This is a genomic window from Desulfobaculum bizertense DSM 18034 (assembly GCF_900167065.1).
Classification (GTDB): Bacteria; Desulfobacterota; Desulfovibrionia; order Desulfovibrionales; family Desulfovibrionaceae; genus Desulfobaculum; species Desulfobaculum bizertense.
This window is the reverse complement of the sequence record NZ_FUYA01000010.1, coordinates 1-57,671: the sequence shown is the minus strand read 5'-3', so window position 1 is coordinate 57,671 and position 57,671 is coordinate 1. Positions and strand designations below refer to the sequence as shown.

Sequence of the window (57,671 nt, the reverse complement as noted above, 5' to 3'; positions counted from 1 at the left end):
GCGCCCCTTGCAGAGCACGAGACAGAGTCTCGTACCCCACCCACCCCAAAGCCCTTGCAGGGTTTGGGACAGCGTCCCAATAAAATATCCCCCAAGCCTACTCTTCCACTTCTGTATTGCATACCACGAAGCGAGGAAGAGGCAAAAGAAGAGAGAGGAGGAGCCGCATAACGCTCCGCACACGAATGTCAGCTGCGTGACACTTTATTCATACAGACAAGCAATGTTCCACACGCACAGCGCACAAAACCTAGTACTTTCGAAGGAGATACATTTCTTCCAGCCTCTCAAATAAAAAAAGTTCTCACCAAAACGAGTCTGAAGAGATGGACTTGTAATGCTGAGGGTGGATGAAACAGCGTGCCTAGGGCGAAGCACGACGATCAACCTTGCCTTAAATAAAAACATAGCAGCGTTCAGATTTCGACAGATGCCAGAACCTTTACAGGGTACACAAAGCTGCATAAAAAACGCAAATCCCTGCATACTAGTTTGTGTAATCAACCAGCTTTTACACTTCACCAGAGTTGGAAAAGAGAAAATCTACAGATGAAGCGACCTCTACAAGAGGGGGAATACAGACACAACAGAGTGTCAACTTTTCAGAATTCATATTCAGGTTGTAATATCCAGTAAAAGAATATAACAGGTGCCCTGTTTTCTAGAGATTTAATCAACGTGGGCATGCCCACACAAAAGCCCCCCTCAGGAGGTTCTTCATGGCCGGTTGTAAAGCCCAAAGACCACCTGTTGAGCCTGTCGACATTTCAGGAATTGCTCCTGTCGGCAAAGGCAACACACAGACAATGGAGTCCATCACTTACACGATGAATGCTCCCCACGGCGTTGACCCTAACGAGATGTTTTTTGTTCAGGTTGACCCCGACATCTGTGAAGACTGCGCAGAATGCGAAGACTACTGTCCTACTGGAGCCATCCAGGAGACCGAAGACGGCGTTCATGCTGTCGTTGATCCTGCCGCATGTGTGAACTGCGGTCAGTGCCTCGCAAACTGCCCCTTTGGTGCAATCTACGAGACAGTCTCCTACGTGGACGAAATTTTTGAAAAGCTCCGCGACCCCGAAACCGTTGTTGTGACCATGCCTGCTCCGGCAGTGCGCTACGCCCTTGGCGAGTGCTTTGGCGAGGCCACAGGTTCTGTTGTTGGCGGAAAGATGCACGCAGCGCTCAAAAAGCTCGGCGTGGATTACGTCTGGGATACGGAATGGACTGCTGACCTGACCATTCTGGAAGAAGGCACAGAGCTGATTCACCGCGTGAAGACTGGCGAAATGCCGCTTCCGCAGTTTACGTCCTGCTGCCCCGGCTGGGTCAAATTCGCAGAGACCTACTACCCAGATCTCATCCCGAACCTGTCCACCTGCCGCTCCCCAATTGGCATGATCGGCCCGATGGCAAAGACCTACGGCGCTGAGCAGACCGGCGAAAATCCCAAAAAGATCTACACCGTGTCCATCATGCCCTGCGTTGGCAAAAAGTACGAAGGCCTGCGCCCCGAGCTGAAATCCAGCGGTTACCGCGACATTGATGCAACCATCAATACCCGCGAACTCGCCTACATGATCAAAAAAGCTGGCATTGAATGGAACAGCCTGCCGGAGATTGAAGCAGATCCTGCTCTGGGTCTCTCCACCGGTGCTGCAACTCTGTTCTGCACCAGCGGTGGCGTCATGGAAGCTGCACTGCGCCTCGCCTACGAGGAACTCTCTGGCGAAAAGCTTGCAACTCCTGACATCAAGGTCGTGCGCACCCACGAAGGCATCAACACCGCAGACATCACGGTCCCCGGTTTTGGCACCATCAAGGTTGCTGTTGTTTCCGGACTCGAAAACGCCGCAAAGCTGTGTGACGAAGTCCGTGCAGGCAAGTCTCCTTACCACTTCATCGAAGTGATGACCTGCCCCGGTGGCTGCGTAAACGGTGGCGGACAGCCTCTGGACCCCGAAGTTCAGGCTTCCCTGTTCCGCAGCATGATCGCCAAAGTGAACAAGCGCTTCCGCGCCCGCAAAATCGCCTAGAGGAGGACAGCATGAAAAAAAGTATTGCAACAATGTCCCGTCGTGGCTTCATGAAAGCTGCTGGCATCGCCTGCGGCTATGCCGTACTGGGCGTTAATCTGACCAAAGAAGCCGTTGCTGCTGCTATGGAATTCGTTGGAATCCGTCAGGCCGCAGTCTACAAGGCAGACGCCACTATCTATAAATTCCGCAAGTCGCAGGACAACCCGGCCATCATGTCTTTGTACGCCAAAGACGGCTTCCTGCACGAAGGTCCCTGTGGCGAAAAGTCACACCACCTGCTGCACACCCACTACGTGGACCGCAGCGCTTCACTGAAGGCTCTCAAGGCCAAAGGTGTTGAACTGAAGTTCTAATGCAAAAACGGGAGTTGCCTTCGGCAAGGATACGTTCTGAACCAAAGGGCCACCCCTTTTTATTTGTACTTCAAACAATTTCATCTTTTTGCTGTCATTGCCACCTGTACTTTTGCACAAAAAATCCGCAAAAGCGCCGCTCCCACGCGGGTTTTCCAGTGGTCCTGCCATTGACAGAGTCATATTGAATTACTAGGTGTGTCTATACGATTTTAATAATCGTAATACTGTTTTGCGCTTATACGACCTGCGGGGAGGACGAAAGTCTGATCCAGAGGGGAGGCTCGCGCGAATCCAGCGCACACGTTGGCACTCTGCCACGTTCTTGTGTGCTGCCTTCACGTACTCTCTTTTCTGCCCACAGTTCGTAGCCCCACACAATCGACACGCGATGCGTTTTTTGCGCACCGCACACTGCCCTGCGTGGCTACGGAGTGATCCAGAATGGAAAAAAGAATGGGAGTTATCGGCATTTTTATCTCGGACCGCAAAGAGTCCGCCAATGCCGTAAACGACATCCTCAGCGAGTATGGAGACATAGTCGTCGGGCGCCTTGGCCTGCCGTACAGGGAAAAGTCCCTTAGCGTCATTTCCCTCATCATCGAGGCCACCACCGACCAGATCGGCGCCATGACCGGTCGCCTTGGCCAGATCCACGGGGTCAAGGTCAAGTCCATGCTTGTCTAAACACAGAAAGGATGTCCCATGAAAATTGATACCACCAATGCCCATGATTTCATTAATGACGCCGAAATCTGGGCCGAAATAGAACGCGCCGAAGCACCTGCTCCTGAGCTGGTTCGCGATGTGCTGGCAAAGGCACGCGAACGCAAGGGACTGAGCCGCTTTGAAACTGCCGTTCTCCTCCAGAATACCGCTCCAGAGCTGGACTATGAAATTTTTTCTGCTGCCCACGATGTCAAAAACGGCATCTACGGCAACCGTCTTGTGCTCTTTGCCCCCCTGTATGTCACCAACGAGTGCTTTAACCGCTGCGCATACTGTGGCTTCAAGGCCGACAATGGCGATCTTGATCGCCGCACCCTGACCGACGAACAGCTTGCGTCAGAAGTCCGGGTCCTCGAAGACCTTGGACAAAAGCGCCTGCTTCTGGTTTACGGCGAGCACCCCAAGCTCGGCGCCAAGTGGATGGCGCACACCATGCAGGTGGTGTATGACACCATTTCCGAAAAATCCGGTGAAATTCGCCGCGTAAACGTCAACTGTGCGCCGCTGGACGTGGAAGGATTCCGCGAACTCCAGCAGACAGGCATTGGCACCTACCAGTGCTTTCAGGAGACCTACCACCGCGAGACCTATAAAAAGGTTCACCTTTCCGGCCACAAGGCAAACTACCTGTGGCGTCTGAATGCCCTGCACCGAGCACAGGAAGCAGGCATTGACGACGTAGCAATGGGTGCCCTGTTTGGTCTCTATGACCCCCGTTTTGAAATGCTGGCCCTGCTTACGCACGCCGCCGAGCTGGAAAAGGAATACGGCGTTGGTCCGCATACTATTTCTTTCCCCCGCATGGAGCCTGCACTGGGTGCAGACATGTCGTACAACCCGCCGTACGCCATCAACAAGCACGACTTCAAAAAGATCGTTGCCATCCTGCGCCTTGCCGTGCCGTACACCGGCCTGATCCTGACCACCCGCGAAACAGCCGAGTACCGCAAGGAACTCATTAATGTTGGCGTGTCTCAGATCTCTGCCGGTTCCCGCACCTACCCCGGCGCATACACCGACCCGGAGTATGACCGCCCGGACGTGCAGCAGTTCTGTGTTGGTGACAGCCGTTCCCTGGACGAAGTTGTCCGCGATGTTGTGTCTCAGGGCTACCTGCCGTCCTGGTGCACGGCCTGCTACCGCCTTGGCCGCACAGGCGAGCACTTCATGGAGCTGGCAAAAAAGGGCTTCATCCAGAAGTTCTGCCACCCTAACGCCCTGCTCACCTTTGACGAGTACCTGAATGACTACGCTTCGCCAGAAACCCGCGAAGTGGGCAAAAAGTTCATCCAGACCGAGCTGGCCAAAATTGAAGACGAGAAACGCCGCAGCACCATCACCAAGCGCGTTGTGCGCATTGATGAAGGCGAACGCGATCTCTACTTCTAGCCAGAGCCTCCACTCCTTTTGACAGCCTGCCGCCTGCGCTTTGCGGGTGGCAGGACTGCCAAAAGAGCGGTGCGGTGCGCCCCTCCTCCCCCTTTCTTTCGTCCTCCGCGTACCGCAGAAACAGGGACAGACAATGATTCAGATTTCCCCCGGCATTCAGGGCCTTGAGATTCCGCAGGCGCTGGCTTCGGCCACGCAGCAGATCATTTTGCACGCAGCCATGTACGGAAACTTTGCAGCACCGGCCCCACATGCCACCGCCATACGCTCGGCACTTGCAGCCAGCCCCAAACTTCGGCTAACGGCCATACGCCTTGCCCCGGACTGCCCTGAACCAGAGCGCAGCCGTGCCTTTTCCATGCTCCGCAAGGACTGGTCAAAGGACGCCCTGCGTGAGCACTTTGCTGCGTCCGATGCCTTTTTGTCAGCACTGGAGCAGGACTTTCCCGCACAGGTCCGCGTCCTGACCCGCATGGAGCTTGGCGCTTTCCCTGTTCTCATCATAGACAATGGCCTTTTTTGGGGAAGTTATGCCCACGCCAGCGTTCCAGCTCCAGAAGGCTTCTGGTTCTCGGCGCAGATGGAAGCCCAGACGCTTGCAGACTGGGCAACTCACGGCATCGCTCAAAACGCGTCCCCTGAACAGCGGGCTATGTTTCGGGTCTATGCCGAGTGCCTCCATGCCACGAAAGAGACCAGCACCACACAAGGACACAGGACATGAGCACACTCTCTTCCTCTGATATTCTCCAGTTTCTCAGTGGCAGACGGGACAGCGAGCTGTTTGCACAGGCGGATGCAGAAAAGACACGCGTCTTTGGCCGCGACATTTTTTTGCGCGGCATTGTGGAATTTTCCAACCACTGCCGTAACCGCTGCCAGTACTGCGGACTTCGGGCACCAAACACAGAACTCACGCGCTACCGCATCAGCAGGGATGACATTCTGCTGGCAACGCGCAGCATTGCCGACATGGGCCTCGGAACCGTGGTGCTCCAGTCTGGTGACGACTTCCATTTTTCTGCTGAGGAAATTGGAGGAATTATTCGCCAGATCAAGGCGGAGCGAGACATTGCGGTAACGCTCTCCCTTGGCGACAGGTCTCGCGAAGAATTTGCGCTGTGGCGTGACTGCGGGGCTGACCGCTATCTGCTCAAAATTGAGACAACAGCGCTGGACCTGTTCAGGAGATGCCGCCCCGGAGCACGATTTGACGAACGGCTTCGGCGCATCGAAAGCCTGCAGGAGCTAGGCTATGAAGTTGGCTCCGGCATCATCACGGGACTCCCGGGCATGACGCACACGATTCTGGCTCAGGACATTCTCCAGCTCTCGAAAATGGGGCTGGACATGATCGCTGCCGGGCCTTTTGTTCCGCATCCGCAAACACCCTTTGCCAACGAAGCACCGGGCGATGTGGACGAGAGCAACCGCGTGACGGCCCTGCTCCGTCTGCTCAACCCCGGAACAAACATTCCTGCAACCAGCGCACTGGATGCCCTGCGTCCCGGCAGCCGCATTGCCGCACTGAAAATGGGCTGCAACGTCGTGATGCCGTCCTTCACGCCCCAAAGCGTTCGCGCTGCCTACAATATTTATCCAGGCAAAAACATGATTCCAAGCCCGGCCCTCCAGATTGTGGAGTCGGTGCGCTCGGCCATTAGCGAGCTGGGGCTTGTTCCTTCAACTTCACAAGGTTTTTCCAGGAGAAACGCATGAGTGACAAAGCCCCTCGCGGAATCCGTCTGGTCATTGCCCTGACCGGACGCAGAAACGCTGGCAAGTCTTCTCTCATCAATGCCATCTGTGGGCAGGAGGTCGCTATTGTCTCCTCACACGCAGGCACAACCACTGACCCGGTCGGCAAGCACTACGAGCTGCTTCCCCTTGGACCTGTGACGTTTTTTGATACCGCAGGACTCGACGATCAGGGAGAGCTGGGAGAGCTTCGCGTCAAGGCCACCCACAAGGTCCTGTATCGCGCAGACATTGCCGTGGTCGTCGTTGGCGAAGATGGCATTACCAAGCACGAGCGCAGCATCATTGCCCGCGTTCAGGAGCTGAGTATCCCTCTGCTTGTGGTCTTCAATAAAAATGACCTTGCCGCACCCAAAGACGCCGACCTTGCGTGGTGTGCAGAGCAGGGATTTGTTCCGTCCGTTGTCTCCGCAGAAACAGGCGAAAACATCGACGAACTCAAAGCCCAGCTCATTGCGGCTGCGCCACAGGAATTTAAGGAAGAGCCACTGCTTTTGGGCGACCTTGTCCAGCCCGGTGAAGTCTGTGTCTGTGTTGTGCCCATTGATCTCTCTGCCCCCAAAGGCCGACTGATTCTGCCTCAGGTGCAGGTCCTCCGGGATCTGCTTGACCACGACGCCATTGGGCTTGTGAGTAAGGAACATGACCTGCCCGCAACACTTGGGCGGCTGGCCGAAGATCCCGCGCTGGTTGTGACCGACTCGCAGGCAGTGGACCTTGTGGCCAAGAATGTTCCCGAACGGGTTGCACTCACGACCTTTTCCACGCTTTTTGCCCGCTACAAGGGCGACCTGCCAGCGCTGGTCGAGGGAGCCAAAGCCATGGACAGCCTCAAGGATGGAGACACCATTCTTATTGGCGAAGCCTGCTCGCACCACACCCTCGAAGACGACATCGGGCGGGTCAAAATTCCTGCATGGATGAAGAAATACACAGGGAAAACCCTGAACTTTGAGGTCTTTTCCGGGCATGATTTTCCCGAAGACCTTGAACGCTACAGCCTGTGCATTCACTGCGGCTCGTGCATGCTGAACCGCCGGGAGATGCTCCGCCGCATCCGCGAATGTCGCAGGCGCGGGGTACCGATCACCAACTACGGCGTGGCAATTTCCAAGCTGCAAGGCGTGCTGGAACGTATTATCGCCCCATTTGGACTGTAATGAGACAAAGACGCTCTGGAGAAACTCCACAGCGTCTTTTTTTCTGCTCAAGCTTGAATACACGAAACTTTTTGTGGCGGGATTGAATTTTCGGCGCTAGCATTGCACATCTGTTCGCGGGCAAAAAAAAGATATTTTTTTGAAAAACAGAGTAATTTCCGCGAATATCAACGGCTCGTGCAGTCATTCGCCCTTTTTTTTGGGGAAATAACGCACGGGAAAAACACGCAATACAATTGACGAAACCACATTGAGCGTGGTAGTGGGCTGCTGTTTGTGAATGTTTGAACTTAGTGCAGTCCACTCCTGGAGACAGCACATGTTCTTTGGCAAACGAGATCCTTCTGAGCGACCACTTCTGGACCTCATGGGCGACATCGGCTCCATCGGCATGCAGCTGGTGGTATCTACATTCGTCGGTCTTGGCATGGGCTATTATCTCGATAAATGGCTCGGTACCAAACCGTGGATGCTGATAATTTTCCTTATTCTAGGCATTGCTGCTGGCTTCAAAAATGTGTACGAGCAAGCAATGCGGATGATGAAAGCAAACGAGGCTCCCCATGAGCATAAAGACAATGAATGAAACGTTTGAGGCCCGGCTGTACCACATGGGCTATGTTTTGCCCGATGTGCGCGCGCTGGTTCGCAATCAGTTTTATCTCACGGGGCTGAGCTTTCTCGTTGCAGTTGCCACGGGGTGGATGCTTCCCTTTATATGGGACTTCTGCGCTGGGGCGGTGCTCATGACGCTCAACTTTTCGTCGCTAGCCAAGTTTGTTCAACATCTCATTCACAGGCAAAAAGGCGCTGTGGTCCAGCTGCTTGTCAGCTTTTATGGCCGCCTGCTCCTTACAGGTCTGGCCTTGTATGCACTCATTGCATGGGGAAACGCAAATGTGGTGTCTCTGCTGGCTGGGCTTTCCACGGTAGTGGTCACGATTCTCATCTGGGGTGCCGCCCAGGTGATAGGGAAAAACGCGAAGGAGGCGTAAGCAAATGGCAGGTGGATTATCACACCCGGTTCTTCTGGTTCCTGACGCACTCAAGGCTGTGGGAATCAATGTCCCGGTTCACGTCAGCCTTACCTGGACCGTGATGCTGTTCCTCTTTGTTCTGGCGTTTCTCGTTAGCCGTAACCTGAAAATGGTTCCAGGAAAACTCCAGAACATTTTTGAACTGATTATTGACGGACTAGAAAACTTCGTTGTCGTCAATGCAGGCGAAGAAGCCCGCAAGGTTTTTCCAGTTTTGTGTACGCTCTTCCTGTTCATCCTGCCCCTGAACTGGGCCGGACTTGTTCCAGGTTTTGACGCACCAACGGCAAACATCAACACCAACGCCTCTATGGCACTGTTCCTGTTTGTCTATTACAACTGGATCGGCATCAAAAAATGGAAATTTGGATACATCAAGCATTTCATGGGTCCCATGCTTCCGCTGGCCCCGCTGATGTTCATCATTGAAGTGGTGAGCCACATCTCTCGTCCGCTTTCTCTTACCCTCCGTCTTTTCGGTAACATTAAGGGTGAAGAAATCGTTCTGCTGCTGATGTTTACCCTGGCTCCCATCGTGAGCACACTCCCGATGTTCTTCCTGTTTGCGCTCGCGAAATTCATCCAGGCCTTCATCTTCTTCATGCTCGGCATGATCTACCTGAAGGGTTCCCTGGAACCTGCTCACTAAACTGAGCAACTGCGTTTACACCACCATTTTGGGGGAAACGGTCATTTGACCGACTTGCATAATAACTATTTTTGGAGGTTTCCAAATGCGTAAAGCTCTGCTGACCGTACTGAACACTGTGGCTCTGGTTGCCGTCGCTTCTGTTGCATTCGCTGCTGATGGTGGCGTCGCTACCGCTTCTGTCTGGGCTTCCGCTATCGGTATGGCTATCGCTGCTGCCGGTTGTGGTCTTGGCCAGGGCATGGGCCTGAAGGCTGCATGTGAAGGTACCGCTCGTAACCCTGAGGCTTCCGGTAAAATCACCGTGACCCTGATTCTGGGTCTGGCATTCGTCGAGTCTCTGGCTATTTACGCCCTCGTTGTTAACCTGATTCTGCTCTTCGTGAAGCCTTTCGCTTAGCAGCAAAAATTGCTACACTGAGGGCCGCGCCACGGTGCGGCCTTCTTTTTCCAGTGTATTGTTAAAAATTTCACAAATATTTCGGATACATAAACAAAGTGAAAAGCCAGCATATTCCTAGAGCCACAATCCAGCGGATGGCTGTGTACATCCAGGTTCTCGAAAACCTGCAGCGTGATGGCAAGAACGTTATCTCTTCTGAACTTCTCGCCAGAACCTGTGACGTCAATCCCTCTCAGATTCGTAAGGACCTCGCCTACTTTGGCGAGTTCGGAGTCCGCGGTGTGGGCTATTACGTGCAGGACCTCATCACCAGCATCAAGCAGGCGCTTGGTGTTGACCGTGTGTGGAAATGCGCCCTCGTCGGCGTTGGTAACCTCGGTCGAGCACTGCTCAACCACAGAGAGTTCCGCCTGCGTGGATTCCATATCGTCGGAGCATTCGACTGCGATCCGTTTAAAATCGGTGAAGTCGTCTCCGGCCTCGAAGTCGTCTGCTCCCGCCGTTTGAAAGAACGGACCGCAGACCTCGGCATCGAACTCGGCGTTATTACAACGCCACCTGAGAGAGCACAGCGTGCCTGCAACTACCTTGTCGACGCCGGCATCAAGGGCATTCTGAACTTTGCCCCCGCTCGCATCGAAGTGCCAGAAGGCGTGACCGTCGAATACGTGGACTTCTTCCACCACTTCTACGCCGTCGCCTTTAACGTCACTCTCGGTTCGCAGGACTAAAGGCTCACCCCCTCGCCACCCTCTCGGTGGCAACGCCTGCACCTCCCGTGCAGCTCACTTCCCGGCTCTGTCTCTTGGCTTGGGGTCTTGTCTTGTACCCTTTTACAGGCCATACCTCTCCCCTCCCGCTCAATTCAGGGCCTGGAAGCTCACCCCTTTTCCGATGGCACCGCAGACCAGCATCGCTGCGGTGCCCCCGGCTCTCCGGCTTATACCTTTTTCCCAAAAGTCTCCGTCATCTAGACGTCACTTCACTCCCTCTTCTTCATTTTCCCTACAAAAAAGTAGGGAATCTCCAGCCAGCACTAAAGATACCCCACCCTTTTAAAGAATACAGAAAACCGTTATCCAAGATACTCTTTTACGTCTACCCCCCTTTCTTACGGTAGGGTTCAAGGAGCATATGGGTTGGGCTGGGACTCTGTCCCCGCTCCCCTGCAAGGGGCGCTGCCCCTTGACCCCGCCCAAGGACGAGGCCCTTGGGAATCCCGCTTTCGCTCAAAAAATACGGCTGAATGGGATGAAAGCTTCGCTTTCCTCTCCATCAGCCGTATTTTTTGAGCTAGTGGGCATTTCCCTAACGCGTCTTCTTCTGCCTTTTCCAGACCGCACTTATTCCTTTTGAACGCCAAAAAGCGTTCAAAAGAAATGGTGGCAACACACGGGAAAGAGAAAGAGCTTCTTTACGCGGGGGTTTGGGGGCTGGCCCCCAACTGCCTATTATACATAGTAGGCAAACCATAAGCCACAAACAGTTAATATTTTAAAATAGTTATTGGTTTCGCCAGTCATAATCTAAAAACCTTTTTTTTTGATCATGGATTAATGCAAAGGCAATAGGGCGAATTGATACTGATTTTTTTACAAGTTCGTTCTCTAATATAACTGGATTAAAATCTTCGAATTTGAAGAAAGGTGCGAGTCCTAGAAGATCATCAAGGAGCTTAATATCGCATGGCTTGTCTTCTCCCTTTTTTCTGACAACCATGATAGCAGTTGAAAGTATTACTGCGACAAAAAACAGTTGTAACAAGTCCGTTGTAAAAAAGCTTAAAATAGATAAAACGACACTAAAATAACCCAAAAATTTCAAAACAAAAAATAATAACTTCACTAATATTACCACAAATGACGACTTTGCTTCTTTCTTCAATCGATACTGTGCTGAAATATGTTGCTTATAAGATATTGCCTCTTGAAAATAAAAATATTTTACTAAAATATAGTCTATAAAATCATACTGCATCCATGTAGCTTTTCGATATTCAAAAGCAACTGACTCAAGTTCTTCACTATTAAAAGGGAAATGCGAACTTTCATCAAGTAACATACTAGTTAAATTTTGGTATGATAAAACAGGTATTGCTTGGTCTAAATCATTTGCGATCCCATTTGCAAAAATAGGCTCACCTAGTCTTGAAATAATATTTTTCGCAAAACTAAGGCGCCAACTGTATTCTTCAGCTGTTATCTTTTCCTTTAACGATCTACTACGAATAAGTTTAAACACATGCTCTGTCAGCGATCGAAAAGAACTTACCTTGGTTAAAAGTTCCTTTTCTATTGCTATACAACTTTCCTTATCAATCTGATTTATCATGATATTTTTTAATCTATTCTATTTGTAAAACAAAGGAATATTTTTGAAAAAACTACAAGGAAAAGTAAACATATGAAGATTAGAACAGCGCAATTTTTCCGATTCATTTTGTTCCGCTGCATAGTGTTCAAGGATCCACAAGATTACACTCTTGTCGTCTTTCCAATTAGAAACCACTTATTCATAATTACAGATCTGCTTTTTCTGCATAATCCTCCCCAATTCCCCACACCCCACTTATAACGCGGGGCGGTCGAGAGAGCGATAATTGATAGCTTCGGCGAGCTGCACGACGGAGAGTGAGGCAACGCCGTCGATGTCGGCAATTGTGCGGGCAATGCGAAGAATGCGGGTGTACGCGCGGGCGGAGAGTCCGAGTCGCTGAACAGCTTTCTCGAGAAAGGCATGCTCCTTGTCGCCGAGGGAGCAGTACTGCTCAAGCAGTGCCCCACTCAGCGCAGAGTTGGTGCTTATACCAGTGCCTTTGTACCGCTCACACTGAACCTTGCGCGCCGAGGCAATACGCTGCCGCATGCTCGCAGAATCCGCGCCCTTTGCTGGTGCCTTAAGATCGGAATAGGCAACGGCAGGCACTTCAACATGCAGATCAATGCGATCGAGCAAGGGACCGGAGAGACGCGAACGATAGGCGGTGACCTGCCGGGGCGTGCAGACACAGACGTGCTGCGGGTCGCCATAATACCCACAGGGACAAGGGTTCATGGCCGCAACAAGCATAATGCTGGCGGGATACGTGAGAGACATTGCGGCGCGGGAAATCGTGACGGAGCCTGTTTCGAGCGGCTGCCGAAGGACTTCGAGAACATGCTTCTTGAATTCTGGAAGCTCGTCGAGAAAAAGCACACCACGATGCGCAAGAGAGACCTCACCGGGACGCGGATAGGTGCCACCACCAATAAGGCCGGCGTCAGAAATGGTGTGATGCGGAGAACGAAATGGACGGGAAACTCGAAGCGGCTCCGAGCCGAGCAGACCGGTGACAGAATAAATTTTGGTGACCTCAAGCGCTTCGTCAAAGGTCAGCGCGGGGAGCACCGTGGGAATACGACTGGCAAGCATGGTCTTGCCACTGCCGGGAGGACCAATAAACAGCAGGTTGTGCGAGCCTGCAGCGGCAATTTCAATGGCCCGCTTGGCGTGCTCCTGCCCTTTCACTTCCGAAAAATCGATGGGATACTGCTCCCGGTTCTCCCATAAGGATTCAAGGGGACACGCACTTGGGGGGATATCCTTCTCGCCATTTAGAAACTGAACCGCCTCTGCAAGAGAGCCAACACCAATGACAGAGACATCCGTAACGACCGCAGCTTCCGCGGCATTCTGGTGAGAAACAATCAATCCCTTGGCGCCCTGCTCCCGCGCTTTTGCCGCAACAGCCAGAACGCCGGGAACGCCTTTGACTTCGCCTGTAAGCGACAGTTCACCACAGAAGTACCATCCATGAAGGAGAGAGGCGTCCAAAGCCCCAGACGCAGCAAGAAGCCCAAGACTGAGCGGCAGGTCATAGCCACTGCCTGCCTTTCGAAGATCAGCAGGGGCAAGGTTCACTGTTATGCGGGTTGGCGGGAGCTTAAACCCGGAATTCTTGAGCGCAGAAAGCACACGCTCCTTGCTCTCGCGCACGGCCCCCTCCACAAGCCCAACCATCGTGAAGGCGGGAAGCCCGCTACGAGACATGTCCACTTCCAGCTCAACCTTCTGCGCATCAATACCGTGTAGCGCTGCACTCCAAACCTTCGCCAGCATGAAACTCTCCTACCTGCTTGAATTACAGACAGTTTCTAGCACGTTTTGCCAGAATTTGCCTGCCCAAAGGAAAAGGCAAAACAGCTTGAGAAAAAAAGCCGAGAGAGCCTGCAAGACAACAAAAAAAGAGGAACGGCTCGCGAAAGCCGCTCCTCACACGGTACGAAATCCCAGTGCGATCAGGAGTGGTTGTGCTCCTTTATTAGGAGCATAAGCCCGCCAGAAAAAAGCTAGTCAGGCACGATCTTTTTCTGGTCGAGCAGAAGGGCGAAATCCTTGTTTGGAACGGGCTTCGAGAAGAGATAGCCCTGCCCATACTGGCAACCGTGCTCTCGCAGGAACTGAACCTGCTCCGCAGTTTCCACACCTTCGGCCACAACTTCCAGCCCAAGATTCGCGGCAAGGGAAAGAATACCACGGGCAACCGTGTCGCCCTGGCTTCCGCGGCCAGTGATGTCCATAACAAATGATTTGTCGATCTTGAGCGTGTTGATAGGAAGCTTGCTCAGATAGGCAAGCGAGGAATAGCCAGTCCCAAAGTCATCGAGCAAAATCCTCACGCCCATGTCGGCTACCTCGGAAAGGATCTTCACGGCCCGGTCCATGTTCTCCATAAGCAGCGTTTCCGTGACCTCGACCCCAAGCTGATGCGGCTTGAGCGTTGAATTCTCCAGAACATGCGCAATGTTCCCAGGCAAATCCCCGGAGTTAAAATGCAGGGCAGAAACATTGACCGAAATGCGGAAGTCCGGTGGCACCTTGTCTCTCCACTTCTGAACCCGCTCAACGGCTTCTTTCATGACCCAGTTGTCGAGAGGAACAATAAGCCCGGTCTCCTCAGCAAGCGGAATAAACTCGTTTGGAGTGACAATTTCACCGTCAGGCTTCACCCAGCGCACCAGCGCCTCTGCTCCAATAATCTCGCCTGTCTCCAGATTGATCTTCGGCTGATAAAAAATGAGGAAATTTTTCTGCTTGAACGCCGTACGCATCTCGGCTTCCAGTTCGAGCCGGGCCATTGCCTTGGCATTCAGGTCGGCAGTAAACAGGCTGAAAGACGAAGACGGTGACGTCTTGGCCTGATACATCGCCATATCTGCATTCTGAATCAGTCCCTCAGGGCTACTGCTCCCGTCATCAGGAAAAACGGAAATGCCGATATTAAACTTGAGATAAATGTCTCGCCCCTGCAAATAGAACGGCTTGCGGAAACGCTCATTTATGGCCTCTGCAAGTCGCGCGTAGTCCTCAATTTCCTTGGCATCATCAATGAGAATCAAAAATTCATCGCCACCAACGCGCGCAATGATGTCTTTCTTGCGCATGATCTCCTGCAATCGCTCAGCAACCATCCGCAAAATGTCATCGCCCTTGCTATGCCCAAAGGAATCGTTCACCAGCTTAAAATCTTCAAGGTCAAGATTGAGCAGGCCAACGCGCGTCCCGTTTCGTGACGCAGCATCCACTGACTGGCGGATTTTTTCGAGCAAAAATGACCGGTTGGGAAGCATGGTCAGCTCGTCATAAAATGCCAGCTTTACCAGCTCATCCTTTGCCTTCTTCTGCTCGGTTATGTCTGTGAGCGAGGCAACACTCAGGGCCTCTCCGGGGACCGCAGCAACGCTCATCATCACGTCCCGAATCTCGCCATACCGCGTCCTTATGCGCCCCTCATACATCTTGGGCGCAGAAAGCGGGTCGCTTCGGCGCCGCTTGTGATTCGCCCGCATCTTGCCAATATCATCGGGGTGAAAAAGATCCGTCCACGACATCACGCCCTCAATCTCCCGGGAAGATCGACCCACAAGATTTTCGAACATGGGATTCGCCAGCAGAATCGTGGTGTCATCATCCACCAGAATTGAGGCTGTTCCGGTATTACGGAACACAGTTCGATACAGCTTTTCTGTCTCCCGCAGTGAATTCTGCGCCTCTTCAAGCTCCGTTACATCCAGAATGGTTTGCAGAATGCACCGGCGCCCCTTCCACTCCACACACGCCAGCGTCTTGAGCACACTCACGAGTGTACCATCCTTGCGCTTGAGCTTGCGCACCTCTGGCTCCGAACTCTCACCGATGCCAGAAATTTCGCTCTTTGAGCACCCTTCGTCCTTCCGGGGGCATAGAGCATCACGGCACCGGCTGCCGATCACTTCATCTGCATCATAGCCAATAATATTCAGTGCATGTGGATTGATCTCCACAACATCCATTGTCTCTTCATCAACCAGCAAAACGCCTGCATTCAGGTTTCGCAGAATTTGGGTAAAGAACTGTTCATTCTCTCCAAGGCGGGCCAGCATGCTATTCATGTTGTCCGCAAGCTCAGAAAGTTCATCGCCACCCGGCAAGGAAATACGGTCATCAAAGCTCGTCCCAAGGCTAAAGCTCCTCACCTGATCTCCCAGCTCACGGATACGGGACAGCACAAACCTGTTCAGGAGGTAGAGCTGGAGCACAGCAAAAGCGACAATACACAGCACGATTCCAGCAATATGATAGCGCATGACAGACATGCCAAGACCATGAATCTCGCGAGGCTGGTACAGTGAGAAAACCAGTGCCGGATTTTCATAAATATCACGGAGCACGCCCACGCCCACCATGTCACCGCTGATATCCACATCGCTCTCGTTTCCCTTCATGATAAGTGTCCGAATTGGCGTTGGGATTTTGGGTGAATCATATTTGTACAGGTCGACGCGCAGCTGCACCTGATCTGAAACGCTCTTGAGCATTTCGTCATCAAGCCAGCGTCCAAAGACCAGCACACCACTCGGCGGTCCCTGATGTTCGCTCGTCAGGATAGGCTGTGAGGCAACAACGACCGGTCCCTCTGGCAGAGACATAATTCCGCTCACGCCCTTGCCGCTCCGAACCGGAGCAAAAAGCGGCGTTCCCGGCGCAATGTTTCGCATCAGTGTCTCAGAAAGCGGGATAAAGACGCCCCGCTCCTTATCCACAAAGCGCGAGAACATTGTCTCACCATCAGCATCAATGATGAGTGCAAAAGCAAAATTCTGGTCCTCAAAGGTCGACAGCGGAAGGTTTGAGGTCACAAACTCTTCGTCCGGGATGTCGACGTATTCATACATGTCATCCCACCACGCCCAGTCTGCTGTCAGCCTTTCCAGCTGCACCATTTCATTCTGGATAATCATATGAACACGGGCAATATTCCGCTGAACATCACGTCTCTCTATGCGCTTGAACCCCGTCGCATAGACCCCCAGCACAACAGCTACAGAAACGATCAGCAGCACCACGCATCCCACCAGAAACATCAGGGACGCTCGTGTTCGTAAAGCTTTCATGAGCATATCCAGCTTTTATAAATTTCCAGAAAAGAAGTTTAAGCTTAGCACGCTTTCCCCTCTGCGCTCAATGAAAAGACTCCCCTCCGCTCAGCGTGTCCCCCGCCACAGGGTACAAAAAAAGCCCAGAGAAAATCTCCGGGCTTCAAATCCTGCAAACAGGAAAAATGCGTGTTTATGCAACGTTACGAAGACCGCAACGGAGCATCTTTTCTCCACACTGGAACATGATCTTCACCTTATCGTTATCAATAAGCTCAGAAACATATCCGGTGCCAAACTTGGAGTGCTCAACAACATCATCCAGCTCAAAAACCGTATCAATCGTATACGGCTTAGGATCGCCGTGGCTGCGAGCCATAAGCGCTCTCTCCCACAGCTTGCGCACTGCTTCCTGGTTCACGGCAGGATGCGCGGACTGGGACTTTTTGCGGCTCGTACGCTTCGCAGGAGCGGATGTCGTGCCGGTCGTCACCTTGCGAACCGGACTCACTCTCCCACCAGAACGCTTCACTACAGTGGGAGCTGAGCTGCTCTTTGCGACCCGCGGTGGACGGTGCTTATGCATGCTTCCACAGGCACAGCACTGAACCTTGATTACTTCACCGTCAACCATCGCGACAATGATGTGATTTGTGATGTCCTTACACCGAGAACAGCGGGACTCAGTATATCCCCCAACAGTAAGCTTCTTCGTGGCCATACGTCTGTCAATCCTTGTATCGAAGTCATTGCAAACAAAAAACCACAAGGTTGGCCTTGTGGTTGCGCTGCTCAAAATGCGTCCCACGTCGTAGACTTTTCCGAGAGCTATTGCAAGCCCTCTTGCCAAGCAGCTCGCGGTTCAAAGCTCTTTCAGCAACAATTCCAAGAAAATAGCACTCAAAAGAAAGATACCCCAAAGGTCCTACTTCTCCACCTGCACCCCAAAAAAAAGCCCGGCCAAAGCCGGGCTGCACCTGTGTTGTTATTTATAAAAACTTTTTTATTGGGGCGCTGGGGGGACGAGACTCCGTCTCGTGCTCTGCAAGGGGCGCTGCCCCTTGACCCCGCCCAAGGACGAGGCCCTTGGGAATCCCGCTTTCGCTGTTTTGAACAGGTTGGCGGGATGAGAGCTTCGCTCTCCTCTCCGCCAACCTGTTCAAAACAGCTAGTGGAGATTTCCCGAGCGCGTATTTTCTTTCTGAACGCAAGCGTTCAGAAAAAAAATAGTGGCAACTCGCCAAAGAGACAGAGGCTCTCGACGTTATGCCCAACAAGTTTGAATTTCATTCACGCGAAGCGTGGAGGGAATTCAAACTCGATGAGGATACGTAAGGGAATCATTCCCTTACGCGGGGGTTTGGGGGCTGGCCCCCAATTTCCCCACCCACCCATCCAGCGCTAACGCGCTGGGGCAGGCTCCCAATTTTTACCACCCAAAACACATTATGCTTCGAGCTGCTGAATACCATCGAGGAGCCACATTCCGCCAGAATGAGAGAGGAAGTGCCATACTTCTCTCACCTGCTCAGAGCTTCCGCCGCGTTCTTCACGCAGGAGGGCGTCAAAGTAGACAGTGGCGATAGTCTGAGTACCCTGCTCCTGAACTTCGAGGAGTCGGGCGTCCAGCATAAGGATATCAGTCTGCGAGGGGTTGGGGTCCTGCGCAGCCTGAGCTTTAATTTCGGAAAGAACGGCCGGGGTCACGAACTGCGACACGTCGTCAAAGTCTCTCGTGTCCCATGATTTTTGAAGCCGGGTGTAGGAGAGCTTTGCTCCTTTGAGGAACTCATCCGTATTAAAACCAGCGGGAACGGAGATTTCTGGTTCCTGGGAGGAGGAGGCCTGAGCGCCCAGGTTCCCCCAGCTTGCTTCAGCAGAGCTTCTGGCAGAGGAGCTGCCATAGTCTGTACTGTTCATATTCATGTTGGAGTTCGGCCCGGCACCACCATACGAAAGCCCTGCTCCCTGACCGGCGTAATCAGTTGCTCTTTTTCGTCCCCGGAAAAACTTGAGGGCAAAAAAGACCAAAAGGCCAATCAGCAAAATATCCATGAATCCGCCACCCGTGAAGGGGTGCCCAAAAAAGAGGGAACCGAGGAGTGAGCCAGCAAGCATGCCGCCCAGAAAACCACCGAAGCCACCCAACCGAGGGCGCTTATTGGTAGAATTCGTCGCAGAATTCATAGACTGCCGAGTGCTCTGCTGCCGGACGGGTTTTGAGTAACTGTGTGAGTAACTCTTGCTCCCACCAAAGGAGCGTCCGCCGCCGAAGCGTTTTGCACTGGCATAGTCGACCGCTGTCGCAGTAAGCGTTATTGCGACAAGGGGAATAAGAAAGAATTTCAGAATCTTGTTCATTTGACTCTTCCAGTTGTTGTGGTGCGTTCATACCCTATAAGGCTGCGAAAGAGGGTGTCAAGAAAGGCAAGCGCGCTTGCATCCCGATAAAAGCCGTGGCACTGTGCCCGAAATCGAGTGTAGAATACCTCTGCGGTATTCAGAAATAAGGAGAAAACAATGGCAACATGTGTAGCAAGTCACATTCTTGTTGATACAAAAGAAAAGTGCGAAGAGCTGAAAAAGCAGATTGAAGAAGGTGCAGATTTCGCAGAAGTTGCACGCCAGCACTCCAGCTGCCCCTCTGGCCGCCGCGGTGGTGATCTTGGTTCTTTCCGCCCCGGAATGATGGTTCCGGAATTTGATACCGTCTGCTTCAACGAAGAAGTCGGCAAGGTTCACGGTCCGATCCAGACGCAGTTTGGATACCACCTGATCCTTATCCGCGAGCGGAGCTAATCCCTCTTGAGACGACAAAAGCCGGAGCAGATGCTCCGGCTTTTTTATTTTCAAAATTCTGTATGCCTACCATTTCTTGGTGGGCCGTAGAAACAGCTCCAAATGACTCCGGACCGCAGCCGGGTCAACCTGATCCTCAGAAAGGTAGCCAAAATACCGCATTCTGGTCATGCCCAAGACAAGGGAACAGACCATCGTGCAGACGGTTTTCACATCAATATCGTTTCGGATTGTGCCTTCATCAGCCCCGCGTTTAAGTACCTCCAAAATACAGTCATGAATGTAGTCATGAATCGCGGCCAGCTCGTCCTGAAGTTCGGTATCTCCGTGCCCGGCGCGGAGCGGGGCATCGCGAAAAATCAAACTAAAGTACCGGCTGTTCTTGCGGACAAAGGCTGAGTATTCCTCAAGAATACTACTAATCTGACCAAAACCACCAAGGGGCGTGCTTTCCTCTAGGACGGCATCTATTGCATTTTCCAGCTCCTGCCGGAGATCACGGATAAGGTGGAGAAAAATCTCATCCTTTGATGAAAAATGCCGATAAATACTCCCCTCTGAAATGCCCGCCTCCCGTGCAAGGAGACTTGTTGGAGTGCTTGCAAAGCCTCTCTCAGAAAAGAGACGGGCGGCAGCTTCCAAAATCTTCTGCTGGGTCATCGTAATCCCTTCCGTTTCAGTTGTACTGCTGTATTCCACTCTGCATGTTGATGCCTAGTCTCACATTGGCGGCTCGTCAACCACTCTAGTGTGCCTTTTTCATCTATTGCGCATCTTTTTAAGACTGTGTTGCACACGCAATATACAGAGTACAAAGAAAAAAGAAAAGGCGGGCTCATTAATACAAGCCCGCCGATACATACGTTCATCAGAATTGATTCAATAGACTATCCGTTACTTCTCTACAGAATTAATAATATCCTGTAACTCTCCTGCAAGTCGGGCAAGATCTGTGACAGCCTGAGCAGACTGTCCCATTGCATCCGCAGTCTCGTCGGTAATCTTGTTCATCTCCTCTGCAGATTTGCTGATCTGATCGCTTGCCGCAGACTGTTCTTCTGCAGCACTCGCAATAGACTGAACCTGATTGCTGGTCTCCTGAACCATGTCCCGAATGGAGCGCAGGGCACCAATCGCCTGATCGGTGTGCGAACTGATCTGCTGCATCACGTGCTTGGACTGGTCCATCTCAGCAATGGTGCTCTCAGTGCCTTCCTGAATATCGGAAACAGCGACGCCAACTTCCTTGGTCGCACTCATCGTCTTTTCTGCCAGCTTGCGGACCTCATCTGCAACAACGGCAAAACCGCGACCAGCATCACCAGCCCGCGCCGCCTCAATTGCCGCGTTCAGAGCCAGCAGATTCGTCTGGTCAGCAATATCCTCAATGACCTGAACAATATTCGTAATGCCTCCGGCCTTGGCTCCGAGTCCCTTCATGGATTCGTCGACCCTCTTAAAGCCTTCGTGAACATTATCAAAGCCCTTGATGACACGACCAACAACCTCAGTTCCTTCTCCTGCGGTGGAGCGTGCATTCTCAGCAGTCTCTGCGGCAGAGGCAGCATTACGCGCGACCTCCAGCACCGAAGCATTCATCTGCTCAATGGCAGTTGCGGACTCAGAGGCCATAGCCCGCTGCTCGTCAGCACCCTTGGATGACTGGTCAATCTGAGCAGAAAGCTCTTCCGACGCCGAAGCGACCTGATCGGAAACAACAATGGCACGCTGGGCAACCTTTTCAATGAGAACGTTCTTCTCTTCAATCGCGAGCTGCTGAGAACGGACCTCTGTCAGATCAAACCACAGCGTCATTGCTCCACTAATCTTTCCATCAAAGTCCTTGATCGGGGTCGCAATGATCGAAAAGACACGCTGCTCACCCTTATGCGTCGTGTAATTGACCTCCTGCTCCACCTGCCGCTTTTCTTCCAAAGCAACATGAAGTGCAGTCTTGTGCTTGGGGTCCTTAAAGGCAAACTCACCCGAAGGCATTCCATAATACTCTTCTGGCTTGCCTGTAAGGCCAACAGCATCAAGCATAGGCTGGTTGACGAAAGTCAGACGTCCCTCTGTATCACCAACCCCACAAGGCATGGCCGTCCCTTCAAGCACACCCTGCGCAAAGGCAAGGCGCTCACGAAGCTGATCAGTCATCTGCCTGATGTGTCCTGCCACCTCAGCAAGCTCGAGCTTAAAGTTCCCGCGCAACTCAGCATTCAGATCACCCTTGGCAACGCCCTCGGCAAAGTGCTGAATGCGAGCCAAAGGCTCCATGATGAAGCGCCACAGCACAAAGGCAATCATCGCACTCAGAACCAGAATCGTCACAACGCCAATCAAAAGCAGGACATTCCGGATATGCAGGGCGTCCGCTTCAAGATCACGCTCATACGCCGTGGTGACCACGGTCCAGCCGAAGTCTTTATCCTTAATGAAATGTGCGACCTTGCGATGTCCGTCCAAAGTGTAACGGACCTTGCCGAAGTCAGAATTTTCAATCTGGCTCTCATAGGAACCAAGCATATTTTTTTTCAGCAACACAGAGGGATCAGGGTGAGAAATAACCCGCATGTTCTGGTCATACATGTAGGCATACCCGCTCTTGCCAAAGGAAAGCGGTGCAACAACCTTGTCGCTAAAATTCTGCCAGTCCACGCTCACGGCAATGCCGCCCATCAGCGCGCCCCCTCTCAGCACCGGAGCCATAACGACAAAAACAAGGCGGTTCGTTACTGGTGACCGAACGATTTCCGGATTCACCACAACGCCGCTCGCATTCCGAATATGCCGCAAAAAGCCATATTCCTTTGCATCCCGTCCCCGCAGCTTGTCTCCCTTGAAACTGGTTCCTGCAACAACGTAGCCGTCTTTGTTAAAAAGCATGATGGCTTCGATATTATCCTGCGACGCCAAAAGTTTTTTAAACTCTCCAACAAGCTCATAATCAGCATCCTGCAAAATCGCCCGCTGTGCTGCCCGCTGAAGCGACAGCGCCAGAGTCATGGATTTTGCATTATCAACATATGCATCCAGCTCGTGGAGAACAGAATCCCCAAGATCATCCATCAGCACGTCACTAGCCTCATGGCTCACAGACAGAACTGATCTTCCGGCATAGAAAACAATCGCCGCCACCGACAGCGAAATAACCAGAACCCCCATCAACACAAATCGGGTAGTAATACTCCGAAACTTCACAACAACCTCCAAAGGCGAAACACCTTGCATGACGTTTTGTAAACGCTTGTACGCCCTAAAAAAGGGACTGTGAGTGCTCATGTCACAGTCCCTGAGAAAAATGCAGACAGCACAGCATCGCCCAAGCTGCAAAACATCCTGGGTGGATTGCGTACACCATGCTTCCCTGTCACATTCTCAGTATCTCAACATTCCAGCCGTTCTAAGGCGCCCTTCTCTCAAAAAAAGCGACTTAAATATAAATGATTATGAATAGACGCTTTTGAAGCTTTGCGCATCGTGTGCTACGCTTCAAAAATACCCGTAAGAACCCGACGTGGGCGAAAGACACGCCCGAAAGGCGCGATACTCGCCCACTTTCCCCAAGTATTTCGGGATTTGTATCAATTAAGTTATCGGTAATTATTATCTTTTCTTTATGGCATCAAGTTTGCCTACTGGAGAAAATATGGGAAAACCAAAACTTATTGCGGTGTGCAGTTCTGGCACAAGCCCCGACAGCCTTGTGGAGCCTGTTGTTGGTCGAGCAGATTATTTTCACCTTGTGGATATACAAACTGACCAGCGCGACATTCTCCCCAACAGCTTTCGAGATCTGCAGGAAGGTTGCGGCATTCATGTTGCACAGGCTCTGTCTGCAAAGCATGTTGATGCCATCCTTGCTGGCAACTGCGGCCCAAAGGCTGCCCGCGCCCTGCGCGAGGCTGGCATCCAGGTTGTCTACCCCTTTAGTGGTACGGTAACGGAAGCAGTACAGGCATTCATTGAATCCCTGCACGAAATGAACAGCTAGCTGCTCCCAACGCCCCCAAACCATCCATTCTCCTTCTGGCAAAAGAAGTACACAAGACGCTTCTCTTGCCCGGGCGAAATATTCGCCCACCATCCTCATCCCACGAAAAAGAGGCTGCTCCATAACGGAACAGCCTCTTTTTTATTCACAAGAAAGCATAATGTCTCTTGTAGACAACAAAAGTTTGAGTCTAGTGCTTCTGGCGACTCCAAGCCTTCAGCATTCTGCGATGTGCCTTGTTCTTCCGGGCTTCTTCCAAATCACCACTTAGAGTAAACAGCGTTTCTCCAAAGTGGAACATGATTTGATAAAGAGAGAAAAACTGGGTCATCATGCGCACATCCAGCGGATGTGTCACTTCTCTGTGCCGAAGTTCAATAAGTTTCGATTCCAGCGTTGAAAGTGCCATGAGCAACGCCCGGCGGTCCACGTCTTTCACGTGCGTGCCGAGGTCCAGCATCACGGTTGCCGACTTGCCCGCAAGGTCTCGAAGTTCCCGCTCCAGCAGCAGCACTGTGCTGCACCGCTGGTCTCCGGTCTGGAGGATTCGCAGCATCGTCTGAATATCTTCTGCAAGCAGACGAACACCGTGCACAAGGATACTCAGCTCTTTCAGTTCCTTATGGAAAAACAGCGTCTCGTGGCGAATAATCGACCGGTTCTGCTGGCGGTTCTGGTACAGCTTGTCTTCAACGTCATTCAGGAAGTCATCCGAAAGCGTCACGCTTCCAACCATGAAGCTGTCAACAATACGGCAATACGCCGTCGTAAACAGTTGCAGCTCTTCCTTCACGTCATTTCGCAGTTTATCCACGCCAGACACAGGCCAGATCAGCAGCGAAACAGCAAAAGCACTCAGCACTCCGACTGAAATTTCCAGCACTCGGAAAAATGCGAAGCTCAGCCGTTCTGGGTGCCCCATACTTCCCATAAAGATAATCGTCAGCGTGATCGCCGCCATCTTGTATCGCGGGTTATATCGCGTCATAAATGCGCAAAACGCCGAGCCAAAGAAAAATGACACCAGGTGCCATTCAAAAGTTGGCGGCGTAATCAGAATCAGCCCCGCCGCAATCAGTGCACCAAGGAAAGTTCCAGAAAAACGGTACCAGCACATCTTGATGGAGTCCGCAATGGTCAGCTGCATCACAATGACTGACGTCAGCGATGACCAGTATACGAACTCAAAGCCGCACAAAGTAGAGGCAATGGTCGCAACAACTGCGGCTATGCCAACTTTCACTCCGTGGCGAAGCTGAAGCCGTGTTCTATATGAAATTGAAGAAAGTCTAAATGACATCTCTACCCTGCTGCTACATCAGCATGTTAAAAAAATTCGCGCGTCTTGCTCCACACACAAAAAACGCAGTTTCACCCCACAGCTCTCAAAACGCGTTGCACTTTTCTGCAAAACACAGCACCAAAGTGAGTACTTCCGCGTTTCCGCCATGCACTGTCGCTCTGTCATGGAGCCTTTTGCTTTAGAGTCGGCTAGCTACTCCTCATTTCCGAACCCGTCAAGGACCAGCCCTGAACAGCTCGGAAACTCTCCTGATGCAGACATAGAACCGCACGCCACAGTTCTTCGGAAAGCTATGAATAGTGGTCTATTCTACCCTATTCCTCACGTACGCCAAAGCCCTTCCCCCTGCGTTCCTCTCTCTGCATCTGGTCAGACCAGACAGCAGGCGCAAACCACAAAAAAAGGGATGCCCATCATGAGCATCCCTTTCGCGTTATCAAAGTTTCTGTCTATTTGGCGGACATGGCCCGCTTCAGGCAAAGCACTGCTCCGCCCCACGTAATACCAAGTCCAACGCACATCATGATGATTGCTCCAGTTGTCATGGCTTACCTCCCAAGGGGATTTTTCAGGGTGGAAACAAAGTCAGGGGCACTGCGGCGAGTCTGGAGGAATACGCCCAGAACAACCGTGCCAGCAAACACAACCCAACCGTAAGAAATGATGCTCGACAGGGAGTACCCACCGTACAGCACCTTGAGGTCACCAACAAAGTTGGAGATCAGCAGGAACACCAGCATCGGAACTGTCAGGTAGCGCAGGCATGCGCTCCACACTGCACCAACATAGAACTCGGAGTAGCGATTCACGTGCTCACGAACCACCTCAAGGTTACACAGCCATGTGATAAAGAAGATCTCAATCACTGCTGCGCCCATGATGCCGAAGTTATTGATGAAGTGGTCGACGATGTCCAAAATGTACAGGCCAGCGCCAGTACAGAACACCAGAGAAATAACCAGACCACCACCGCACAGGATGCTTGCTGCACGCTTACGCTCCCAGCCAAGCTTATCCATAAATGCGGAAATACAGGCCTCCACAATGGAAATGTGGGAGCTGATACCAGCTGTCGTCAGCGCAAGGAAGAACAGCGTACCAAACAGTGCTGGCATCGGCATCAGGTTGATCGCCGTGGGCAGCGTAATAAACGCCAGACCAACACCGCTCGACACAACCTCTTTCACACCAACACCCTGCTGGGCTGCCATGTATCCAAGAACTGCAAAGATCATCACACCCGCAGACATTGAGAAACCGCAGTTAATAAAAACGGTCATGCAGGCGTTGTTGTTAATGTCTGCCTTTTTCGGCAGGTAACTGGAGTAAGCAATCATGATTGCAAAGCCAATGGACAGCGTAAAGAAGATCTGTCCGTATGCAGCAACCCAGACTTTATAGTTCGTCAGAGCACTGAAATCAGGCTTGAACAGCCAGTTCAATCCGTTCATGGCACCATCAAGGGTCACCACTCGGGCAATCATGACCAGAAGCAGAATAAACAGCGTCGGCATAAGCACTTTGCCCGCACGCTCAATTCCTGCTCGAACTCCAGAAACAAGGCACACCCATGTGATGGCCCATGCCAAAACAACGCTCAAAAGAACCGTCGTCTGCATGCCGCCCATGTCAAACGGTGAGCTGCTCAGACCAAGGTACTGTCCAAAGAAGAAGTCCTTGGGAGCATCGCCCCACGCCTGCGTTACGGCAAAGCCCGTGTAGGAAATCGACCAGCCAATAACCGCCACGTAGTACACGGCAATCACCGCTGCGACAAAAACCTGCATCCAGCCCAACCACTCCCACTTGGGATTGATCGCTGCAAATGTTTTGGGTGCTGAGCCTCGGAACTTGTGACCAAGCCCAAACTCAAGAATCATGAAGGGGATGCCCGCTGTGAGCATCGCAAAAATGTAGGGAATCAGAAATGCCCCGCCGCCATTCTCATACGCCATATACGGAAAACGCCAGATGTTTCCTAACCCAATGGCAGACCCAACGGCCGCGAGGATAAAACCAACCCTCGAACCCCACTGTTCGCGCTGTGACATGTCACACCTTCCCTAAAAAGATATACTATCTCAAATTCATACTCTCTACGGTCATCTACCTTTTGCGTGCACTCCATAGCGCAAGCAACCCCTATAGGTAACGCCGTCGACCTCTTCGCAGAAAAAGATCTCAAATACCCTTGCTCTATATACTATAAGAATATTTGAACCTCGTCCTACGAAATTATTTCACTAACGCGATTTCCCGAACCCGTCTAGACCCTTTCTTACATTGCAGTTTTTACTTTTACAAAATTTCTGCATAACAGTTTTTCCACCCCCCCAGTTTTACATGCCCTTTTTTTCCGTTCACCTTCTCCAAGCGTTTAAAAAAACTTTTTTCCACCCCCCTCCTCTTTATTTTACTTTCCCAAATGAAAGAAATTACGTGGCGCTATCTCGTATGGGGATGGGCGGGGACTCTGTCCCCGCACCTCTGCAAGGGGCGCTGCCCCTTGACCCCGCCCAAGGACGAGGCCCTTGGGAATCCCGCTTTCGCCCAAAATTACAGGGCCGGATGTGTGAAAGCCGTTGGCTTTCCCGTACATCCGGCCCTGTAATTTTGGCCTAGTGGGCGTTTCCCTAACGCGTGTTCTTTTGCCTTTTCCAGACCGCACTTATTTTCTTTCTGAACGCAAGCGTTCAAAAAGAAAATGGTGGTGAACTCGCAGAAGAGAAAGAAGCTCTCGACGTTATGCCCAACAAGTTTGAATTTCATTCACGCGAAGCGTGGATGGAATTCAAACTCGATGAGGATACGTAAGGGAATCATTCCCTTACGCGGGGTCCGGGGCTGGCCCCGGTTCTCTTCCCACTCGCCCATCCTGCTCTACGCGCTCCCCACCCGCCCATACAGCACTCAATTGCCATAAAAAAAAGCCCCCTAACGGGGGCTTGAGGTGCGCTTTGCTATGGAGGAGAAGGAGCGAGGCGAAGCCGCTTTAGAAGTCATACCATGGCCACTCAAGGTTTGCGCGGAGTTCCTGTCTTGAGACGGAATCCTTGTAGTTCTTGTGCCGACGGGGGGAGTGTGGGACGCGGGTATTGCCGTAGATCCCGAGGAGTCTGTTCCTTTCCTGCTCGTCAAGGTCGAACCCAATTCGCTTTATGATGGGAGCCTGCTCAGTGCGAGAAGCAAAGATCTTCCGACCAACGCGCTCTCTGTCTGCAACTCTCTGTCTATCTATCATAAGGTCCTCCTTGGGCTAGAGGTGAATTCACATAGGGTCTTGAGCCATTGTCTGTACGATATGAACCCTGCGTCCCAAAGTCGACCGCGTTTGTCGGCATTCCTCGTGCAAAAAACACAGTCTAATCCGAAAAAAACTGCTTATATCAATCTTTTGCAGCTTATTGTTCTTTTTCTCACAAAACCGCCAACCAACACGATTGGCCAAAACTCTTGCCACTGTGTAGAGTATTGCCGCTTGATGAGAAAAGCCAAATCTCGCCATGCAAAGCCTTCCTCTGCTTCTCACGCAAGCCTTACCCCACATAGCTTTTGAAGTTTTTCTGCTCATACTCCCACGCAGTTCAGCTCTTTTGCCAGCGCCCGCAACGAATCCATAAAAAGCGGCTCAAAAAAGACATCTTGAAGAAACCTCGCAGAGTACTTGTTCGAAAAAGAACTTGAAATATTCCTCCCTTTTTCTCGATATTTCGAAGAAATAGAGCATGCGATGTTGTGACTTGCAGGACAGAGAGGGTGTGACTAGACTACGCCGGAGAAAGCCCTCACCCCAACAAATGAGAAACCATGCGAGTTGCCCGCCCGAAAAAGCTCCAGACAAAATTTTTGCTCGGTCTTGCAGGCATTGCCCTGTGCGGCGGGCTTATCTTTGCATGCGGCCTGTACTTCCACCTGCGCTCACTGCTTGAGGCGGAGGTATCAAGCAAGTCGGCACTGCTCTTGAGTCAGGTTGAAGCTGTACGAACGTACGTCAGAAATACACTGCGCCCCAAAATGTATGAAGTCCTGCCAAACGGGGAATTTGTCATTGAGGGAATGAGTACGTCCTACATAACGCGAAAAGTCATGGATGAAATGGCGCTGAGCGGTGCGGAACCACATAACTACCGCCGAGTCGCAACAAACGCGCGAAATCCGCGCTACGAAGCCAACTCCAGAGAGCGGCAACTCATCGCCAAATTCCAGCATGACCCGACTTTGCAAAACTACTCAGGATTCGAAACGATTGCCGGGCAGGAATTCTTTGTACAGGCGCGTCCTGTGCGCTTTGTTGCGTCCTGTATGAAATGCCACGGCGTGCCAGAGGATGCACCCAAAGAACTGCTGGACCGCTACGGCACAACGCGAGGCTTTGGTCATACGCTGAATAGCATCGCGGGCGTGACTTCTGTCACCCTGCCCGTAGGCAGTGCCCTGTCTCGAATTCGCGGGGCAACGCTGGGCTATGTTTCACTGGCACTTGCGGGTGCGCTCTTTTCCTTTGCTATCGTCAATATCCTGTTTAACCGGGTTGTTGTGCACAATATGCGACGCCTAACTGATGTACTGGCAAGTCACTTCTTTGAGCAGGCAGATACAAAAGTTCTCGATGAGCTGGGCAAGGGAGATGAAATTGAAGATGTGCTTCTGGGGGTGGAGCAACTTGCCTCACACCTGAGTACGGCACGAAGAAAGCTGGAAAATTACGCGGTGAACCTCAAAAAAATGGTCGATGACCGCACCGCAGACCTGAGTTACGAGGCAATGGAGCGAAACACGGATGTGCAGCTCTTTGTCAGCCTGCTCAATGCCCTGAATGAAAGCCATACCCGCGAAGACCTGCTGCGGGGGGCGCTGCCCAAAATCGGGAAACGCTTCCGCCTGCAAAGCCTGACCTTTATTTGCACGCAGGGCATGCAAAGCTATTATACGTGGCCACAGCGAGACCAGGCACCTAAGTTGCCCCAAAACTGGACGGGTATCGTGGCGCACGGACAAACATATATTTCTCATAACTGTGCCTACATCCCAGTGCGCTCGTCCAACCACTCCATAGAGGGCTACCTCTGCCTGTTCTTTGAAGACAACTCCGAACTGGAACCGGGACAGGTGCGAGAAATCCTGACCGCAGTAGGCCAGCAGCTTGGTATCGCGCTGGAGAACCTCACAGCGCTGGATACACTGCTCACCCAGAACGCCATTCTGGAATCCATTGTTGAAGGCATTGCCGACCCGCTACTGCTCATTGATGAAGAGTGCAGCGTCATCCTGGCCAATAGCGCAGCACTGGCACTCGGCACCAACGGCGAAGGTCGGGGAGCAGAACAGGTATTGCATCGCTTTGGACTGAGCGCCAAAAAGGGGGAAACCTGCCCTCTGCAAATGATGCTCGTCAAAGGCGAACCTCTGTTCTATGAAGAAGAATTCAAGGATGGTCGTTCGTTCCAGATCTCTATTTATCCGGTGGCAAACTCAGCAAGTTCTGACACCCGGGCGGTTGTATATGCACGAGAGAACACCGCAGAAAAGCAGATGCTGGAACAGATGCAGCAGAACGAAAAGCTGGTCACAGTCGGCAAGATGGCGGCGGGACTGGCCCATGAAATCAATAATCCACTTGGCGTGATTGCCTGCTACGCAGAGCTGCTGCGCTCCACAAGTACAGAGGCTCAGGAACAGGCGGATATTTCCGTTATCCTGCGCCATACCAAACAGGCGCAACGCGTCTTGCAGGACCTGCTCAATTTTGCACGGCCGCGCCAGACCAGCACAGGACCGTGCCACCCCGCAGAAGTCCTGCGCATGGTGGGTGATGTCTTTAGCGTTCAGGCAGAGGCCAAACACAGCACACTGGAGCTGCGCATTCCAGAGGAACTGCCCCTGATTTCGGCAAGTACGGAAGCGCTGGAACAGATACTGTCGAACCTGCTGATTAACGCGCTGGACGCCATTCCACGGGATACGGGACGCATTACCGTCACGGCCCGGCACAATAGTGAAAAGAACACTGTCACCATTATCACCGCAGATAATGGGCCGGGTATTCCACGCAAAATAAGCTCACACATTTTTGACCCGTTCTTTACGACAAAAGACGTTGGGCAGGGCACGGGCCTTGGCCTTGCGGTTGTATATGGCCTTATCACCGATATAGGCGGCACCATTACCGTGCACAATGACGGCGGGGCCATTTTCACCATGACCTTTCCTGTAGCGGAGGCAGAGACACACAATGACTGAAAAGCACACATCTCGTACAGAGTCGATTCTGATTGTAGACGATCAGGAAGACTTTGCTCACGGGCTGGCGCGCCTGCTTCAGCGCAACTACCCGCAGGCAACACTGCACTGTGCCTCAGAGGGCAAGGACGCTCTGGAAATTCTGGAGCGGGAGGCAGTGGATCTGCTTTTTTCTGATATGCGAATGCCGGGCATGTCTGGGCTGGAACTCCTGCAAAAAGCCCTGCAAATTTCTCCGGAGCTGTCGGTCATTATGCTGACGGGCTACGGCACAATTGAAAGTGCGGTCGAGGCCCTCAAGTCAGGAGCCTATGATTTTCTGACCAAGCCAGTGGACCCAAGCACACTGTTTCGGGCCACACAAAAAGGGCTGGAACGTGCCCGACTTCTGGGTGAAAACTCCCGGCTCAAGCGGCTCATGGCCCAAAATGAACTGGGGTCCACACTCATTGGAGAATCCGCGGGCATGCTTCGCCTGCGCGATGCCATCGCCGCAGTTGCAGCCAGTGACTACACCGTGCTGATTACGGGCGAATCCGGAACGGGCAAGGAGCTTGTGGCCCGGGCGATTCGCAATGCCTCGGCACGGGCTGAAAAAGATTTTTTGCAGATCAATTGCCCGGCCATACCGAGCCAGCTGCTGGAGAGCGAACTTTTTGGTCATGTCAAAGGGGCGTTCACTGGTGCAGACCGTTCGCACAAGGGACTCTTTGTTGCGGCAGACGGCGGCACTCTGCTGCTGGACGAAATTGGAGATATTCCAATGGACATCCAGACCAAACTCCTGCGGGTCTTGCAGGAGCAGGAAGTCCGCCCCGTTGGCTCAAGCCAGTCCGTCAAGGTCGACGTCCGCATTCTGGCCTCGACGAATCAAAACCTTGAAGAAAAGATGCGCGAGGGGAAATTCCGCGAAGACCTGTTCTACAGGCTAAACGTGCTGAGCATCCACATCCCGACCCTCGACCGCAGAACAGATGACATTCCGATTCTGGCGCACCACTTCCTGACGCAGTCCTGCACAGAAATGAAACTCCCTCCCAAGGAAATCCGGCCGGAAGTTCTGGCGTACCTCGCCAGCAGAAACTGGCCCGGCAATGTCCGGGAACTGCAAAACATCATGCGACGGCTGGCGGTTTTTTCACAGGGAGATGTTATCGACATGCCGCTGGTTCGACTGGCAGAAACACAAACCAGCACAAGCGCGGAGCACGACGAGCTTCCTTTGTACAAAGACGCCAAAAATCGCCTTATAGACGACTTTACGCGGACCTATGTGACGGAGCTTCTCAAAAAGACTGACGGCAATGTCTCGGAGGCTGCCCGGCTCTCCGGGCTTGAGCGTGTCTCACTCCAGAAAATTTTGCGGCGACTCAGCATTGACGCAAGTCCCTTTCGCCACAAACACTCCTGATTTTTCCTTTCAAAAAATTTATGGCGGCCCTGTGTTCTTCCTTGGAAAGAATGCAGGGCTTTCGTATTCTACACGAGAAGGGTGCAAGCGTTTTGACTACAGTTCTTGTGCTGGACAGAACGACGCCGACAGTGCATTCACACAGAAAACCAGAGTAAAGGCCCTCAACGTACTGGCAGTAAAGGTTTTTTTCGCATCCAGGAAAAAGCTTGAACCACGAAGGGTTTTGTAAGGTTTTTCAAACACCTCTCTTGCATTTTTTAAAAAACTTTTACCTGTTTACGAAAAATTGTTGACAAAAATTTTTCAAATAAGATATTTGTCTTCACATGAACTTTCGAAATAGAAAGTTTAAAAAATTTTTCGGCAGCGGTTTACGGAGACCATCTTATGAAAGAGCAACTCGACCAGACAGACATTAAACTCGTCTCTCTCATGACCGAAGACGGCATGCAGTCCACAGGACGCCTTGCCGAGCGGATGGGCGTCACAGCCCCCACTATCCGGTCACGAATCAAGAACCTCGTCCATGACGGGTTGGTTCGAATTGCCGCAATGGTCGACCCCAACCGCGTGTCAGGAGTAAGCGTTGCCCTTGTTGGGCTTTGTGTACAAAGCCAAAACAAGCTTGACCACGCTATGGAACAGATTTCTCAACTTAATAATATCAACTGGGTAGCAGTCGTCACTGGCCGTTATGATCTGCTCGTAGAAATCGTGCTGACAGACGGCATCGATGGACTCTACCACTTTATTAATGAAGAACTGTCCCAGATCGGAGGCATCACCAATACGGAATCTTTTGTCGTCATGCAGTCCCGGCGCAAGTGGATCTTGCTTCCACAGGACGCCAGACATCGCGACAAAAACTGAAACGACTCATCTCACCTCCGCAAGTAGACAGGAATAGCCGGAAAGAGAAGGTCCCCTGCACAATACACCTTCTCTTTATGATAACCGCGTAAAAGCGGCAGTGTGCCCTAATCCCAACCAAGGATGGACTCATGATTATCGGCGTTCCCAAAGAGGTAAAGACACTCGAAAACCGTATTGCACTCACTCCCGGTTGCACCCAGACGCTTGTTCGCCGCGGGCATACCGTTCTCATTGAGCGCAACGCAGGCACTGGTAGCGGAATTACTGACGAAGAATTCCAGAAAGCTGGTGCAAAACTTGTCTCTGCAGAAGAGGCATGGGGTGCTGAGCTCGTCGTCAAGGTCAAAGAACCTATCCCCGACGAATTCCAGTACCTGCGTAAGGAGCAGATCCTGTTTACGTATCTGCACCTTGCCAATGACAGACCTTTGACAGAAGCCATGCTTCATTCTGGCTGTACCGGCATTGCGTACGAGACAGTCCAGCTGAAAGACGGAACCCTGCCGCTGCTCATGCCCATGAGTGAAGTTGCAGGCCGCATGGCCTCTCAGGTCGGTGCGCACTATCTGGAAAAATCCCAGAATGGCCGAGGAATTCTCCTTGGTGGCGTGCCCGGCGTTTCTCCTGGCGCAGTCGTGATTCTTGGTGCCGGCATTGTTGGTACCAACGCGGCAAAGATGGCTATGGGCCTTGGTGCTCAGGTCACGATGATCGATATTAACCAACGTCGCTTGGTGTACATTGATGACGTCTTTAACGGACGAATTATCACCATGTCTTCCACCGAGCATAACATCCGGCAGGCCGTCAAATACGCAGACCTGCTCATCGGTTCGGTTCTCATTCCCGGTGCAAAGGCCCCCCAGCTGGTCACCGCAGACATGATCCCGACCATGAAGCCCGGTTCCGTCGTTGTTGACGTTGCCATTGACCAGGGTGGCTGTATCGAAACCAGCAAGCCAACCACCCATCTCAAGCCCACCTACATGGTGGACGGTGTTCTCCACTACGGTGTGACGAACATGCCCGGTGCTGTACCGCGTACGTCGACGTTCGCTCTGACGAACCAGACTATCCCGTACATTCTGAAGCTTGCTGAACAAGGCGTGGACGCTGTGCGGAATGATGACGCACTGCTCCCTGGCCTGAATACATATAATGGCACTCTCACGTGTCATGCTGTCGGCGATGCCTTTGGCATGAAGTCGGTAGCACCGGAGGATATCCTCTAAGAAGCGTACTCTCGCATCTATCCTTGAACATGCGGAATTTTCCGCAAAAGGCCCCTCTGTCCCCCCTAGTAGAGGGGCCTTTTTCTCTCCTTTTTTTGCCCTTCCTTTTTCCCAAACGCATTTGACAGCAGTCCTCTTCCTGACGACCATACAAAAGCATCCACATACGTGGACGTGATGCTTTGCGCTCAACCTGAGGAGGAATTCATATGGATTACAGAAAATTTGGTTCCAAGCTGCTGATTCGACTGGACCCCGGCGAAGAGCTGGTCGCATCCCTCACTGAAATTTGCAAAAAAGAACAGATTGTCCTTGCCTCGGTGAGTGGCATTGGCGCAGTCAACCGCGTCACAGTGGGACTCTTCCGCACAAAGGAAAAAAAATATCTTTCTGACGAGCTGCGCGATGATTTTGAAATCACAGCGCTCGCTGGCAATGTGTCGACCATGAACGGTGAAACGTATCTGCACCTGCACATCACCGTGGCCAATGCCGAGCACAAAACCTTTGGCGGGCACCTGAACGAGGCGCATGTGAGCGCCACCGCAGAAATTGTTCTGGACATTCTGGATGGCGAGATTGACCGCTTTCACAGCGATGAGATCGGCCTGAACCTGCTCAAGTTTGATTAGCACCCACGCTCTGTTCTGCATAAAAAAAGACCGCTCTCCACAAGCGGTCTTTTTTTGTGAGGTGAAAACACCTCAGGCCTCGCCTGACAGACCATGCACCGTCAGGCAGCCCCTCCCTGCTGCATAAGCGCAACAAGGCCAGAATAACTTTCCTCAATGCCCGCACCAAACTCGACCTGCTGCTGCAAAAAATCTCGTTCAGGGCCAAACATTTCAATGGCCCGGTCAATCTCAGGATTTGACCCTTTGGCGTACGCGCCAATGTTGACCATGTCTTCCACCTTTCGATAGGTGGCGAGCTGCTGCACAAACTGACGCCCGGCATCCAGCACCTCGCGCGGTGCAATGTCCGAACGCAGTCGGGAAATACTTTTGAGCACATCAATGGCCGGGTAATGCCCCTGCCCTGCCAGCTCTCGCGTCAAGACAATGTGCCCGTCCAGAATTGAGCGCACTGCGTCAGCGATTGGTTCATTAAAATCGTCGCCATCAACCAGCACCGTATAAATGCCAGTAATGGTGCCCCGACCGGAACGGCCTGCCCGTTCAAGAAGTCGCGGCAGCGCGGCAAACACCGACGGCGTATAGCCACGGGTCGTCGGCGGCTCACCAGCCGCAAGTCCAACCTCTCGGCCAGCCATGGCAAAACGGGTCACCGAGTCCATCATCAGGAGCACGTCTTTGCCCTGATCGCGGAAGAACTCCGCAATGGTCGATGCGGCATACGCGGCGCGCATTCGCACGAGCGGGCTGCAATCCGAGGTCGCCACAACCAGCACGGAACGGTCCATGCCTTCGGGACCAAGGTCCTTTTCAATAAATTCCAGCACCTCACGCCCACGTTCACCAACAAGGGCAATTACGTTGACGTCAGCCTTGGTGTAGCGCGCCATCATGCCCATAAGCGTGGACTTGCCCACACCAGAACCAGCCATGATGCCCACGCGCTGGCCTTTGCCAAGGGTCACCAGACTGTTCACAGCACGCACACCCACGTCCAGCGGCTCGGTAATCCGGGGCCGCTCCAGCGGATTCAGCGGTTCGGCATAAAGCGGATAAAATGTTTCGGGAAGAATCGGATCACCGCTGTCCATTGGCTTGCCAAAGGCATCAACAGTGCGCCCCAAAAGCCCTTCTCCAACCGGAAAGAGCTGCGGGGTTGAGGTGTTGCGAATCAGCGTCCCCGGACGGATGCCGCGCATCTCGCCATAGGGCATGAACAGGCAGGCACCATCACGAAAGCCCACGACTTCGGCCTGAATCGGCCGTCCCTTTCTGCCCTCGGGCAACAGTTCGCACACCGCTCCAAGCGGTGCCTTGATGCCCCGACCTTCAGCAATCAGGCCAACAACCTTGCTGACCTTGCCAAAGACCTGACAGGGGTTCACGTCCTGCAAAATATTCATGCAGCCCTGCACATTCAGCGTCACGCCTCATCTCCCGTGCCAGCATCAAGCTGGTCCAACAGAGGTTCAATGATGCTCAGGCGTCCGGCAATGCTGTTATCTGCAACACCTTCCTGACTTTCGAGCACCATCCCGCCAGCCTCAAGCGTCTGGTCCAGTTTCAGGCTCCAGCGCTCAAGGTCAGGGTGATTTTCACGGGCACGCTCCATCAGCGCGGTCATCATCTCTTCGTCTTCGGGACGAATGCGGACCACCAGACGGCGCGTCGAATCAATGGCATCCAGCGCCTGCTCCAAAAGTCCATCCATGACCTGCTCACGCTGGGCATCAAGCTCAACAGTCAGCATCTTGTCGATGACCAGCCGGGCAAGCTGCGCCAAATCCTTTCTCTGCTGCTCAAAAAGCTGCTTCTTGCCCTCTTCAACAGACTGGAGAGCACGGGCCAGTGTTTCCGCACTCTGGTCCACAGCGGCATCCAGCTGGGCCTGACAATCATTCAGTCCCTGCTGCACGCCCTCTTCATAGGCTTTGCCCCGAATGCTTTCGGCTTCGTGCATGGCCTTGGTGACCAGAGTCTTGGCATGCTTTGTTGCCTTGTGCTGCACGCGCTCAAGGTATTCACGCTCCATGCCCGGGGTCCAGCCCGTCTCGGTTGCGCCACGCAGCTTTTCAAGGTCTTCTTCGGACAGGCCATTGCCGTTGATACCAACGATAATGCGCCCGCCCCGAGCCTTTTTTTCTGTGCTGCTAGACAAAGACATCTCCGCCTCCGCGGCCAATCATGACGCGTCCTTCGCCTTCCAGACGGCGAACCACCTTGACGATGTTCTGCTGCGAACCTTCCACCTCGGAAAGGCGAACCGGTCCCATGATTTCGAGATCTTCGCGAATCATGGTTGCAGCACGCTCCGAGAGGTTGCCAAAGAACTTTTCCTTGAGGTCTTCGCTGGCACCCTTGAGTGCCTTGGTCAGATCGTCGTTGGACACTTCCTTGAGCAGTTCGCGAATCGAACGGTCGTCCAGAGCCTTGATGTCCTCGAAAACGAACATAAGGTTTCTGATGTCCTCGGCCATCTGCGAAGATTCTTCCTCGATTTCCGAAAGCACTTCTTCTTCGGTCGCGCGGTCCACGGCATTGAGGATTTCGGCAACAGACTGAACGCCACCGACCTTCTTGCCTTCCTTGCCGCCCATGGCAATGAGCTGGCTCTGGAGAACCTTGTCCACTTCGAGAAGCATGTCTTCGGCCACAGCTTCGAGCCGGGCCAGTCGCATAAGCACTTCCGGACGCACGCCAGCGGGCAGGGACTGCAACAGTTCTGCGGCCTGATCCGGGTGCAGGTGCCCAAGAATGAGCGCCAAAGTCTGCGGATGCTCGTTGCGAAGAATCTGGGACAGGATTCTGGGGCTGACGTTTTCCAGTTCGCGGAACGGTGTCGGGCCAGAATCCAGATCGAGAGCGTCCAAAACATACTTGGCGGTCTCGGCATCCAGATTGTTGCTGATGAGCTTTTTCACGGTGTCTGGGCCACCCATGAGCATCTCGGAATTCAGGATAAGCTGGTGGTGATATTCCCGCAGGACCTCTTCGACCTGATCTTTGGGAATAGTCTCCATCTCAACCATCGCCTTGGAGATGCGGGCAATGTCGGCCCGGTCCAGACGCTGAAACACGTCAGACGTAAATTTCTCGCCAAGAGCAAGCATCAGAATTGCTGTTTTTTGTGTACCAGTCAGGACAGCCATTATGCTGTTGCCTCCTCTTTAAGCCAGGTATTGATAATCGCCATTGCACAATCCATGTTCTGCTCCGAAAGCTGGAGCGAATGTGCACGAATATCATCAATTTTTCGAATGGCTTCAAGGTCCTGATCCTCATTTTCTTCCTCTGCTTCGAGCAGCGCGATACGGGCATCACCTTCCGGGAGGCCAGCCACGCCCTCAACACCTTCGACCTCGGTCTTGGGTCGAATGAGCGCCATCACAACAGGACGGACAACAAGGACGAGGAAGAGGAAAATCAGGAGACCATTGAGGAACGGCTTTCCGAGACGCTGCACGTATTCCATGATGATCTGCGAGAGGTTAGGCTTGATCTCCTGCTCTGGACCACCAAAGGACATGCAGGTCACCTGAAGGCTGTCACCCCGAATGTCATCAATACCAACAGCATTGGAAACCAGTGCCCGAACGCGTTCCAGCTCTGCGGCATTCTTGGCCACAAAGGTGAACTCACCGGTTGGCTCGCCCTGAGCGTCCATCACCTGCGTGTAATCACCATCAACGATGACAGCCACGGTCAGACGGTCAAGTTCGCCCACAGGAGCAATGATTTCCTGCTCAATCTTGTTGATTTCATAGTTCGTGGTTCTGGTCTCGCGGGTGGCGTTCTGCTTGGAAATCGCATCACCGGGACCATCGCCACGGAAATTCGGTTCACCGCTGCCAGACTGGAGATTTGCATCACCCTGCTGGCTTTCTTCACTGCGCTGCTCGCTTCGAACAACGGCGCTGGAGGGGTCAAACTCCTGCTTGTGAATGGTCTTGCGGCTAAAGTCGAGGTCAGCGTTGACCTTGGCAATCACGCGGCCCGGACCATACAGCGGCATCAGCATCTGCTCGATGCGGGACTCAAGAGCATGTTCAATATTTCGACGCTGCTCCTGCTGCGTTGATGCCTGCGCATCATTTTCTGCCGGGATGTAGACCAGATTGCCCTTGGTATCTGCAACAGTGATGTGATTGGGGTCCAGACCTTCAACAGCCATGGAGACCAGATTCACGATGCCAGACATTTCTTCTGGCTTGAGCTTTTCGCCCTGTCGCAGTTTCAGAACCACAGAAGCCGTTGGGGAGGCTTTTTCTTCCACAAACAGACTTTTGTGCGGCAGGACGAGGTGGACTCGTGCGCGCTCAACCTGCGGGAATTCACTGATGGTTCTGGCCAGCTCACCCTGAAGGGCGCGCTGATAATTGATGCGCTGTACAAAGTCAGTCTGGCCGACCTTCACGTCATCAAAAATTTCAAAGCCAATGCCCTGACCATGCACCTTGCCTTCTCCGGCAACCTTGAGGCGCAGGTCATAGACCTTGTCAGCAGGAACCTTAATGGTTCCGCCATTGTCCGAAAGCTCGTACTTCACGCCTTCTTTCTGGAGCATCGTGACGACGGTGGAGGCGTCTTCAGGATACAGGCGGGAATACAGCACCCGGTAATCTGGCTTGTTCAGCCAGAAAATAAGCATAAAAAATGTGACAACAACTGTTGCAGCGAGTCCGGCAATCAGCACTCGCTGGGACATGGTCGTCTTGCCCCAGTAGGACTGAAGTTTGTCAAACGTCTGATTCAGAAAGGGAGGCATGGTAAGGCTCCGTAAGAGTTATCAGGTCAGGACTAGAACTGCATCTGGGCCAGTTCACGATACGCCTGCATCACTTTATTGCGCACCGCAGATGTCATACGCATGGCGAGACCAGCTTTCTGGAGGCTAATCATCAGCTCATGCACGTTCTGGGTACGGCCGGATGCAAACTCTTCAATCATCATGTTTTTCTCTGTCTGAAGGTCATTCACCTTTTTCAGAGAATCCGTCACGGTTTCCGAAAGTGGCTTTTCCACTTTCATGTACTGGGCGGCAATTTCCTGTGCTCTGGAGGCGCTAATGGGATCATCCATACGCTGCCTGCGGATTTCACTATCAACAGCCTGAGCAAAATCACTTTTGCCCGGCTTTTCGATCTTTTTCAGGGACTGAGTCTTGCTGAATCCACCGCTGGTACCATCAGCAAGGGCAGAACGATATGCACTCAGTGCGACGTTACGAATATTGACCATTTCTCTTCACTCCTTGGTGCTCTACCGATTATTTCCCGATATCCAGAGCACGGGTAAACATGCCCTTGATGTTTTCCACGGATGCGACTTCCGCTTCATAGGACCGGGTGGAGGTCAGCATCTGCGTCATCTCTTCCACCACGTTGATGTCTGGATAATTCACATAGCCCTGCTCATCTGCATCTGGGTGTCCCGGCTCCAGAACCCGCTTGAACGGGCGGCTGTCTTCGGCAATGCCCAAAACCCGGCTTCCTTTCAGCTCGCGGGACAGGCTGTCCTGCATCACAGCAGAAAATGGTGAATCAACATCAGTCGCAGCGCGAACAACGGTCTTGCGGCGGTAGGCTCCGCCCTCTGGCGTGCGAGTCGTCTTGGCATTTGCAAGGTTCATCGACACAACGTTCAGGTTTGTCCGCTCAGTAGACATGCCAGAAGCAGCAATATCGAGCGCAGTCATGAAATCCATCATGGCTTAGCGGCCTCCCTCGGTAATAACCGAATCAATCCCGTCAAAATTCTTTTTGATGACGGTGGTCAATGCGTTGTACATCAGGGTATTTTTCGCCATTGCGGACATTTCCTTGTCGAGGTCCACATTGTCCTCGCCGGGAATCGTCCGCGGCTTAATGTTCTCTGTCAGGCGCGGGCCAAAACCAGTCGCGTCAAAATCATGCGACATGCTCTGGCCTTCGGTCTTGCTCAGTTTGCCACGCGTTTCGAGATCCAAAGCGGTCTGGAGATCTTTTTCAAATTCCAGACGACGGGGTCGATAGTTCGGTGTCGAAATGTTGGCGAGATTGCTCATGACGACATTTTGACGCATGAGACGGAGATTGAGCACCTTCTCAGTAAGGTGAATCTGAGGTTCAAAAAGGCTTTTCATTCCGTATTCCTCCTGCATTTTCCGCCACAAATGCTGTGGCATTTCCCCACTCGCCCCGCATCCCCAGAGCGGGAAAACACAAAGAGAAAAGCAACCCTTGTGCCACAAACGATAACTGCTTGTTTTCTTTTGTTTATTTTTCCATTGCCGCCCACACCCCCAGCCGCCTCTGTCAAAAGGATATCTTTTTGCGCCAGTGCTCTTGGCACCTGATTTGCAATTTCCTCGCAGCAAGGCGGAACTTTCCGCCCCCAAAACACAGGCACAAAAAAAAGAGGCTCCGGGACCGAAGCCTCAAACTCTTCAAAATTCCCTCGGAGGGAAAACTCATGAGCAGTCAGATTGATTACGAAATCAACAAAGAACTTGGCGAATGCTACCTGCAGATGGGCGACCTTGATAAGGCTCGCGAATACTACGGCAAGGCCATTGATGACAGCCATGCAGCTCCATACATGGGCCTGGCAACCATTGCGTTCCAGCAGGCTGACCTGGACACAGCTCTGGAAATGTACAGCCATGCAGCAGCCATCGACAAAGGCGACAAACCCATTGCAGGCATGGGACTTGTTGAAGTGCAGCAGGGCAAGAATGCCGAAGCATTTGCCCACTTTTCTGCTGCGCTGGAGCTGAACCCGCACAACATCATTGCCGCGCTTATGATCGTCAAGCTGGGCCATGCCCTTGACCGCGTTGCAGAGGTTGTTCCCTTCCTCGAAAATTTCCTGAGCGTCGAGCCTAACAACGAAGACGTTCGCTACTCTCTGGCTGGCTGCCTGAGCTGCCTTGAGCGTCAGAATGATGCCAAGGCCCAGCTGGAAACCCTGCTCGCAGCCAATCCTGAGCACACTGCAGCTCAGGAGCTGCTCGCTCAGCTCTAGGGCACATGCTTGCAGCGCTCTGAGGGACCGCAAAACACGCTGGTCCTCAGAAAATACAGACTGCTTCTGTATTGAGACTGCCCTCCAAAAGGCTCGGAACGGTCACCGTATCGTCTCCGGGCCTTTTTTGTGGGACCACAAAGTCCAACAGCTTGCCCTTTGCGCGCTTTTCTGGCACTCCGCAAACGTACCCAAACACAAGATCCTAGGAGCAAGGATACAATGGAACACGTACGTATTCGCCGCGCTATTCTGAGCGTGACTGACAAAAGCGGGCTGGTCGAATTTGCCCGTTTTCTGGCAGACAATGACGTTGAGCTGTTTTCCACGGGCGGAACCCGTCGGATGCTTTTGGAAGCTGGTCTGGACGTCAAGTCCGTGAGCGATGTGACTGGTTTTCCTGAAATCATGAACGGCCGGGTCAAGACCCTGCACCCGCACATTCATGCAGGCATTCTGGCCGACAAAGACAACAAAGAGCACATGCAGACCCTCAAGGATCTGGACCTTGCGCCCTTTGATCTGGTCTGCGTCAATCTCTACAACTTTGCTGACGCCGCAGCCAAAGAGCTGGACCTCAAGTCTGCCATTGAGCAGATCGACATTGGTGGTCCCTGCATGCTGCGCGCGAGCGCCAAAAATTTCCACTCCGTTCTGGTCGTGCCCGGTACTGCGCACTACGAGCGCATCACCAAAGAGCTTGCTGCAAACGACATGCAGGCTCCCCTTGCCCTGCGCAAGGACATGGCAGCCGCAACCTTCCGTCAGACAAACCAGTATGACGGCATGATTGCTGACTACCTCGAAAAGCACGACGCATAACGCGTTTTGGTCTGTGACTGCATTTGATGGCGGCACCTTCGGGTGCCGTTTTTTTTGTACCAAAGGCCGGGCCTGCATATTGCCACCCCGCTATGGAGAGCCTATACATACAAAACATTCCAGACACACCGTACCAGAAGGAGAACTCCCATCGCTTCGAAAGTTCAGGGTAATACGCAAGGGCTGAAACCCAGTCAGCTCAAGGCAATAGGACGTCTTTATCAGCGCCGCTACCCCAACGAGGGCGGCATGACCAGCGATCAGGCCCGAGAGATTGCCATTCTCTCGCAGGGCATAGGCCGACAGATCGCCCTGCTCATCGACAGGCAGGGGCGGCCATACATGGTGCTCATTGGTGACCCCGGTGGTATTTACATCCCGGATATTTCCTCTGCCCGCCGTAGCACAGGCCGTCTTCGCGGCCTCCGTCTTTTGCACACCCATCTTTCAAAAGAAGGTCTCTCTCAGGAAGACTTGATGGACCTTGTTTTCCTGCGTCTGGATGCCATGACCGTGCTGACGGTTGACCGCATGGGCGGCCCTGTGGACATCTACGAAGCAACGCTTCTGCCCCCAAACGCCGAGAACACGCCGTACCGCATCACCGGTCCCGTGCCCTATCACAGCGTAGAGACGGACTACCGCGCACAGGTCGAGGCCATCGAGGACGAGCTTGCACGCTCCGGTGCCCAGCTCAGCAAAGATGCGACGTCCTCAGGCCAGCGCGACACTGCCATTCTGGTCAGCGTTTCCACTGACCCGCAGTACCGCCAAAAAATTTCCCTTGAAGAGCTGGCAGACCTTGCCGACACCGCAGGTGTCGACTCTGGCGGCACCATGATTCAGCGCGTACGCGCCCTGAACCCCAAGACCATTCTGGGCAAAGGCAAACTCGCCGAGCTGGAAGTCATGGCACTTCAGGCTAATGCTGGCGTCATTCTCTTTGACCAGGAACTCACCCCAGCCCAGATGCGCAACCTTGCCGACGTGACCGAACGCAAGATTCTGGACCGTACCCAGCTCATTCTGGACATCTTTGCCCAGCACGCCACGTCCCGCTCTGGCAAGCTTCAGGTTGAACTTGCCCAGCTCCAGTACACCCTGCCGCGTCTGGTCGGCAAAAATCAGGCCCTCGACAGGCTCATGGGTGGCATTGGTGGCCGTGGTCCCGGTGAAACCAAGCTGGAACTGGACCGCCGCCGTGTTCGTGACCGCATCACCCGCATCAAGAAAGAACTCGGAAAGCTCCGCAAACGTCGCAAGGCAACCCGCCTGCGCCGTGCCAAGGCGGGCCTGCCAGTCGTTGCGCTTGTGGGCTACACAAACGCGGGCAAATCCACGCTGCTCAATACCCTGACCCAGAGTGAAGTGCTCGCCGAAAACAAGCTCTTTGCCACGCTGGACCCCACAACCCGCCGTCTGCGCTTCCCTCAGGAACAGGAAATCATCCTCACCGACACGGTTGGATTCATTCGCAAGCTCCCGGACGAACTCAAAGAAGCCTTCCGCGCCACCCTTGAGGAACTCGAAGCCGCAGACCTGCTGCTCCATGTCACAGACGCCGGGCACCCAGAGCTTGAAGTGCATGCTGGAGCCGTTGAGGAAATCCTTCGCGAAATGTCCCTTAACGAGATTCCCCGTATTCTCGTTCTCAACAAATGGGACAGTCTCGACGCCGAGGGCCGCAGCATGGTCAAAAATATTTTCCCCGGCGGCATTCCTGCCTCAGCCATCGATCGCAGCACCCTGCGTCCTCTGGTCTCGGCCACCCTCGCCAAAGCCTTCCCAGGCTGGCACGAAGAGCCAACCGCAGACCTTGACCCGCAGGCCATTGAAGAAGAATTCTTTACTGTGGACGAGGAATTCCCGGACGATATTTTTGATGACGAAGACGAGAGCAGCACAACCTGATTCTTTTTCTTTTTTCATACAAAAAGCCCCCGCGCGACGAAAAGCCGGGGGCTTTTCTTTTTTCTCATTTTGTCGTGGCACAAAACGCAGGCAATGATTGAGAGAAACGCCTCAAGATGCTACTTTTCCACCAAAGTCTCGTGGCAGAGTCCCGGTTGCTCACATCCCAGACAAAGGCGGAAACAGGCAATGCACACCCACAGTTCAAACAGCTCTCATCTGAACGTCTCTTTTTCATCAGAGCACAGCGGAAATTTTACCGCGGCGCACAACGACGACCCCAGTCAGGTTTCCTACTCTCCGGCCTACCCGCCCCACAGCGCAGGCGAAGGCTCACACTGCACCATCGAACCAATGCGCATGGTCAACGATTATGGTGAAAGCACCATTCCGCCCGCCACTCGCGATCTGTCCATTGTCATTCCCGTCTGCAACGAAGAAGCAAATCTGATTCCCCTCTACACCGAGCTTCGCGAGGTTTTGGACTCGCTTCACAGGAATACGGAAATTCTTTTCATCAACGACGGGAGCACGGACAACTCGCTCACCATTCTTGAGGAGCTGGCCTGTCATGACACTGAGGTCAAAGTCATTGATTTTCGACGCAACTACGGCCAGACCGCCGCGCTCTCTGCCGGGTTTGCCAGCTCGCAGGGTCGTATTGTCATCACTCTTGATGCGGACGGCCAGAACGACCCGCACGACATCCCCCGTCTGCTCGAAAAAATGGCCGAGGGCTATGACCTCGTGAATGGCTGGCGCAAGGATCGCAAGGACCGTCTCTTTTCCCGTCGCCTCCCATCCATCATTGCCAACCGCATCATCAACAGGCTCATTGAAGGCACCGGGGTCCAGCTCAAGGATTTTGGCTGCACTCTCAAGGCCTACAAGCGCGGTATCGTCAAAAATATTTCCATTTATGGGGAGATGCATCGCTTCATTCCGGTTTTTGCGGCATGGCTTGGAGTCAACATTGCCGAAATCCCGGTCAATCATCGTCCCCGCAAGCACGGCAGCACCAAATACAGTCTGTCCCGCGTTCCCCGCGTTATCTTTGACCTCATCGTGGTCCGTTTCTTTGCCGACGGCATGAGTCGCCCCATTCAGTTTTTTGGGAAAATTGCCCGGCGCATCACCGAACTTGGATTTTCAGGAATCTTTGCACTCTGGCTCATCAAGCATTACGCTCACCGAAACATCTCTGCGGAAACTCTGCTCATTCTCACCGCTCTCGTGTGCATCACGGCACTTCAGGTCACGCTCATGGGACTCACCGGAGAACTTCTCCTTCATTCACGAATGTCTGGGAAAAAAGAGCAGTATGTTGTCCGCCAAATAATTGGAGGATAGCATGTGTGGTATTGCTGGCTGCGTGCAGCACTCGGGTATTCCCAATGAACTTGCCCTGCGGAACATGGTCCACAAGCTCGCTCATCGCGGACCAGATGCCCACGGCCTGAAACTCTTCCCAGCCTCAGACTCCGCCCCCGCCGTTGCCCTTGGGCATCGACGCCTCTCCATTGTCGACCTCTCCAGCCGTGGCGCTCAGCCCATGTGCAATGAAACAGGGCGCATCTGGCTCACCACCAACGGTGAAATCTACAACTATCGCGAGCTGCGCTACAAGCTTGAGCAGCTCGGCCATGAATTTCATTCAGACTCTGATTCCGAAGTCATTCTTCACGCCTACGAAGAATGGGGCCGCGACTGTGTGAACCGTTTCAAGGGCATGTTTGCCTTTGCCATCTGGAATCAGGACACAAACCAGCTTTTCATCGCCCGCGACCGCTGGGGAAAAAAGCCCCTGCATTATTATTTGCACAACGGTCTCTTTCTCTTCGCTTCGGAGCTTGGAGCGCTCCTTGAGCACCCCGCCATCTCTCGCGAACTCGAACCAGAAGCCCTCTCCCGTTATCTCCTGCACGAATATGTGCCGTCCCCCTTTTCGCTCATCAGGCATGCCGCCAAGCTGCCCCCCGGTCACACCCTGATTTACCAGCACAAGCATCTCGACATTCGCCCCTACTGGGAAATTCCCATTCCCCGCAAGCGAACTCACGCCATTGAACTGACCGAGGCGCAGTCTCATCTCACCCGCACCTTTCGTTCCGCCATTCAGCGGCGGCTCATGGGTGACGTCCCGGTCGGCGTCTTTCTCTCCGGCGGTCTCGACTCCAGCGCCATAACAGCCCATCTTGCGGACATAATCGACCCCTCAGAAATTCACACCTTCTCCATCGGCTTCGAAGAACCAGAGTTTGACGAGTCCAGCAACGCCCGGCTTGTGGCCCAGCATCTCGGTACGCAGCATCACGAGGCCCGGTTCAGTGCGCAGAGTATGCTCGACATTTTACCGCAAGCTCTCGACTGTCTCTCCGAGCCTCTCGCCGACCCCAGCTTTTTCCCGAGCTATCTTCTCTCTGCCTTTGCCCGGCAGGACATCACTGTCGCTCTTGGCGGAGACGGCGGAGACGAACTGTTTTACGGCTACGACCCCTTTCTCGCCCTCGGCCCCGCAAAGCTTGCCGGTCTCATTCCCTCGCCCCTTCTCCGCGCGATGCACAAAGCCTCTTTTCACCTTCGCGCCGCGCCCTCTCGACCCATGTCGTTCCCCTTCCGGCTTCAGCACTTTCTCAAGGGCCTGACCTACAAAGGCGCCGCACGGCAGCAGGCCTGGCTCGCGGCCTTTACCCCTCTCGTTCAGAAAAAGCTTCTTCACCCCGATCTCCTTCATGAACTCAAGGGCTTTGACCCGCTTCGCTATGTTGACCTCGTCTGCTCCTCTCGCCATTTCAGCAGCGAGTATGAGCTGGCCGCCTATTTTTATCTCCGCTTTTACATGGTCGGTCACATCCTGCAGAAGGTCGACCTCGCTTCTATGGCTCACGGCCTTGAAGTTCGCTGCCCCTTTCTCGACCACTATTTTTCCGCCCGCGTCTGCAGTCTGCCCCCCTCTTTCAAATTGCGCCGAGGCGTCAGGAAGTATCTCCTGCGACGAATGCTCGCTGGAAAAGTCCCTGCACAAATTCTCGACCAGCCCAAAAAAGGCTTCGGAATCCCCCTCGCTCAGTGGCTCAGAGGCCCCCTCAAACCACTCCTTCTCGACACCCTCTCAGAGCAGCAGCTCAGAAGCGACGGAATATTCAACTACAGCACCGTCCAGTCCCTCATCTCGCAGCACCTCTCCGCGCAGCGCGACAACAGGAAAGAACTCTGGACACTCCTCTGTTTTCAGCTCTGGAAGAATAAATATTTGTAGTTACGAGACTCCGTCTCGTGCTCTGCAAGGGGCGCTGGGTGGGCGGGGACTCTGTCCCCGCACCTCTGCAAGGGGCGCCGCCCCTTGACCCCGCCCCAGGACGAGGCCCTTGGGAATCCCGCTATCGCCCAAAATGAAAGGGCCGGATGTGTGAAAGCCGTTGGCTTTCCCTTACATCCGGCCCTTTCATTTTGGCCTAATTAACTGGGCGTGTGTTCTTTTTCTTTGCGCCTCAACCCTTTCTTTCTGAACGCTCGCGTTCAGAAAGAAAATGGTGACAACGTACGGGAAAGAGAAAGAGGCTCTCGACGCTAGCCCCAACAAGTTTAAAAGCCGTGCAAGCGAAGCTTGAACGGCTTTTAAACTCGATGAGGATACGTAAGGGAATCATTCCCTTACGCGGGGGTTTGGGGGCTGGCCCCCAATCTCTTCCCCTCCCGCCCATCCAGCGCTGACGCGCTGGGGCAGACTCCCAATCTACTCTTCTAATGCCTCGACAATGCGGATTTCATTAAGAAGGGGATTGATTTTGTTGAGCCGGATAGCGAAATGCTGACCGGGGTAGATTTTTTCACCAAAGAGTCGCTGCGGTGCGCGTAAATAGAGCTGTTCCTGAGGCAACGCCACAGTAACGAGCGGCCCGTCGTCGACGACGACACTGGAAAAGAATTCGTGCTTCCGCTGACTAAAATAAACGAGCTTCCAGTACCGCGGCCGATAGCGCTGAAGCCGCCCAACGGCTTCGACGCGCGCGACAATGAGAGGCACCATGCGGAGAAGACGCTCGGCGTCAATGTCGGGGGCATCGTTCCGCAAATAGGTTGTCACCTGCGACATGTTGAGCAGGTCGACATAGCGGCGCAAGGGCGAGGTAATGGGACTGTAGGCAGTGACGGCGAGCGTTGCATGCCGCTTTGGCTCAACCTCAAGACATGTTGGTGCCATGTGCCGCACCACGCGATAGGTTTCCTCGGGAGCCTCCCAAATGCCGACGGCGTCACCGGGGAAGGTGACATCCTGCGTGCGATATAAGAGAGGGATGCTGCGCTCGTTAGCCCAGTGCCCAAGGGCGGAGTTCGCTAAAATCATGAATTCACTCACAAGGAGCTGAGCCTTGGGAGTTTCGGCGTGATGCACAATGGAAACGCGCGTGTCGTCGCCTTCGCCTTCGAGAACAATCTTGGGATCAGGCCGCTGCAAAATAACGGCACCAGCGGCAATGCGCTGATCGCGAAGGGCCTTGCCAAGCTCGGCAGCGAGAACGAAATGCTTCGCGGCAGTACCATCCTCAAGAGCGGCTTCGACAGTTTCATACGTCGTGTTGGAGGCAAGACGCACCCATGCGTGACGAGGGGTCATGCTCATCACTTCGCCAGTGGGCTTAATGAGAAAATCTGCAATAAGTGCGGGACGGGCTTCACCCTCTAAAAGGCTGTATAGGCCAAGCCCGAGAGTTTCCGGAAGCATGTGGCTGGTGCCTTCGGGCAAATAGAGACTGCTGGCGCGGTCACGAATTGCGCGGTCAAAACGGGACTCGAATTCCCAGTTCAGACAGGGGCAGGCAAGGGCCACCTGAAGCCGAAGCGTGCCGTCTTCGAGCTGAGTGATATAAAATGCGTCATCAATATCGCGGGTCGATGCGGAGTCAATGCTGACAAAGGGTGTCGCTTCTGGCTCGCGCTCTTCCTGCGCAAATTTTTCTTTCAGGTCGGCGATGTCCTCTGCATACTCAGCGCCCCACTCGTCGCCCCAGTCGTAGCCTTCCTGCAAAAGCTGAACGTTGTAATGGGCGGGAACAATGCCCCATGTCTGGGCAAGAAGGAGTGCAAGGTGCGGAGTGTCTGGCAGGCCTTTTTTCAGGGAATTCCAGATGCTGAAATCTGGATCGCTGGAGTTCTCAACCATGCCGGCAAAGAGCACGTCACGAAGCTTCTGCACCATCTCCTCCTCGCACTTGGGCGCAGGCAGAGACTTGGTGCGGGCATTCCACAGGGCCTGAAAAAACTTCTGACCAACTGCGGCAATCTTCTCCCGTTCCTCACGAATGGCCTGTTCCCGAAGCCGTTTTTCCACGACTTCCTCAGGGAAGACCTCAAAGTCTGGTGAAGTAAATTTAAAGTGGCTCTTGTGCTCCAGCAAAACGCGGCCCATTGCAGCGATCTGGTCAATGTCCGGCTCATTCCATAACAGCCCGGCAAACCATTCACTTGATGCTCTTTCCACTTCTCCCTGAGAAAAATTCCAAATTTCAGCAGGGTCGATTTCAGAAATGAGCTGAACGCGGCGTTCTTCATGGCTGCGCAAGCGCTCCATGATTTCCTCGCGGTTCAAATCAGCAGAAGCAGCAGGTCCAGACCACGGCAAAAGGCGAGCAGCCGGAAGTTTCATTTCGCGCCGATTAATGGTCAGAACGCGAAACCTGTTATTCTGCTCTTCGAGCACCCAAGCCAAAAGCGGCTTGTTGCTGTGCATAAGCTCAACAATGCACCCAATAGAGGGGCACCGAACAATGGGAGAAGTCATAAGTTCCTTTTACCTTCAGGGCTGCATAACCGGAAGACCTTTGCTGCCACGGTGAGGCTCAGTCCAGTATGCAGCGCCACACCGCAGGATGCGGCACAATTATAACGCAGGCGCAACACCAAGAAAAAAGGGGCGCATACCCTGCGGCAGCGCCCCTAACTCACTTAGTGCTTGAAGGACCGCTGGCCTGTAAAGACCATTGCGACCTGAGGCGATGCCTCGTTCACGGCGGTGATGACTTCCCAGTCGCGGATGGAACCGCCGGGCTGGGCAATAGCGGTCACGCCTTCGGCCATGACCACGTCGACACCATCGCGGAAGGGGAAGAAGCCGTCGGAAACAAGGACAGAGCCTTTGAGTCCAGCCTTTGCTTCTTTGGTGCGGGCTTCAATGTCTGCAAGAGTTTTAGCAGCAGCTTCGTCAGTTTTTGCTTTCAGCTTCAGCTCGTAGAGAGAGCAGCCATTTTCATCAAAACAGAGCAGGTCAGCATACTTGGTGTATGCCTTGTGAATCGTCAGTTCGGCACAGCCAACACGGTCCTGTTCGCCAGTACCGATAGCAGTTGTGACGCCGTCCTTAACGAAGATCACGGAGTTGGAGGTCACGCCAGCTTCGACACCCCAGGCAAAAAGCAGGTCTTCTGCTTCTGCACTGGTGGGCTTGCGGGCAATAAAGTGATTACCGTCCTTTTCTGCCTCAGCGGGAATAAAGTCTTCTACGCTCAGGATGCGGTTCCGGAAAGACAGCTGGGCAACAATGCCACCGTCCGTCAGGGATTTCAGATCGAGGAACGGAGTACCAACGAGCTTTTCCAACTCGGAGAGACCGGGAATTTCAAGAATACGGAGATTCTTTCGTCCCTTCAAAATTTCGAGAGCACGACCTTCATACGAAGGAGCGGCCACGACCTCAAAGTAGGCGGAGTTGATGATTTCTGCCGTTTTTTCGTCCAGAGGACGGTTCACCACGACGGCTCCACCAAAGGCGGCGATACGGTCCGAGCGGAATGCACGCTCAAGGGCGACTGCGACGCCTTCGTCAGTCCATGCGGCACCACAAGGGTTGTTGTGCTTGAGGATAACCGCAGCGGGCTTGGCAGTGAGGTACTGCAAAATATTCATGGCGTTATCAACGTCGGTCATGTTGATTTTGCCGGGGTGCTTGCCTGCCTGGAGCATGTGCTCTTCTGTCAGCGCAGAGACAAGGCCCTCGCCTGCGGCCCGAAAGGCAACGCCTTCGAGTTCGAGGCTTCCGTCAGCAAGCTCAAAGAGAGCAGCAGGCTGATCGGGGTTTTCACCGTACCGAAGTCCTTTTTCTTCCCCTTCGATCTCCCAGGTGCGCTTGCGGAAGGTCAGTTTCTGATCCCCGAGGGTGAGGGTCATCTCGTTCGGGAAGGGATCATGGGTCAGGGTTCGATACATTTTTTTCAGATCGCTCATGGCTGAAATCCTCAGATTTACGTGGTGAAAAAGTGCTGTTACCATACCGCCGCGCAGGGGGCAATTTAGAGAAATCCCCTTGCGACAGTTACATTAAAACACACAATCTGGAGAACAACGTGGACAAGGCGCTCAGCAAAATGGCTCGTCAGCTTCTCGCCTACGATGAAGCCTCATTGACTTCACTTTGGGACAAGTATGCAAAAAAGGTGGAAGCGTATGAACCTACTCAGCAGTGGGAAGAAGCCGTTATCATCCTGAGCATGATTCAGGCTGTGCGGTTCAAGAACCAGCTTTTCAACTTCCACTGGAAAGAGATGTCCACCCCGGATAATGATGCTCCGGCCCCAAAAACAGAGGAGCTGGACAATCCGTTTGCGCGCAGAGCAAGCACGCCCTCAGAGCAGCGAGGGTCCAACGAGCATTGCAAGCTGTTGCGCTTCCGGCCGCGAAAGAACGACTAAACCGTTCAGCACGTAGTAAAAATATCGAATTTTTTCTACGTAATGAACAACCTCGAAGCCTCGAGTATAGCCATACTTTGAATTCCGGTAGTACTTTGCATACGAGAGCTTTGGGAACACATCCTTAAGCTCGCGCCACGTCCTGCCCGAACCACCCTGGGCTTTGGCAAGGGTCATGGCATCCAGCACATGACCCCGCCCCCTGTTATAGGCAGCAAGGGCAAAAAACCACTGGTCAGCAGGGGTGAGACCTGTTCCTTCAAACCGTTCAAATAAACTCGCCAAATACGCTGCACCACCTTCAATGCTATCAAACGGATTATTGCGGTTGACTCCAAGCTCCTTTGCGGTGCGAATAGTCAGCTGCATCAGTCCGCGTACGCCGGTTTTACTTTTGGCGCGCGAATTGAAGTGCGATTCTTGATAAATGACAGCAACGAGCAAAAGCGGATCAATGCCGTATTTACTTGCCGACAAAAGAATCTGCTCCTCATAGGTGGGGAGCTTTCTTTTGAGCGTGCGCATAAAATGCCGCATCTCATACGGATCTGTTCGCTCTGGCAAAAAGCCAAAGTAGCGGTCATAAATGTCTTTGTACGCTGGGCTGTCCAGAGTTCTGGCCCAAAAATCGACCAGCGCACGCGACAGTTCTTTGGAGCGTTCACTCCAGAACCACCGATACTCAACCGAGCCGCTGAGTCGCGATTCTGTGGTGAGCTGCGAGTAAAAAGGTTGAAGCAAGCGGTATCGCCCACTGTCTACCAAAGCGGTAGACAGACCATCTTTGCTCAAAGAATCGAGCACGGAGCGAAGTGAAACGTCTTCTGGCACCACGGGTGTGGGAGCGCAGCCAGAATCGTTGGCAGGCAGGGAAAGAGAATCAAGGTCGGCGTTGGACGCCACAATAACCTTTCCACAATCCCCTGTCGAAGGAGAACTGCCCTTGGCCCGCACCAGAAGCGGGTCAAACCGGGCATACGCAGGACCAACAACAAGAGAAACATCCATGTTCTTGGGCGGCTGTGCGCCAAGGCCAATGATCAGGTCCGCTTTTCCATTACGAACCATCTCCCAGGCCTCGTCCCAGGAATCCGCTTTTTCCCATTCCCAGCGCATTCCATTTTCTTGACAAAATCTATTTAAAAGTTCTTGCTCAAAGCCAGGGCCGTATGGCGAGAGGCTTCCTTCCATCCATTGTGAAGAAGGGGCAACAACCCGGAGGAGCGGTGAGACCGCAGCATGGCGCAGCTTCCAGGTTAAAGCAACCTGGACTGCCAAAATCAGAAAAATGACGCCTAAAACGTATTTTCCTGACCGCGCAGATTTTTTTCCGGGTATTGTCATAGCCTCCATCCTCCAGAACGAACAAGCAAAAAACCTGCCTGCATTCTTAATGCAGTGTGTTGACTTTGTCGAAAGCGTTTTTTAGGTAGGAATGCCTTTTGCCGTCAAATCGGCAATAAAAGCGCGCGGAAAGTTGCGCTTCTTACAGAAGGAGAGAGAAATGTCAAATGTCGTTGTAATGGGCGCCCAGTGGGGAGACGAGGGGAAGGGAAAAATCGTCGACCTGCTCACAGAAAGTGCAGATCTTATTGTACGTTTCCAGGGCGGAAACAACGCCGGACACACCCTTGTTGTGAATGGAGAACAGCACATTCTCCATCTTATCCCCTCCGGCATACTGCATCAGGAAAAGACCTGTGTCATCGGAAATGGCGTGGTCCTCGACCCCGTTGTTTTCCTTGAAGAAGTCGATAAGCTTAACGAGAAAGGCATCAATGTGGAGCCTGCTCGCCTCATGGTGAGCAAAAAGACCCACATCATCATGCCCTACCATAAACTTCTCGACGGTGCGCGCGAGTCTGCAAAGTCCGCTGAAAACAAAATCGGTACGACCGGTCGTGGCATTGGCCCCTGCTATGAGGACAAAGTCGCACGTATCGGCATCCGTGCCGCGGATTTCTGCGATCTCGACCTGTTTAAGGCCAAAATCACTCGCGCCCTCGTTGAAAAGAATGCTCTTTTCACCACGCTGTACGGCACCGAGGCCCTCGACCCCGAAAAGGTCTTCGAGGAAATGAAGCCTGTTGCCGAACGCATGATTGCGTACGTTAAGGATACCTGTGGTATCGTTGGCGACGCTATGGACGAAGGCAAAGGCGTTCTGTTTGAAGGCGCTCAGGGTACTCACCTGGATATCGACCACGGTACCTACCCCTTTGTGACCTCTTCCAACACTGTGTCTGGTAACGCTGCTGCTGGCTGTGGCTGCGCTCCCAGCCGCCTGAACCGCGTTCAGGCTGTTATGAAGGCATACACCACCCGCGTTGGTGCTGGTCCCTTCCCAACACAGCTCGAAGATGAAGCAGGAAAGCACCTCCAGAACGTTGGCGCAGAATTCGGCGCAACCACAGGCCGTCCCCGCCGCTGCGGCTGGCTCGACCTCGTTGTCATGCGCGAATCCGTCCGCCTCAATGGTCCTACTGGCATCGCTGTGACCAAGCTCGACGTCCTCGGTGGACTCGACGAGATCAAACTCTGCGTTGCCTACAAGTACAAAGGCGAAGAATACACCTACCCGCCGCAGGATGAAAATTGCCTCGCATACGTCGAGCCAGTTTATGAAAGCCTGCCCGGCTGGAAGGAAGATATCTCTTCCGCCAAGACTTGGGACGAACTTCCGGAAAATGCTCGCGCTTATGTCCAGCGTGTCGAAGAAGTGCTTGGCGTCAGCGCCAACATCGTTTCTGTCGGCCCCGGACGCGAGCAGACCATAATCAGATAAACGTCTCCTGTTCGTCGCGACTTTCCAACGCCCCGTGAAACACGGGGCGTTTTTCTATAATCTGTTTCCCGCAGATTTCCATATTTTCGACTTCTCTCTCCTTCCCAGCGCGCCCTGCACCAAGTTCATCCCACCCCGAACCTTGCAGGACGCGCTGGGAACAGCTATATCTTGCAAGCGCGGCACGGTTACTCGACCTGTCGCCTTTATTCATTTTTTTCCTGCACCCAAAACACGGTATGCATGGGGACCCGCGCCCTTGGCCCGCCCCCTCCAAAGCCGGAGAAGCTACACATGCTCGACATTAAATTTATTCGCAAAAACATCGACAGCGTCAAAGAAGCTCTCAAAAACCGCAACGCTAAAGTCGACGTTGATGCCTTTGTTCAGCTCGATGAAAAACGCCGTGAACTCCTCGCCGAAGCAGAGTCCCTCAAGGCGGAACGAAATGCGACCTCAAAGCTCGTTGGCCAGCTTAAAAAGAATGGCGAAGATGCCAGCGAACAGATGGCGCGCATGAGCACTGTTAACGAACGCATCAAAGCCCTCGACAGTGAACTCAAGGACATCGACGAGCAGTCCCGCCAGTGGCTTCTTTCCGTGCCGAACATGCCGCACGAATCCACCCCCATCGGTAACGATGAGACCGCTAACCCGCAGGTCGCTCTCTGGGGCGAAAAGCCCGTTATGGACTTTGAACCCAAAGAACACTGGGAACTCGGTACCAAACTCGGTGGACTCGACTTTGAGCGCTCCGCAAAGCTCGCAGGCTCCCGCTTTGTCGTCTATCGAGGCTGGGCCGCTCGCCTCGAACGCGCACTCGCCCAGTTCATGCTCGACGTGCAGACCATGGAAAACGGCTACGAAGAGTGCATCACTCCCTACATGGTGAACCGCGCGACCATGACCGGTACCGGCCAGCTCCCCAAGTTTGAGGAAGACCTCTTCAAGCTCGAAAACTGGGACTACTTCATGATCCCTACCGCAGAAGTGCCGCTGACCAACCTCTACTCTGGCGAAATCCTCCCCGAAGACCAGATGCCCATGCGATTCACCGCATTCACCCCCTGCTTCCGCAGTGAGGCTGGCTCTTACGGCAAGGACACCAAAGGACTCATCCGGCAGCACCAGTTCCACAAAGTCGAAATGGTCCGCATCGAAAAGCCCGAGGACTCCTACGACGCTCTCGAAGAAATGCGCGGCCACGCCGAAAGCATCCTTCAGAAACTCGGCCTGCACTATCGCGTCGTCTCTCTCTGCACCGGCGACATCGGCTTCTCCGCAACCAAGACCTACGACCTCGAAGTCTGGCTGCCCGGTCAGAACGCCTACCGCGAAATTTCTTCCTGCTCCAACTGCGAAGACTTTCAGGCTCGCCGCATGAACATGCGTTTCCGCAGAAATGGCGCTAAAAAGCCCGAATTTCCTCATACCCTCAATGGCTCAGGACTCGCCGTCGGCCGTACGTTTGTCGCCGTCGTCGAGAACTATCAGCAGCCCGATGGCTCCATCGTCATCCCTGAAATTTTGAAACCTTACATGGGAGGGGTTGAAATTATTCGCCCGTTGAGCTAAAAGCTCCCCTGCACGACGTAAACACGCCGCGCACACCATGAGGAAAAACCTCGTAATGTGAATTTTTTTTGAAAATTCCTTGACAGGTTCAGCAGTAGATTTTATACACTGCAACCTCAACGGGGGCCGTTAACTCAGCAGGTAGAGTATCTGCCTTTTAAGCAGAGAGTCACTGGTTCGAGCCCAGTACGGCCCACCATTGTCCCCATCGTCTAGTGGCCTAGGACGACGGCCTCTCACGCCGTTAACGGGGGTTCAAATCCCCCTGGGGACGCCACCTAGATAAATCAAGCTCCATACTTCGGTATGGAGCTTTTTTTTGACCTAGTGACCAGCACTAGTGCGTTAGCGCTGGATGGAATGGGTTGGAATATTGGGGGCCAGCCCCCAACCCCCCGCGTAAGGGAATGATTCCCTTACGTATCCTCAGCGAGTTTGAATTCCCTCCACGCTTCGCGTGAATGAAATTCAAACTTGTTGGGCATAA

At 53.2% G+C, this 57,671-nt stretch carries 49 protein-coding genes and 2 tRNA genes; 30 read left to right on the top strand and 21 right to left on the bottom strand.

The features are described from left to right. Positions 1–719: 719 nt before the first annotated feature. The 12 genes from B5D23_RS12910 (at position 720) to B5D23_RS12855 (ending at position 10,251) form a co-directional block, all read left to right on the top strand. Positions 720–2,039, top strand: coding sequence for a [FeFe] hydrogenase, group A (locus tag B5D23_RS12910; protein ID WP_078685864.1), 1,320 nt, complete (start codon positions 720–722; stop codon positions 2,037–2,039). 11 nt (positions 2,040–2,050) lie between these two features. Next, complete coding sequence (locus tag B5D23_RS12905) at positions 2,051–2,395, top strand: iron hydrogenase small subunit (protein WP_078685863.1); 345 nt, start codon at positions 2,051–2,053, stop codon at positions 2,393–2,395. 444 nt (positions 2,396–2,839) lie between these two features. Then, positions 2,840–3,082, top strand: coding sequence for a TM1266 family iron-only hydrogenase system putative regulator (locus B5D23_RS12900; RefSeq protein WP_078685862.1), 243 nt, complete (start codon positions 2,840–2,842; stop codon positions 3,080–3,082). An 18-nt stretch (positions 3,083–3,100) separates the two neighbouring features. After that, complete coding sequence (gene hydG, locus B5D23_RS12895; protein WP_078685861.1) at positions 3,101–4,513, top strand: [FeFe] hydrogenase H-cluster radical SAM maturase HydG; 1,413 nt, start codon at positions 3,101–3,103, stop codon at positions 4,511–4,513. A 133-nt stretch (positions 4,514–4,646) separates the two neighbouring features. Continuing rightward, entirely contained in the window at positions 4,647–5,237 is a 591-nt protein-coding gene (locus B5D23_RS12890) for a hypothetical protein (protein ID WP_078685860.1), read from the top strand. Beyond that, positions 5,234–6,232, top strand: coding sequence for a [FeFe] hydrogenase H-cluster radical SAM maturase HydE (gene hydE / locus B5D23_RS12885; RefSeq protein WP_078685859.1), 999 nt, complete (start codon positions 5,234–5,236; stop codon positions 6,230–6,232). Before B5D23_RS12890 ends, hydE begins: the two co-directional genes overlap by 4 nt. Further along, complete coding sequence (gene hydF, locus B5D23_RS12880) at positions 6,229–7,431, top strand: [FeFe] hydrogenase H-cluster maturation GTPase HydF (protein WP_078685858.1); 1,203 nt, start codon at positions 6,229–6,231, stop codon at positions 7,429–7,431. Before hydE ends, hydF begins: the two co-directional genes overlap by 4 nt. Positions 7,432–7,750: 319 nt before the next feature. After that, on the top strand, positions 7,751–8,017 hold the full coding sequence (locus B5D23_RS12875; protein WP_078685857.1) for an AtpZ/AtpI family protein: 267 nt from the start codon (positions 7,751–7,753) through the stop codon (positions 8,015–8,017). Beyond that, positions 7,995–8,426 (top strand): ATP synthase subunit I, encoded by a 432-nt coding sequence (locus B5D23_RS12870; protein WP_234985099.1) that lies wholly within the window; start codon positions 7,995–7,997, stop codon positions 8,424–8,426. Before B5D23_RS12875 ends, B5D23_RS12870 begins: the two co-directional genes overlap by 23 nt. A gap of 4 nt (positions 8,427–8,430) precedes the next feature. Then, on the top strand, positions 8,431–9,117 hold the full coding sequence (gene atpB / locus B5D23_RS12865; RefSeq protein WP_078685856.1) for a F0F1 ATP synthase subunit A: 687 nt from the start codon (positions 8,431–8,433) through the stop codon (positions 9,115–9,117). A gap of 85 nt (positions 9,118–9,202) precedes the next feature. Further along, positions 9,203–9,517 carry an ATP synthase F0 subunit C gene (atpE, locus tag B5D23_RS12860; RefSeq protein WP_078685855.1) on the top strand — a complete coding sequence of 105 codons (315 nt, stop codon included), beginning with the start codon at positions 9,203–9,205 and terminating at the stop codon, positions 9,515–9,517. A 98-nt stretch (positions 9,518–9,615) separates the two neighbouring features. Next, entirely contained in the window at positions 9,616–10,251 is a 636-nt protein-coding gene (locus B5D23_RS12855) for a redox-sensing transcriptional repressor Rex (protein ID WP_431830569.1), read from the top strand. A 772-nt stretch (positions 10,252–11,023) separates the two neighbouring features. Here B5D23_RS12855 and B5D23_RS12850 read toward each other — a convergent pair. From B5D23_RS12850 to B5D23_RS12830, 5 genes are all read right to left on the bottom strand, one after another. After that, positions 11,024–11,851: a hypothetical protein gene (locus B5D23_RS12850; protein WP_078685853.1), complete on the bottom strand. Its 828-nt coding sequence runs from the start codon at positions 11,849–11,851 to the stop codon at positions 11,024–11,026. A gap of 237 nt (positions 11,852–12,088) precedes the next feature. Next, positions 12,089–13,618: a YifB family Mg chelatase-like AAA ATPase gene (locus B5D23_RS12845; protein WP_078685852.1), complete on the bottom strand. Its 1,530-nt coding sequence runs from the start codon at positions 13,616–13,618 to the stop codon at positions 12,089–12,091. A gap of 230 nt (positions 13,619–13,848) precedes the next feature. After that, entirely contained in the window at positions 13,849–16,932 is a 3,084-nt protein-coding gene (locus B5D23_RS12840) for an EAL domain-containing protein (protein WP_159446006.1), read from the bottom strand. 175 nt (positions 16,933–17,107) lie between these two features. Then, complete coding sequence (locus tag B5D23_RS12835) at positions 17,108–17,635, bottom strand: hypothetical protein (protein WP_078685850.1); 528 nt, start codon at positions 17,633–17,635, stop codon at positions 17,108–17,110. Between the two features lie 725 nt (positions 17,636–18,360). Continuing rightward, positions 18,361–19,275: a Tim44 domain-containing protein gene (locus B5D23_RS12830; RefSeq protein ID WP_078685849.1), complete on the bottom strand. Its 915-nt coding sequence runs from the start codon at positions 19,273–19,275 to the stop codon at positions 18,361–18,363. Between the two features lie 159 nt (positions 19,276–19,434). On the opposite strand from B5D23_RS12830, the gene B5D23_RS12825 reads away from it, so the two are divergent. Beyond that, positions 19,435–19,713, top strand: a complete 279-nt coding sequence (locus B5D23_RS12825) for a peptidylprolyl isomerase (RefSeq protein ID WP_078685848.1) — start codon at positions 19,435–19,437, stop codon at positions 19,711–19,713. Positions 19,714–19,779: 66 nt separating this feature from the next. Here B5D23_RS12825 and B5D23_RS12820 read toward each other — a convergent pair whose 3' ends face one another. Together B5D23_RS12820 and B5D23_RS12815 are read right to left on the bottom strand one after the other, a co-directional pair. Continuing rightward, positions 19,780–20,373, bottom strand: a complete 594-nt coding sequence (locus B5D23_RS12820) for a TetR/AcrR family transcriptional regulator (protein WP_078685847.1) — start codon at positions 20,371–20,373, stop codon at positions 19,780–19,782. 234 nt (positions 20,374–20,607) lie between these two features. Then, complete coding sequence (locus B5D23_RS12815) at positions 20,608–22,914, bottom strand: methyl-accepting chemotaxis protein (RefSeq protein ID WP_159446005.1); 2,307 nt, start codon at positions 22,912–22,914, stop codon at positions 20,608–20,610. A 448-nt stretch (positions 22,915–23,362) separates the two neighbouring features. On the opposite strand from B5D23_RS12815, the gene B5D23_RS12810 reads away from it, so the two are divergent. Then, positions 23,363–23,707: a NifB/NifX family molybdenum-iron cluster-binding protein gene (locus tag B5D23_RS12810; RefSeq protein WP_159446004.1), complete on the top strand. Its 345-nt coding sequence runs from the start codon at positions 23,363–23,365 to the stop codon at positions 23,705–23,707. Between the two features lie 190 nt (positions 23,708–23,897). On the opposite strand, the gene B5D23_RS12805 is transcribed toward B5D23_RS12810, so the two are convergent. The 3 genes from B5D23_RS12805 to B5D23_RS12800 all read right to left on the bottom strand — a co-directional run bounded on the left by B5D23_RS12805 (position 23,898) and on the right by B5D23_RS12800 (position 27,061). After that, positions 23,898–25,007 carry an FUSC family protein gene (locus B5D23_RS12805; RefSeq protein ID WP_078685844.1) on the bottom strand — a complete coding sequence of 370 codons (1,110 nt, stop codon included), beginning with the start codon at positions 25,005–25,007 and terminating at the stop codon, positions 23,898–23,900. A 452-nt stretch (positions 25,008–25,459) separates the two neighbouring features. After that, positions 25,460–25,555, bottom strand: a complete 96-nt coding sequence (locus B5D23_RS14935) for a MetS family NSS transporter small subunit (protein WP_144012622.1) — start codon at positions 25,553–25,555, stop codon at positions 25,460–25,462. A 3-nt stretch (positions 25,556–25,558) separates the two neighbouring features. Then, a complete protein-coding gene (locus B5D23_RS12800; RefSeq protein ID WP_078685843.1) occupies positions 25,559–27,061 on the bottom strand; it encodes a sodium-dependent transporter in 1,503 nt (500 codons plus the stop codon). A 589-nt stretch (positions 27,062–27,650) separates the two neighbouring features. Here B5D23_RS12800 and B5D23_RS15085 point away from each other — a divergent pair. Next, on the top strand, positions 27,651–27,824 hold the full coding sequence (locus B5D23_RS15085) for a hypothetical protein (protein WP_159446003.1): 174 nt from the start codon (positions 27,651–27,653) through the stop codon (positions 27,822–27,824). Between the two features lie 178 nt (positions 27,825–28,002). Here the strand turns inward: B5D23_RS15085 and B5D23_RS12795 are convergent, their stop codons facing one another. Next, positions 28,003–28,251: a hypothetical protein gene (locus tag B5D23_RS12795; RefSeq protein WP_078685842.1), complete on the bottom strand. Its 249-nt coding sequence runs from the start codon at positions 28,249–28,251 to the stop codon at positions 28,003–28,005. 566 nt (positions 28,252–28,817) lie between these two features. Between B5D23_RS12795 and B5D23_RS12785 the strand changes: the two genes are divergently transcribed. From B5D23_RS12785 to B5D23_RS12765, 5 genes are all read left to right on the top strand, one after another. Further along, entirely contained in the window at positions 28,818–31,250 is a 2,433-nt protein-coding gene (locus B5D23_RS12785) for a c-type heme family protein (RefSeq protein ID WP_078685840.1), read from the top strand. Further along, the gene (locus B5D23_RS12780; protein WP_078685839.1) at positions 31,243–32,661 is read left to right on the top strand and encodes a sigma-54-dependent transcriptional regulator; all 1,419 of its coding nucleotides are present in this window, start codon (positions 31,243–31,245) and stop codon (positions 32,659–32,661) included. The genes B5D23_RS12785 and B5D23_RS12780 overlap by 8 nt, the downstream gene beginning before the upstream one ends. Positions 32,662–33,051: 390 nt before the next feature. After that, on the top strand, positions 33,052–33,534 hold the full coding sequence (locus B5D23_RS12775; protein WP_078685838.1) for an Lrp/AsnC family transcriptional regulator: 483 nt from the start codon (positions 33,052–33,054) through the stop codon (positions 33,532–33,534). A gap of 131 nt (positions 33,535–33,665) precedes the next feature. Further along, positions 33,666–34,769 (top strand): alanine dehydrogenase, encoded by a 1,104-nt coding sequence (gene ald, locus B5D23_RS12770; protein WP_078685837.1) that lies wholly within the window; start codon positions 33,666–33,668, stop codon positions 34,767–34,769. A 209-nt stretch (positions 34,770–34,978) separates the two neighbouring features. Then, on the top strand, positions 34,979–35,401 hold the full coding sequence (locus B5D23_RS12765; protein ID WP_078685836.1) for a PPC domain-containing DNA-binding protein: 423 nt from the start codon (positions 34,979–34,981) through the stop codon (positions 35,399–35,401). 101 nt (positions 35,402–35,502) lie between these two features. On the opposite strand, the gene B5D23_RS12760 is transcribed toward B5D23_RS12765, so the two are convergent. From B5D23_RS12760 to flgB, 7 genes are all read right to left on the bottom strand, one after another. Beyond that, positions 35,503–36,807, bottom strand: a complete 1,305-nt coding sequence (locus B5D23_RS12760; RefSeq protein WP_200803668.1) for a FliI/YscN family ATPase — start codon at positions 36,805–36,807, stop codon at positions 35,503–35,505. Between the two features lie 20 nt (positions 36,808–36,827). Continuing rightward, positions 36,828–37,562: a FliH/SctL family protein gene (locus tag B5D23_RS12755; protein WP_159446002.1), complete on the bottom strand. Its 735-nt coding sequence runs from the start codon at positions 37,560–37,562 to the stop codon at positions 36,828–36,830. Then, entirely contained in the window at positions 37,555–38,553 is a 999-nt protein-coding gene (fliG, locus tag B5D23_RS12750; RefSeq protein ID WP_078685833.1) for a flagellar motor switch protein FliG, read from the bottom strand. The genes B5D23_RS12755 and fliG overlap by 8 nt, the downstream gene beginning before the upstream one ends. Next, the gene (fliF, locus tag B5D23_RS12745; protein ID WP_078685832.1) at positions 38,553–40,169 is read right to left on the bottom strand and encodes a flagellar basal-body MS-ring/collar protein FliF; all 1,617 of its coding nucleotides are present in this window, start codon (positions 40,167–40,169) and stop codon (positions 38,553–38,555) included. Before fliF ends, fliG begins: the two co-directional genes overlap by 1 nt. Before the next feature lie 32 nt (positions 40,170–40,201). After that, a complete protein-coding gene (gene fliE, locus B5D23_RS12740) occupies positions 40,202–40,483 on the bottom strand; it encodes a flagellar hook-basal body complex protein FliE (protein WP_078685943.1) in 282 nt (93 codons plus the stop codon). Between the two features lie 187 nt (positions 40,484–40,670). Then, the gene (gene flgC, locus B5D23_RS12735; RefSeq protein WP_078685942.1) at positions 40,671–41,108 is read right to left on the bottom strand and encodes a flagellar basal body rod protein FlgC; all 438 of its coding nucleotides are present in this window, start codon (positions 41,106–41,108) and stop codon (positions 40,671–40,673) included. Positions 41,109–41,114: 6 nt separating this feature from the next. Then, complete coding sequence (flgB, locus tag B5D23_RS12730; protein ID WP_078685831.1) at positions 41,115–41,525, bottom strand: flagellar basal body rod protein FlgB; 411 nt, start codon at positions 41,523–41,525, stop codon at positions 41,115–41,117. Between the two features lie 329 nt (positions 41,526–41,854). On the opposite strand from flgB, the gene B5D23_RS12725 reads away from it, so the two are divergent. From B5D23_RS12725 to asnB, 5 genes are all read left to right on the top strand, one after another. After that, on the top strand, positions 41,855–42,406 hold the full coding sequence (locus B5D23_RS12725) for a tetratricopeptide repeat protein (RefSeq protein ID WP_078685941.1): 552 nt from the start codon (positions 41,855–41,857) through the stop codon (positions 42,404–42,406). 222 nt (positions 42,407–42,628) lie between these two features. Continuing rightward, complete coding sequence (locus B5D23_RS12720; protein WP_078685830.1) at positions 42,629–43,228, top strand: IMP cyclohydrolase; 600 nt, start codon at positions 42,629–42,631, stop codon at positions 43,226–43,228. A 249-nt stretch (positions 43,229–43,477) separates the two neighbouring features. Beyond that, positions 43,478–45,139, top strand: coding sequence for a GTPase HflX (gene hflX, locus B5D23_RS12715; protein WP_234985098.1), 1,662 nt, complete (start codon positions 43,478–43,480; stop codon positions 45,137–45,139). 189 nt (positions 45,140–45,328) lie between these two features. Then, the gene (locus tag B5D23_RS12710; protein WP_159446001.1) at positions 45,329–46,489 is read left to right on the top strand and encodes a glycosyltransferase family 2 protein; all 1,161 of its coding nucleotides are present in this window, start codon (positions 45,329–45,331) and stop codon (positions 46,487–46,489) included. A 1-nt stretch (position 46,490) separates the two neighbouring features. After that, the gene (gene asnB / locus B5D23_RS12705) at positions 46,491–48,398 is read left to right on the top strand and encodes an asparagine synthase (glutamine-hydrolyzing) (RefSeq protein WP_078685828.1); all 1,908 of its coding nucleotides are present in this window, start codon (positions 46,491–46,493) and stop codon (positions 48,396–48,398) included. A gap of 477 nt (positions 48,399–48,875) precedes the next feature. Here the strand turns inward: asnB and B5D23_RS12700 are convergent, their stop codons facing one another. Continuing rightward, a complete protein-coding gene (locus tag B5D23_RS12700; RefSeq protein WP_078685827.1) occupies positions 48,876–50,921 on the bottom strand; it encodes a ribonuclease catalytic domain-containing protein in 2,046 nt (681 codons plus the stop codon). A gap of 164 nt (positions 50,922–51,085) precedes the next feature. Beyond that, on the bottom strand, positions 51,086–52,360 hold the full coding sequence (locus B5D23_RS12695) for an IMP cyclohydrolase (RefSeq protein ID WP_078685826.1): 1,275 nt from the start codon (positions 52,358–52,360) through the stop codon (positions 51,086–51,088). A 119-nt stretch (positions 52,361–52,479) separates the two neighbouring features. Here B5D23_RS12695 and B5D23_RS12690 point away from each other — a divergent pair, with 119 nt between their 5' ends. Next, positions 52,480–52,824 carry a hypothetical protein gene (locus B5D23_RS12690; RefSeq protein WP_078685825.1) on the top strand — a complete coding sequence of 115 codons (345 nt, stop codon included), beginning with the start codon at positions 52,480–52,482 and terminating at the stop codon, positions 52,822–52,824. On the opposite strand, the gene B5D23_RS12685 is transcribed toward B5D23_RS12690, so the two are convergent. Continuing rightward, entirely contained in the window at positions 52,759–54,015 is a 1,257-nt protein-coding gene (locus B5D23_RS12685) for an MltF family protein (protein ID WP_284690182.1), read from the bottom strand. The genes B5D23_RS12690 and B5D23_RS12685 overlap by 66 nt on opposite strands. Positions 54,016–54,328: 313 nt before the next feature. Between B5D23_RS12685 and B5D23_RS12680 the strand changes: the two genes are divergently transcribed. The 4 genes from B5D23_RS12680 (at position 54,329) to B5D23_RS12660 (ending at position 57,461) form a co-directional block, all read left to right on the top strand. Beyond that, the gene (locus tag B5D23_RS12680) at positions 54,329–55,609 is read left to right on the top strand and encodes an adenylosuccinate synthase (protein ID WP_078685823.1); all 1,281 of its coding nucleotides are present in this window, start codon (positions 54,329–54,331) and stop codon (positions 55,607–55,609) included. 294 nt (positions 55,610–55,903) lie between these two features. Further along, positions 55,904–57,184 (top strand): serine--tRNA ligase, encoded by a 1,281-nt coding sequence (serS, locus tag B5D23_RS12670; protein ID WP_078685821.1) that lies wholly within the window; start codon positions 55,904–55,906, stop codon positions 57,182–57,184. Between the two features lie 123 nt (positions 57,185–57,307). Further along, a tRNA-Lys gene (locus B5D23_RS12665) sits at positions 57,308–57,383 on the top strand. Between the two features lie 2 nt (positions 57,384–57,385). Next, positions 57,386–57,461 (top strand) — tRNA-Glu (locus tag B5D23_RS12660). Positions 57,462–57,671: the final 210 nt, after the last annotated feature.

Excerpts from the sequence above, each read along its gene's own strand:
- B5D23_RS12910 (WP_078685864.1), top strand. The coding sequence starts at position 720 with ATGGCCGGTTGTAAAGCCCAAAGACCACCTGTTGAGCCTGTCGACATT.
- B5D23_RS12905 (WP_078685863.1), top strand. The coding sequence starts at position 2,051 with ATGAAAAAAAGTATTGCAACAATGTCCCGTCGTGGCTTCATGAAAGCT.
- B5D23_RS12900 (WP_078685862.1), top strand. The coding sequence starts at position 2,840 with ATGGAAAAAAGAATGGGAGTTATCGGCATTTTTATCTCGGACCGCAAA.
- hydG (WP_078685861.1), top strand. The coding sequence starts at position 3,101 with ATGAAAATTGATACCACCAATGCCCATGATTTCATTAATGACGCCGAA.
- B5D23_RS12890 (WP_078685860.1), top strand. The coding sequence starts at position 4,647 with ATGATTCAGATTTCCCCCGGCATTCAGGGCCTTGAGATTCCGCAGGCG.
- hydE (WP_078685859.1), top strand. The coding sequence starts at position 5,234 with ATGAGCACACTCTCTTCCTCTGATATTCTCCAGTTTCTCAGTGGCAGA.
- hydF (WP_078685858.1), top strand. The coding sequence starts at position 6,229 with ATGAGTGACAAAGCCCCTCGCGGAATCCGTCTGGTCATTGCCCTGACC.
- B5D23_RS12875 (WP_078685857.1), top strand. The coding sequence starts at position 7,751 with ATGTTCTTTGGCAAACGAGATCCTTCTGAGCGACCACTTCTGGACCTC.
- B5D23_RS12870 (WP_234985099.1), top strand. The coding sequence starts at position 7,995 with ATGAGCATAAAGACAATGAATGAAACGTTTGAGGCCCGGCTGTACCAC.
- atpB (WP_078685856.1), top strand. The coding sequence starts at position 8,431 with ATGGCAGGTGGATTATCACACCCGGTTCTTCTGGTTCCTGACGCACTC.
- atpE (WP_078685855.1), top strand. The coding sequence starts at position 9,203 with ATGCGTAAAGCTCTGCTGACCGTACTGAACACTGTGGCTCTGGTTGCC.
- B5D23_RS12850 (WP_078685853.1), bottom strand. The coding sequence starts at position 11,851 with ATGATAAATCAGATTGATAAGGAAAGTTGTATAGCAATAGAAAAGGAA.
- B5D23_RS12845 (WP_078685852.1), bottom strand. The coding sequence starts at position 13,618 with ATGCTGGCGAAGGTTTGGAGTGCAGCGCTACACGGTATTGATGCGCAG.
- B5D23_RS12840 (WP_159446006.1), bottom strand. The coding sequence starts at position 16,932 with ATGAAAGCTTTACGAACACGAGCGTCCCTGATGTTTCTGGTGGGATGC.
- B5D23_RS12835 (WP_078685850.1), bottom strand. The coding sequence starts at position 17,635 with ATGGCCACGAAGAAGCTTACTGTTGGGGGATATACTGAGTCCCGCTGT.
- B5D23_RS12830 (WP_078685849.1), bottom strand. The coding sequence starts at position 19,275 with ATGAACAAGATTCTGAAATTCTTTCTTATTCCCCTTGTCGCAATAACG.
- B5D23_RS12825 (WP_078685848.1), top strand. The coding sequence starts at position 19,435 with ATGGCAACATGTGTAGCAAGTCACATTCTTGTTGATACAAAAGAAAAG.
- B5D23_RS12820 (WP_078685847.1), bottom strand. The coding sequence starts at position 20,373 with ATGACCCAGCAGAAGATTTTGGAAGCTGCCGCCCGTCTCTTTTCTGAG.
- B5D23_RS12810 (WP_159446004.1), top strand. The coding sequence starts at position 23,363 with ATGGGAAAACCAAAACTTATTGCGGTGTGCAGTTCTGGCACAAGCCCC.
- B5D23_RS12805 (WP_078685844.1), bottom strand. The coding sequence starts at position 25,007 with ATGTCATTTAGACTTTCTTCAATTTCATATAGAACACGGCTTCAGCTT.
- B5D23_RS14935 (WP_144012622.1), bottom strand. The coding sequence starts at position 25,555 with ATGACAACTGGAGCAATCATCATGATGTGCGTTGGACTTGGTATTACG.
- B5D23_RS12800 (WP_078685843.1), bottom strand. The coding sequence starts at position 27,061 with ATGTCACAGCGCGAACAGTGGGGTTCGAGGGTTGGTTTTATCCTCGCG.
- B5D23_RS12795 (WP_078685842.1), bottom strand. The coding sequence starts at position 28,251 with ATGATAGATAGACAGAGAGTTGCAGACAGAGAGCGCGTTGGTCGGAAG.
- B5D23_RS12785 (WP_078685840.1), top strand. The coding sequence starts at position 28,818 with ATGCGAGTTGCCCGCCCGAAAAAGCTCCAGACAAAATTTTTGCTCGGT.
- B5D23_RS12780 (WP_078685839.1), top strand. The coding sequence starts at position 31,243 with ATGACTGAAAAGCACACATCTCGTACAGAGTCGATTCTGATTGTAGAC.
- B5D23_RS12775 (WP_078685838.1), top strand. The coding sequence starts at position 33,052 with ATGAAAGAGCAACTCGACCAGACAGACATTAAACTCGTCTCTCTCATG.
- ald (WP_078685837.1), top strand. The coding sequence starts at position 33,666 with ATGATTATCGGCGTTCCCAAAGAGGTAAAGACACTCGAAAACCGTATT.
- B5D23_RS12765 (WP_078685836.1), top strand. The coding sequence starts at position 34,979 with ATGGATTACAGAAAATTTGGTTCCAAGCTGCTGATTCGACTGGACCCC.
- B5D23_RS12760 (WP_200803668.1), bottom strand. The coding sequence starts at position 36,807 with ATGAATATTTTGCAGGACGTGAACCCCTGTCAGGTCTTTGGCAAGGTC.
- fliG (WP_078685833.1), bottom strand. The coding sequence starts at position 38,553 with ATGGCTGTCCTGACTGGTACACAAAAAACAGCAATTCTGATGCTTGCT.
- fliF (WP_078685832.1), bottom strand. The coding sequence starts at position 40,169 with ATGCCTCCCTTTCTGAATCAGACGTTTGACAAACTTCAGTCCTACTGG.
- fliE (WP_078685943.1), bottom strand. The coding sequence starts at position 40,483 with ATGGATGATCCCATTAGCGCCTCCAGAGCACAGGAAATTGCCGCCCAG.
- flgC (WP_078685942.1), bottom strand. The coding sequence starts at position 41,108 with ATGGATTTCATGACTGCGCTCGATATTGCTGCTTCTGGCATGTCTACT.
- flgB (WP_078685831.1), bottom strand. The coding sequence starts at position 41,525 with ATGAAAAGCCTTTTTGAACCTCAGATTCACCTTACTGAGAAGGTGCTC.
- B5D23_RS12725 (WP_078685941.1), top strand. The coding sequence starts at position 41,855 with ATGAGCAGTCAGATTGATTACGAAATCAACAAAGAACTTGGCGAATGC.
- B5D23_RS12720 (WP_078685830.1), top strand. The coding sequence starts at position 42,629 with ATGGAACACGTACGTATTCGCCGCGCTATTCTGAGCGTGACTGACAAA.
- hflX (WP_234985098.1), top strand. The coding sequence starts at position 43,478 with ATGACCAGCGATCAGGCCCGAGAGATTGCCATTCTCTCGCAGGGCATA.
- B5D23_RS12710 (WP_159446001.1), top strand. The coding sequence starts at position 45,329 with ATGCACACCCACAGTTCAAACAGCTCTCATCTGAACGTCTCTTTTTCA.
- asnB (WP_078685828.1), top strand. The coding sequence starts at position 46,491 with ATGTGTGGTATTGCTGGCTGCGTGCAGCACTCGGGTATTCCCAATGAA.
- B5D23_RS12700 (WP_078685827.1), bottom strand. The coding sequence starts at position 50,921 with ATGACTTCTCCCATTGTTCGGTGCCCCTCTATTGGGTGCATTGTTGAG.
- B5D23_RS12695 (WP_078685826.1), bottom strand. The coding sequence starts at position 52,360 with ATGAGCGATCTGAAAAAAATGTATCGAACCCTGACCCATGATCCCTTC.
- B5D23_RS12685 (WP_284690182.1), bottom strand. The coding sequence starts at position 54,015 with ATGGAAGGAAGCCTCTCGCCATACGGCCCTGGCTTTGAGCAAGAACTT.
- B5D23_RS12680 (WP_078685823.1), top strand. The coding sequence starts at position 54,329 with ATGTCAAATGTCGTTGTAATGGGCGCCCAGTGGGGAGACGAGGGGAAG.
- serS (WP_078685821.1), top strand. The coding sequence starts at position 55,904 with ATGCTCGACATTAAATTTATTCGCAAAAACATCGACAGCGTCAAAGAA.